The organism is Saccharicrinis carchari (genome assembly GCF_900182605.1).
Taxonomy (GTDB): domain Bacteria; phylum Bacteroidota; class Bacteroidia; order Bacteroidales; family Marinilabiliaceae; genus Saccharicrinis; species Saccharicrinis carchari.
The window spans coordinates 1,182,083-1,239,753 of sequence record NZ_FXTB01000001.1; the positions used below are offsets into that span (position 1 = coordinate 1,182,083).

The following is a 57,671-nucleotide window of genomic DNA, read 5'->3' on the forward strand; positions in this document are numbered from 1 at the left end:
GCGCTCCGTTACAAGCACCGTTTCGGTGGCTGCTAAGGTACTCGAACAACCCAGGTTGTCGGTTACCGTTACAGTATAATCGCCCGAAGCCGCCAGGGTAGCATTAGCCACCGTAGGATTCTGTGTGCTGGCGGTAAAACCATTAGGGCCCGTCCAGTTAAAAGCGGTATAGGTTCCTGAACCGCCCGCAGGGCTTGAAGTAAGGTTTATGGCCGAACCCTCGCATACGGGGCTGTTGCTGCCAGCTGTTATGCTTGGGTTGGCATTGATCGTCACCGTAGTGTTTGTGCTTTGTTCACAGGTATTGCCGTCGGTGACGGTAAGCATGTAAACGCCGGCATCGGCCATGCTTACATTGCTCAGCACCGGATTTTGCAGATTGCTGGTAAAACCGTTGGGACCGGTCCATGCGTATGTTATGCCGGCAGGGCCACCCGATAGGTTGATTGTTCCGCCTTCACAAACTGGGCCGTCGTTACCGGCTGTAGGTACGGGCAGCGGATGAACTGTTACCGTTGCCGTTCCATTCATTATTGATGAACAAGAATTATTATTGGGGTTTATTGCTTCTACATAGTAGTCTGTAGCTCCAACAGCAAGAGGAGTGAGCGGAAAATTAATTGAACCACCACCGGATGCACCCGTTATGGTAAAACCAACAGGGGCATCATCGGAAACTCTTTTCAAAGTGTACTCTACACCTGCTTCTGAATTACTAAGAGTAACCATAGCTGAGTTACCTATACATACTTCCGTATTACCACTAACGTCAAATGCTGTTGGCCTAAGATAAACCGTAGTATAATCAAACTTAGTATCTACAATAAAACCTAAGCTATTTCTTTGTATATATTCAAACCATATAGGTGCACCAAAATATTCCGGTGTAACTCTATCCGGATAAAACTTTAAAACAGTAGCGTTGCCCGTGCCAACAACATCCGCCCAATCCGGATGAAATTCGGGGGCACCAACAAAAGTTTGGATAGTCCAGGTTATTGTTGTAGTACTCGGATCCCAAGTATCTGGTGTAATATCTATTACTCCAAAGTCAGAACAATATTGGTCATCAAAACTGTTAATTTTTCCATCCGCTCCCTTAAGGCTTGATTGTTCTACTCCCAAAGATTTCGCCCTATCAGAAAAATATTTATTAATCTTTGATCTATTCCATTGATTTGTCGGAATCTGTGCTGTACCATCCTGAATAAAACAGAACAATACAAGCATTACATAGGGAATCGACAATACTCGGTATAAGTTTTTCATCATAATTATAATATATAATGACTTCGGTGCTTTAAGATGCTTACAACTAAAGAATTAAAAAGTATAAACTACAATCCTTTTCTCGCGTCAGAAACAAATTCTACAGTTTATGCTTACTAACAACTGGTACACATCAGGTTTTAAACAATTTCTACGGAGAAAAAAGTGTTTAGTTTCAAACTGTTGTGATATAACTCCATATTTTTTTGTCAAATATTAAAATTTATTAACTATGTCACAATACTTGTCATAAAAAAACTTACCTAATTCCGAGGTAAGTTTTTATTACTTTTATTAATATTTATAGCTAAATAATAACCATGGTAGCCCCAAATCCATATTCTTTAAACGAGGCATCCTGATAGTTGTGCCAGGTATACTTTTTCTTTAAAGTTTTGATAATTTCCGATTTAAGTACTCCATTTCCTTTACCATGGATAAAAACAATTTTTTTATTTTTGTTATTCTTATTGGCTTCCATTATTTCGTTAAATTTAGCCAATTGGTATTCCAGTATTTCTTTGTTCGACATGCCCCTGGTATCATCTAAGAGTGCGTGAATATGTAAATCCACTTCTAACATTTCCTTGTTGTCTTTTTTACGCTGTTTTAGCGTGTTTGGTTGTTGCTCCTTCTGAATTAAGGCCTTGTTAATTTCTGCATGGGAGAGTTCTTCCAGCTTTTTTTCGAATACCCCTTTTATTAGGTAGATGATTAGGGCTTTATCCTCTAAATAATCGTTGGATTGATAGCTACTTTCTTTAAGTAATTTGGCTCCGGCCAATTTAAAGCTGTGTGAAACGGGCTGCTGAAGATCATATGGCTTGCTTTGTCGATACAACAAAAACTGACATACATATTCTATCCCATCCACAAAATTTATGGCTAGCGTATCCAAATGTATTTTAGTATTTGGCTCGATTAGTCCATGGTACGCATTGTTAACCACAGACTTATCCATTCTTCCAATTGTATAAAAAACAAAGTAATTGGAATCGTTTATAAGATAAAGTTTCACATTCCCACTTAAATCTTCATCCCTTGCGAAAGCCAGCAACAGTTTCGGTTCACCTGCCTCGTCGCTTTCTTCGAATTGATATGTGTTTTGTGCAGATGCGTCGAGGCTTACTGCAGAATCATCAGATTCTTCCTCTACTTTTTTACCAACCACCACCACTTCGTTTATCAGGGTTGGCACCTCAAACCCATCATCATCCAGCACATAAATCAACTTCCCTTCTTCCACCCTACTTACCGTTCCACCACCTATTTCGTTCAGAAACCTAACCTTATCACCAACTGAAATTTTCATAACCTGTTCTTTAAATTATTTTGATTTGTAAAATCTAATAACGTACACCCTAACAATAACCTGAACCCTGCCTTGGTTATTTTACTAAGCCAAATAATTGACTATGCATGCTTTCTGTAAACGCAAAAATTACTCTTCGGCGACGTTAGCTTATGGCATAGTCAACTATTACTATCCCCGCCAACCACTACGTTAAACAGCCATAAAAAAACCTGAGGCAGGCTGTCGATTTTCAATTCAGTAAAATTATTTCAATAGTTTCACTTCAACTAAGTCGGCATCGCCCATGCGTAATTGCCACGGTATAGCATGGGGTCAATCCCTCTCTGGCCGAACAGGCTCCCACTCGCGCGAGCCTGATTCTGAACTTTATTCATAATATTTCCAATAATTTTATGAATCGTTCAGGTTTAAAAAGTTCCCAAATATAGTTTTATAATAATAAATGCAGCAATAAAATAAAATTTCGTTATCAACAGATAGACACCACCTCCCGTTTAAAGCTTGAAATTTTTACATAATAAATAGCTTTAGACCTTTAATAAAGAGAATAGTAACAGCTTTTTCTAAAACTTGCTTATTTTTGTTGCTTCAAAATAAAAAAATGAACACGCAAGACATAAAAATAGAACACTACACCTACCTTCTACCTGAACATAGGATTGCTAAATACCCTTTAAAGGAAAGGTCTGACTCTAAGCTTTTGATTTACAACAAAGGTATCCGCGAAGATAAATTTTGTAATATACCCTCTTTGCTGCCTTCAAAAAGCCTTCTGCTTTTTAACAATACGAAAGTTATACAAGCGCGTGTGCTTTTTAAGAAAGAAACAGGAGCTCAGATTGAAGTTTTCTGTCTGGAGCCGGTACAACCTGCAGATATTTCCATGGCTTTTGAGGCAAAAACAAAATCTGTTTGGAAATGCATCGTCGGTAATTCAAAAAAATGGAAAGATGGTAAACTATATAAAAATATCGCACATGCCGGTAAAACGATACGCCTGGCCATAAGCAGAAAGCAGACACTGGAAGATGCACAAGTAATTGAATTTGAATGGGACAATAATGAAGTAAGCTTCGGCGAGGTATTGGAGGCCATAGGGAAAACCCCTATCCCACCCTATTTAAAGCGTGAATCAGAACAACTGGACACCTTACGCTACCAAACCATTTACTCCAATTATAAAGGTTCGGTAGCTGCTCCCACCGCCGGCTTGCATTTTACCAAAGAAATACTGAATCAGTTGTATGACAGAGGAATTAAAACCGGTAACGTAACTTTGCATGTTGGGGCCGGCACTTTTAAGCCTGTTAAGTCAAAATCGATTGGTGAGCACGAGATGCATACTGAACACTTTTTTGTGGATATGGAAACCCTTAATCTTATCCTCGAATACAAAGGAAATATCACCAGCACCGGAACAACCACCGTGCGCACCTTAGAGAGCCTGTATTGGTTGGGTGTAAAATTACTGGAAGGCAACAAGGATTTGTTTATTAATCAATGGGATGCCTATCAGTTACCCAAGCACTATTCATTAACGGAAGCTATTGGAAAATTGAAAGCGTATTTAATTGATAACGATTATTCAACATTAGAAAGTTATACGGGTATATTAATTGCACCCGGGTACGAATTTAAAGTGGTAGATAGGCTAATTACCAATTTCCATCAGCCAAACAGCACTTTATTGCTGTTAGTTGCAGCCTTTACAAAAGGTGAGGCATGGAAAAAGATATATGAATATGCCCTCAACAACGATTTTAGGTTTTTAAGCTATGGCGATAGTTCGCTTCTTTATAAAGGTCAATGAGATGTGATATGATGTGTTGTGATGCAAGCTACACCCGATAATACTTAAATAATTCAATACACTGGTTGCAACCTATCGCCTTAGAATTGATTATTCAACTTAAAACTATTGCCATTGTTTAATTCCCATGTGGACACTTTTCTTTTATCTGTATCCTTTTAACAGCAAATCAACTCTATTTTTTCCGCAAACCCAAATATTGCGCATGATCCCTGAGGACTTGCACCTCGGCAGACTATTACCCTGCCTGACATACCAAAAAAAGCGTCTAAAACTTAAGTTTTAGACGCTTTTAACTAATTTTGGAATGATTTGATGTGAACCTGAAGGGACTCGAACCCCTAACCTCTGCGGCCGTAACGCAGTGCACTATCCAATTATGCTACAGGTCCATTTATACTTTTGCTTTGGGAAGCATTTTCCTCAAATGCGCTGCAAATATAGGGATTTTATTTTTAATCATCCAAACAAAAATGTGAAAAGACTTTCTATTTTTCTTTCCCGCAACACTGAAAAAAGCTTAACAAATAGGTTATCAGAATACTATACCTTTAAAAAAAAAGGGAACATTAATCATGTTCCCTTTTTTTATTATTTAATCCAACTGAAATTAATCTTTTTATTGGGTTGGTAGTTGCTTTTCATCAAAGCAGCCGTCTCGCTCGACCCAAAGATATAAGTAAGCACTTTGTTGTAACCATACTCGCCATCTTTATCTTTGCTGCGTACTAAAAAATCCACCTCATCCTTACCCTCAATTTTAAAACCCGATACATCAAAAGATGCTATACCCCACTGTTTATAGTTGTAACGATCCATATTTTTATTATGCTTCAACTCCAGGATAATTTCGCCTGTCTCGGTTTCGGAATTTTCCTGATCGTACACCAGGTTAATAAAATGAACAGATCCACCACCACCATACTCAAATTCTACATTTAAATAGTCTCCGGTAAACCAGGTATCCACTATTGTTACGGCATCGTTGCCAATAGAATCCAGCACCTCATCGGGAGTTTGTGCAGTAAATTCAAAAACCGGTTTGGTAAGTATTTGTGATACATCGTTTATTTTAACCAGATAATCATAAGCCGAATCAAGGTTGGCATCACCTAAAATGGTGTAATTGACCAAAACACGCATCCCATCTTCCAATAAACTCACATTAACATTGGTGGCCGAGGGCCACAATTTTTTTCCTTCATCGGTGGTAACATAAAAAGAACCCACCTCTTTGCTGATCGTTCCCGAGGACAGCCAAAAATTATTCAAGGAATAATGATCGTCGTCGTCATTGCACGATGTGTAAGTCAGCAAAGCCATCACTCCAAACAATAATAATAACTTCTTCATTTTAAAATTTATTTAATTGGTTTGTTTGTTTGTATGACTGCAAAAAGGTGGAATGGTTGCTTGCAGAGCACAAAAAAATTATATTTTATACGAGGCACCGTTTTAATGCACTCATATTCAATATCCTTATATCCTTACCTTTAACATGTAAAATTCCTTCGTTATGCAGCTCGCGCATACCACGACCTACCGAAGGACGAGCTACACCAAAAAGTTCTGCCATCTGGTTTTGCGATAAAGGAAGGGTAAGCTGTTGCGAATCATCTCTTTGTGTAAGCTGCAAAATATAGTTGGCTATCTTTCCACGAACAGACTGAAACGACAGAAACCTGATCTTATTACTTAAAAACTGCGACCGATCAGATATTGTGTTCAGATAGTTAAGCAGAATTGTTTGGTTCAGGGTGAATAGCTTCAATACCGATTCCTTAGGAATAAGAAGTAATTCCGATTGCTTGTTGGAAACCACGTTTACCGGGTATTTATTACACCTACCAAACATAAAAGCAATAGCCAAAGGCTTGGGCGCCTCAATATCTTCAATTTTTATGGTTTTACCCGAAAAATCGACCATCTCCCCTTTAACACTACCATTTAAAACAACTATGAGTTTTTCAACATTATCTCCAGCATGAGCCACCACTTGACCGTCACTGTATTTTTTTACCTGAAAATGAATCTGGCCAAAAAGTATTTTTATTTCTTCCAGTGACAATCCGATGAAGACAGGACAGTTTTCAAGTATTATATAGTTAGTGAGCATAGCTTTGTATTATTTTTAAATTGAACGGAAAGTACACTTTATTTTAACAACTGTAACATTTGTTACAGGCACGATGTTCAAAATCACCTCATATTTGCAATGAACAAAATTACTACACAAAAACAGCAATGGTAAGAGACGTTATAAAAATAGATGAAGAGCTGTGCAACGGATGCGGAGAGTGCATTCCCGGATGCCATGAGGGCGCATTGCAAATAATAGACGGCAAAGCCCGCCTGATAAGCGACTTGATGTGCGACGGACTGGGCGCCTGCCTGGGACATTGCCCCATGGGAGCCATGGAAATAGAGCGTCGCGAAGCCGAGCCCTACAACGAAACAAAGGTGATGGAAATAATGGTAACCAAAGGCATAAACACCGTTATTGCCCACCTAAAGCATTTACGCGACCATAACGAAATGGGCTTTGTAAAAGAAGCAATGACTTATTTAAAAAACAACACAGATAAATATAATTTTGATATTCAAGAGGTAATAAACGCTATGCACGGAAAAAACAACCCACAAGCCACCGGCCACAATGGAGGTTCATGCCCGGGGTCGCAGAGTAAAGAGATTAAACGACCCACGTTTTCGATGGCCGGTGCCGCAACGACCGCGCCACAAAATTCCGAACTTAGACAATGGCCCACGCAAATGCATTTGATAAATCCCGGTGCCGGGTTTTTTAAAGATGCTGACATGGTGCTGGCTGCCGATTGCGCTCCGTTTGCCATGGGCAATTTCCATCAAAAATTTCTGAAAAATAAAGTTTTGGCCAACGCCTGTCCAAAACTGGATGATGGCATGGATTCCTACTTAAAAAAACTCGTATCGTTGATAGATGATGCCCGTATCAATTCATTAACGGTAGTTATGATGGAAGTACCCTGCTGTGGCGGCCTGATGGCCTTGGCACAACAAGCTTTACAATTGGCATCGCGCAAAGTACCCCTCAAAAGAGCCATTATATCCATTGAAGGCGAAGTATTAAGCGAAGAGTGGGTGTAGGCAGAGTATTGTTAACATTGGGCAGTCAATAATTAACCCACTCACTTAAAAAGTGATAGCGGTAAGTAAAAAACTAAAACAAACTGAATACCGGAGGCTCTTCTATCTAAGAATAATTGCCATACACGGCCCTATTGACTGAAGAAATAAGTATATTTAAAGTATATAAACACATTATCCATAAAATAAAAAATTAAGTTATGAACATGTTTTGTTATCAGTGTCAGGAAGCAGCCAAAGGAACGGGCTGCACCATTAAGGGAGTTTGCGGCAAAACCGATGAGGTAGCAGCACTGCAAGATGTATTGTTGTTTGTATCCAAGGGATTGGCTCATGCAAACACAGCGGCAGCCACCAAAGGATTGGATAGCGACAAAGCCTACAAATATTTGATCGACGCTTTGTTCATCACCATTACCAACGCCAATTTTGATGGGGCTAAGATAGAAGAAAAGATACGGGAAGGTATCGCACTTAGAGATGAGCTTATAGCCAACATAGAAGCCAAAGGTGTAACAGTTCCTACGGACGAACCCAGTGTTAAATACGCAGGTAAAACCAAAAGCGACTTTTTGTCGATAGCACCTTCTATCGGTGTTTTATCTATCGAAAACGAGGATATCCGCTCCTTAAAAGAACTCATGATATATGGCGTAAAAGGTATGGCTGCTTACGCCGAGCACGCCATGAACCTGGGTTATGAGAATAAAGAGGTTTGTGCATTTATTCAAAAAGCTTTGGTAGCCTCTACCGACAACAATTTAAATGTTGATGAATTGGTTGCACTGGTACTGGAAACCGGGAAAAACGGCGTTGATGTGATGGCACTGCTCGACAAGGCCAACACTGAAACCTACGGTAACCCGGAAATAACATCGGTGAACCTGGGCGTACGCAACAACCCGGCTATCCTTATTTCGGGTCACGACATGAAAGACATGGAAGAGCTATTAAAGCAAACCGAGGGCACCGGCGTGGATGTTTATACGCACAGCGAAATGTTACCGGCTAACTACTATCCTGCCTTTAAAAAGTATGCGCATTTTGTGGGTAACTACGGGAATGCCTGGTGGAAACAAAAAGAAGAGTTCGAGAGCTTTAACGGGCCTGTACTTTTTACCACCAATTGTATTGTACCACCAAAAGAGAGTTACATAGACCGCATATACACAACCGGCACCAGCGGATTTGAAGGATGCACGCACATTCCCGACCGTAAAAACGGACAGCCCAAAGACTTTAGCATTATAATAGAACATGCCAAAAAATGTGCTGCCCCAACAGAAATAGAAACCGGAGAAATTGTGGGCGGCTTTGCACACAAGCAAGTGATGCAACTGGCCGACAAAGTAGTAGATGCCGTAAAGAGTGGTGCCATTAAAAAGTTTGTGGTAATGGGTGGTTGCGACGGAAGAATGAGCGACCGCAATTATTATACTGATTTTGCAAGCGAACTGCCCAACGACACGGTTATTATGACGGCAGGATGTGCCAAGTACCGTTACAATAAACTTCAGTTGGGCGACATTGGTGGTATACCAAGGGTATTGGATGCAGGACAGTGCAACGATTCGTATTCACTGGCTGTAATAGCGCTTAAACTAAAAGAGGTGTTTGGCTTGGACGACATCAACGATCTCCCTATTGTATACAACATTGCCTGGTACGAGCAAAAAGCTGTAATTGTATTATTGGCTCTGCTTAGCCTGGGTGTTAAAAACATCAACCTGGGACCTACATTGCCCGCATTCCTATCACCTAACGTAACCAAGGTATTGGTTGAAAACTTTGGTATTGGTGGCATCACAGATGTAAAAACCGATATCGAACGATTAATTCTTGCCTAAACCGTTCGGATAGTTATTAGAGAAATTCATCCCCCATTGCATGCTCAGTGGGGGATTTTTTTGTATCTCAATTTCACACATTATACTTTTGCACCCTATTTCAAAAACCGCTCAATATCCTTATCCTCGCCAAAAACCACCATTATATCATCCTTGTGCAGCACGGTATCAGCTTTGGCAATACCTTGCACTTGCAAGTTCGATTGTTTAAAACCCAGTAAGCTCCGCTTATAGGTTTTCCTCATGGTGGTTAGAATGGTGAGATTAAATTTTTCGCGCAAATCCAACTCCTGTAAGGTTTTGCCTTCATATTGTTCGGGCACATCAATTTTAACGATGCTGTACCTATCCGACAATTCAAAGGAATCTATCAGGCCTTCCGTCGTTAGGTTTTTGGCCAGTTTATCGGCAGAATCCTTTTCGGGATGAACGATTTCCTCAATCCCCATGGCATTTAACACGGTGGCTTGTGTATCGGAAACTATTCTTCCAATAATCCGTTTAGCATTCAATTGTTTAAGTACTGCAGTTGCCATAATCGAATTACCTTCATTTTCACCAATGCACATGATAACAGCATCGGCATCGCTTATGGGGAGCTCCATAGCCGAGTGCAAGTCCGTACAGTCGGCACGAATGGTATGGGTAATGTCGTTTTTAAGCGCTTCTACATTAGCCATACGGCTATCTACCCCGATAACCTCATGCCCAAGCTCCGTTAGGCGTATGGCCAATGACGACCCGAAATTTCCTAATCCGATGATTAAAAAGTTCATAATACGTAATTGTTAGTTGATTAAAACACCCTCGGTAGGGTATTCGTTATTCTTTTGTTTTATTTTCTTGAGCAGTGAAGTCAAAAAAGTGAGTGCCCCTATCCTACCTATAAACATGGTACTAATAATTAAATACTTGCCCCAGATGGATAAATCGCCTGTTATTCCCCTGCTCAACCCTACAGTGCTAAAAGCCGAAAAAACTTCAAAAATTAAATCATGTGCTTTTTTATCCGGCTCAACTACAGTGATTAGTAAAATAACCAAGCCGATAAAAAACAGGGATAGAAAAACAAAAGCGAAGGAACGCCTAAGCGAACTGTCCTGTATTTCGCGCTTGTTCAGTTCCACCTTACTCTTGCCCTTGGCCAAACTAATAGCATTTAAAAAGGCCAACGCAAAAGTACTTGTTTTAATACCTCCACCGGTAGAAGCCGGGGAAGCACCAATCCACATAAAAAACACAACAAACATCATGGCCGGAACACCCATCATAGCGGTATCTATGGTGGTAAAGCCCGCAGTTCGAGGTGTTGCTGCGGCAAAAAAAGCGGTCAGCAACTTACCAAAGCCGCGATGCTGTGCCAGGGTATTATTATACTCCAAAGCCCAGAAAATTAGTGTACCCACCAGTAGCAAACCAAATGTAGTATATAAAACCAACTTACTATTTAAGGTAAGCACATTGGCTCGATAAAAAACGCCTTTCCGTTTATAGAATCGTTGCAAGCCATTTCCGATGTAATACCTGCACCAGGCGTACAGATTAATAATAACAGGAAACCCCAGTCCACCCACAATAAACAGTAAAGCAATTACAAAGTGAAGGCTATAATTAAAGCGAAACCCTATCTCAAAAAAGCTATTGGAAAGCGTGGAGAACCCGGCATTGCAAAATGCCGAAACAGCATGAAAAAGAGAAAAGAAAATAGTGTTTGTATCGCCCGGGAGGGTCATATCCTTCACATGCAAGTAGATAAGCACAACACCAACACCTTCGGCCAATAGGGTAAATACAAGTATTTTTTTTAAGGTGGATAGAACTTTGGATATTTTATTTTCGTTGGTAAAGTCACCCAACAATAAAAGGTTTTGGTACGAAGAGCCACCTAAAAAGAAGTAAGCAAAAAAACTGGTAAAGGTCATAATACCCAAACCACCCAACTGCATCAAAATCAGAATAATAACTTGACCAAACACAGTAAAATAGCTGCCCGTATCTACCACAGTCAAGCCGGTAACACAAACAGCACTAGTAGATGTAAATAAGGCATTTGTAAAGCTGATGTCGCTATGGGTGGCCTTGGGTAGCATAAGGAGCAAGCTGCCCACCAAAATGAGCAAGGCAAAACTTAACACAAAAATTATTGCCGGATTAGTGCGTTGATACCGCCAATTCAATTTTAACTCAGATGCTTCGCGCACAAAACTTAAGGCAAACGCAAAAAAGAGTATTATTTTAGGATTCGCCCAAGTACTAAACGAATCGCTTACCAAGGAGCCAAAAGGAACAACAACCATTACCCCCACATAAAAAAGCCACAAGGTGATTTCAATAAGCCATATTCTTACTTTCTGATAATTTTTAAAATTAACGATATACTTTATCGGTACACCAACTATAATGCCACCCAATAAAATAGGATAAGCTGTATTGATAGCAAGTAGCAAATCCAATTTTTGACTAAACCCAAAATCAAAGACAATTAAGCACATGGCCATGCTGCTAAAAAAGAAGCCTAGGTATTTTAGCGCTTTAAATTTCATGTGATTAAAGATAAATAAAAAACAGAGATTAGAGATTAGAGATTAGAGATTAGAGGTTAGAGGTTAGAGTTACAAGTAGAAAATTACAAGTTGAAAGTTACACGTAAATGACAATAAAGAAGCGGATAGCGAACAGAAAATTGCGCAACCCGTAAAACCGGCAAACTGATAACTGTTTACTGATAACTGTTTACTGATAACTGATAACTGATAACTGATAACTGATAACTGACTACTGCTTTCCCAGTTTATCAACAAACACGCCGTCAAAATTTAAATTTGAATAAGGGGACGGGATGTTGCATTGCTCCACCTGATTCCTGATTACTGCTAACTGTTAACTGTTAACTGCTAATTGCTAACTGCTCAAACATAATCCATAATTTTACCCGCCATTTGCAGCAGGGATATCTCCGCCAGTTTGGTCTGAAATTTTACCGATATGAGTCTTTCTTCGGCATCGAGGAGGCTCTTTTGCACCTCGCGCAGTTCCAGGCCGGATAGTGCTCCCAAGCGGTAGCGCTCCATGGCTATTTCTAAGTTTTCACGCGCTACACCTAAATTTTGTTCCTCTAATTGCAACAGTCTTAAGTTATTTTCATAAGCATAATAAATGGTCAGCAACTCGGCTTTAATATCCTGCTCCACCTCCTGATAGCGGTGCACCTTATTTTCTATTTCAATAGTAGCATTGGCTTTTTCGCGGCGCCGGTTAAAACCGTCGAAAATATCCATTCCTAAGGTGATACCATAATCAAATGTACGATTATGTTGATTTTTCAGGCTACGCTCCCCATAATCGCCCAAAGTACCCGAACCGTATCCTCGGTATCCATAATTATATCCTGAAGTAAGGTTTAAGTATGGATAGGAACGCGAGGCTATTATTTTATAATCCAGCTCTGAGATAAGCTGATTTTTTTTTGCCATTTGAAGGCCGGTATTTCGTACCAGGGTCATTTCCAGCAGCTCGGCATACAACAAATTTGGGTTTACCGCAATAGAAGTATCGGCCACTTGTATATTTTCCTCAATATTTTCCAGAGCCATCAGTTTTTTCAGACGTACCTCCGATTCCAGAATCGCTTCATTCTGTCTTGCCAGGCGCGAGCTGTCGGCATTAAGGTAAACTACCGATTGCAATAATTCCAATTTTGATGATGAACCCAACAGATAACGCTCCTCATCAATTCTCACTCTTTCTCGTGAAAGCGAAACAGCATATTTCATGTTGTTTTGGTAATTCAACTGCTGGATATAATAATAATATTCCGACACAATTTGGGCCACCAGATTTTCCATCGACATTTGGACATTTAGCTCTCCCATCCGGTTCAGCTCATGCAATTTTTGCCACGAGGTTTGCACATTAAAGCCCCTAAACAGCGGCATACTAAAGTTGATACCGGCAGAGCCTGTGGTGTTGTGTACGCCGCTGGTCTCTTTTTTGGTATCATCGTTCATGTTCTGAACCGTGGAGTTCACATTACCACCCAAGCGACCGCTGGCCGATAAAGTGGGTAAAAAGCCTGCATTACCAATGGTAACATTATTATCGGCCATTTGTGCATTGTTACGAGCCACTTTTACGGTAAAATTTTGTTCCAGTCCGGTGGTCACGCAACGTTCTAAATCATAAATTTCCTGTGCACCCAGGTCAGTCGCCCACAAAAAGATCAGCAAAAATAAGGAGTGCCATTTTATGCAGTCTTTTTTAGTACTCAGATATTTCGGTTTTAATAACAGCATTGTGGTCATTATTTTTTTCGTTCGCTCGATATCAATAAGTAAATACCGGGGATAACGTACAAGGTTAAAAAAGTAGCAATTACCAGTCCGCCAACTACAGCAGTACCCATAGCTATACGGCTTTGAGCGCCCTCGCCCAATCCCATAGCAAGGGGTAAAATACCCAGAATGGTAGAGAGGCTGGTCATAAGAATAGGGCGAAAACGTGCCGCCGATGCAAATTTTATAGCCTCCAATTTGTCCAAGCCGGCCGCTTTGCGCTGGTTGGCAAATTCAACAATCAAAATTCCGTTTTTACTTACCAATCCAATCAACATGATAATGCCTATCTGGCTAAATATATTCATAGTAATATTAAAATACCACATAAATATTAGCGCTCCCGTTAATGCCAGGGGAACGGTCATCATTACGATAATAGGATCCTTAAAACTCTCGAACTGTGCCGAGAGCACCAAAAAGATAAGCAGTATGGCCAGCAGGAAAGCAAACATCAGGCTCGATGAACTTTCCATAAAGTCTTTTGAATCACCATCGAGGGCAGTACGGAACGAATCGTCAAGTACATCTTTGGCTATCCTGTCCATTTCGGCAATTCCCTCACTTATGGTATAGCCATCGGCCAAGCTGGATGAAACGGTGGCCGCCACAAAACGGTTGTAACGGTATAATTGAGGTGGAGCGGTAGTTTCACGTAAAGTAACAAAATTATCCAATTGCATCATATCGCCCTTGTTGTTGCGTACGTACAGCGATTTTAAATCTAAAGGTTTGTTACGTGCCTCTCGGGGTATTTCGCCCAGGATTTCGTATTGCTTACCATTCATAATAAAATAACCGAAACGTTGCCCGCTAAGCGCCAACTGCAGTGTTTGCCCAATATTTTGTGTGGAAACACCCAGAAGATTGGCTTTATCGCGATTTATTTCGATTTGTAACTCCGGCTTGGTGAATTTTAGGTTTACATCGGCCATCACAAACATAGGATTATCGTGCACTCTGGCCATAAATGCCGGTAATATTTTACGCAATTTATCAATAGTAGGTGCCTGCAAAACATATTGAATGGGCTGGCGCGCTCGTCTTCCACCAAAGGTGGAACGTTGCACAATATTGGAACGGGCCTTGGTTTTTTTGCGCAACTCGCCGGTCAATCGGCTCGCAATTTCCTGCTGCGACCGTTCACGCTCCGCAGGTTTAACCAGGGCCGTACGTACAAAAGCCCAACTACCCCTAACCAGTGTAATAATATTTGAAGCCTCGGGTACCTCCTCTTTTACTAAAGCCCCCACATCCTCCACATAGTCGAAGTTAAACTCGTAGGTAGCACCCTGGGGCGGCGTTATCCGCACGTTAAATTGCGAACGGTCTTCCAGTGGCGCCATTTCAGCAGGAATGGCTTTCCATAAAGCAAAGATGAGCAGCCCTGAACCTATCAAAATAAAAAGAGAGATAAATTTTCGTTGCAGAAATCTATCCAACGATCCTTTGTAGGTATTGTTAAGTCGAACAAAATATTTTTCAGACCAATTATAAAACTGGCTGTGCTTTTGCCTGGTTTTAAGCAACTTGGTACTAAGCATAGGCGTAAAAGTAAGCGCCACAAAGGATGAGATGGCCACCGCACCGGCAATAACAATGCTAAACTCTCGAAAAAGCCGTCCCGTCATCCCCTCCAGAAATACAATGGGAAAGAAAACGGCCACCAGGGTAACGGTAGTTGCGATGATAGCAAAAAATATTTCATTGGCGCCTTCCAGTCCGGCTTTTCGGGGGCTCATACCACGCTCAATCTTTACATATATATTTTCCATCATTACAATAGCATCATCCACAACTAAACCTATGGAAAGTACAATAGCCAGTAAGGTGAGCACGTTGATGGTGAAATTAGCAAGGTACATGATAAAAAAAGTACCAACCAGCGAAACCGGGATTACCAGTATGGGGATAATTGTAGTGCGCCAATCGCGCAAAAAGAAAAAGATAATGATAACCACCAACAAAAAAGCCACGTAAATAGTGGTTTCCACTTCGCTGATGGATGCGCGGATATAATCCGTATTGTCAAAACCTATTTCAAAATCTACATCATCCGGCAAATCCTTTTTTATGAAAGCTAGCCGTTGGTACACATCATCTACTATTTCGATGTGATTGGCTCCGGGCTGAGGTATAATTACGGTGGCCACCATGGGTATGCCGTTCATTTTCATGATGCCACGTAAGTCCTCGGGCCCCAGTTCGGCACGGCCTATGTCGCGTACCCGGATGAGCTGACTACCCTCCTGTTTAAGTATCAGGTTGTCGAACTCCTCGGGCGTAGTCATCAGACCCAGTGTACGTATGGTCAGTTCGGTGGTGTTGCCCTCGATACTCCCGGCTGGAAGTTCCACGTTTTCGCGTTGTAGTGCGTTGCGCACGTCCAGGGGCGTCATTTGGTAGCCTGCCAGCTTAGCCGGGTCGAGCCATATACGCATGGCATAACGTTTTTCGCCCCATATGGCCACTGAGCTTACACCCGATACGGTTTGCAATTGTTCCTTAAAAGTTAGTTCCGCAATCTCTGATAGTTCCAGTAGCGATCGTTTGGGACTTCGCACAGCAACCATCAGAATAGGACTGGCATCGGCATCGGCCTTTGTAACGGTGGGCGGATCCACATCGCGCGGCAGATAGCGTTGTGCCTGCGAAACCTTATCGCGCACATCGTTAGCGGCCGTCTCCAGGTCCACACTCAGCTCAAACTCAACCGTAATGCGGCTTCGTCCCTGACTACTGCTACTGGTAAGGGTGCGTATGCCCGGTATGCCGTTGATAGATTGTTCTAGTGGCTCGGTAATCTGCGATTCAATAACATCGGAATTGGCACCGGGGTAGGAGGTGCTCACCGATATGATGGGCGGATCGACACTGGGAAACTCCCGCACGCCTAAATAGGTAATCCCAATAGCTCCAAAAAGTAGGATAACCAGTGAGAAAACGGTAGCCAGAACGGGGCGCTGTATACTTATTGATGAAAGACTCATATTGTTTATTCTCCTTTTAATGATTGACAATCAAAGTGTCAAGCCGCACCGGCACATCTTCCCTGAGTTGCAGTATGGCTGTAGTAAGCAGGGTATCGCCAAAACTAAGGCCTGTACGTATTTGTATGTGCGATTCGGTGCGTAAGCCGGTACCTACTTTCACTTCCTTTGCTCTCCCGTTTTTATAAATAAACACCTTTTCGCCCGACATTTCGGCAATTAATGCCTGTGTGGGTATGGATGCTGTATTTTTTATTTCGGACAGGCGCGCCCTTACACTGGCAAATCGCCCCGGCTTTAGTTCCTCATTTTTATTGGCATACATTGCCCTCACCACGATAGTACGTGTATTTATATCCACCTGTGGGGCAATGGCATATACCTTTGCCTCAAAAGGTTCAGGGAATCCATCTACTTGAAATGTGAGCGGAAAACCGGGTGTTACTTCTCCGGAGTAGCGTTCCGGAATGGAAAACTCTATCTTCAAAGGCCGGGTTTTCACCAATCGTACAATTTTGGTTTGGGTGGTGGCATAGGCTCCTTCCGAAATCATCCGCAGCCCTACGGTACCATCAAAAGGTGCACGTAGTTCTGTTTCGGCTATACGTGCCTCAATGAGCATAATGTCGGCTTCGATAGTCTGCAGCTCCGTGGCCACCTGGTCATAACTTTCGCGGCTGATCGCATCGCGCTCCAATAACTGCTTTTGCCGAAACTCACGTTCCGTAACCAATTTTTTTTGTGCCTGTAGTTTTAACAACTGTGCCTGCAATGGCTTGTCGTTAATTTTGGCCAGCAAAGCTCCCTTTTTTACCGAGCGCCCCTCGGAAAAATAAATACCCACCACTTTTCCCGAAGTTTCAAAAGCCAAATCCACTACTTCGTCGGGCAGTAAAGAACCGGTGCTATATAAAAGCTCGCTCATATCGGAAGGTTTAATTACATACCCACTGGCATAAATAGCTTGCCTCTCTCCACCCATTCCAGGCCCTCTTGATGGTGAACCGGATTTATTTTGATCTGCAAAAAGCGGTTTTAGTTTTGGATAAAGTATAATACCTGCCATCACAACAATAAGGATGATGGTGGAGCCTATTTTAAAAGATTTTTTTTTTGCCACGGTTGTAATATTTATATTATAGAATGTAGCAGCTACCTAAACCGCTTTAAACTAAACAATTAAGGCAATGATGCTGTAAACAACAACAAATATAACGAAAGGCATTTTATAAACTAAGCTTTTGCGTTGGAAATAACAAAACATAAAAATTTGTAAAAAGCTATTACTATCCGTAGAATTTGTTTTTTACACTGAGCCTAAGCTAACCGGCATGTTGGATTATGCAAGCATGAGTGAGAGATGCACTTGTTCCGATTAAAAAAGGTAAAACTTTCGCACATTTCTTACACCTAAAGTATGCGATTAATATACACATATCCCTTATGTCAGTGTTTTTTTAGATACACTAAATAGGTTTTATCTATTGTCTTAACTCAAAAAAGTTACCATGGTTACAATAATAGTCCATATGCTTACTCCATTGATAAAAAGCAATTCAGATGCACCGTTGATACCGCTTTTAAGCATGGTATAGGCAACAGAAAGTATGGTAATGCCAATAATAGACATGCCTAAAATGCCCAGGAATTTTATTTCGGTAATAATAGCCACTTGAAAAGTAATAATGAGAGCCGGCAGCGTTAAAAACACCACAACGGCCAGCACATTGTGCATAAACCTTTGCAATGCGGGCGCCAGACTTTTAAGACTGTAGGGCTTAAGGTTATGCGGCACAAACGCCAACAACGCCAGGGAGGCAAAACCCAAATCAATATATCTCATCAGGCGCTCATACTGACCCAAATTATAGTACTTTGTGAGCAGCCAGAAAAAAGCATAGGTTAGGATGGCCGTAGCAAACAGTAACCATTTATAACCCTTAACAAACTTATCGCCATACAGGGTTTTGTTGCTAAAAAAACTGAGTGTATGTTTTTCTAAGTCGAAGCTTACATGCGCCAAAGCCTTATGAATTGAATAGGGCAATAAGCCCGCATAAACAAATCCGATAAGTAATATCCCGAGTTTTATCCAAATCATACTGAATTAAATAGCAATAGTTAATATTTGATTTTTAACGGATGCCAAGTGCATCAAGTTGGGGACTTGGTGCGTTGCGTTTGCATATTGTGTAATTGAGGTTTCAATATTACTAAATAATTCCTACATTAGCAGAGGCCATAATTATAATAGAATAATTATGGCGCATCTATTATTTAAAAAACCTATATGCCTCCAAACCAAAACAAACTAAAACAGAAATATGACAAAGGACAAATATCAGGCATATTATCCATCCTGTCGTTTGTTTTGCTTTTCTTTTTTTTCAAGCTGCCCATCTTTGTTTCTGCCATTGCCGGTGCCGGTATCTTTTTTACACTTTACACTTTACTGGGGAATAAAGATTTGCATACCAACAAAACAAAAAACAATGCCAGGGAGTCGCGAAAATCTAAACTGATTGAATTGGCCAGAACAAAACTGGAAGAAATAGAAGCCGGCGCATTAAAACTGAATAAAATAGAGGTTCAGCAAAAAATAAGGCACATCTGTGCCCTTGGCTACAAAATATTGGACGAAATTAAACAGCGGCCCAACTCCATTAAAATATCCAGGCAATTTTTAAACTATTACATCGATGCAACCGGCACCATCGTTTCAAAATATGCGGCGCTGCAGAACAACAAAGCCTACGTGCCCGCCGCAGAAATATCGCTGAACAAAGCCGAAAAAGTGCTGGGCACAGTGGAGTCGGCCTTTGAAAAACAACTCGAAAGACTGTACAACAACGATGTGATGGATCTGGACGTTGAACTAAATGTATTGGCAAAAACTATAAAATCGGAGGGATTATAACTATGGACGCACCAAATAACACTCAAAACAATGTACCGCAGCTTATCGACATAAATAAGCTAACGCCACAGGCAAAAGAACAGGCGCAGCAACTTGCCGTAAATGTCGATATTAAGGATTCGCAATCAATACTTCAATATGGCGTGCAAGCGCAAAGTAATATATCTGCATTTTCCGACACCATTCTCACGCAGGTAAAAACCAAGGATGCCGGATACATCGGCGATAGCCTGATGAATTTAGGTCAAAGTGTGCGCGAATTAAAGATAGATAAAATTGGCGGGGGCGGCTTTTTTTCCCGGGTGCCATTGTTGGGTAATTTTGTAAACTCGGTCAAGCGATTTATCAACCGCTACGAAAAAGTGAGCACCCAAATTGAACGCATTGTCGATGAGCTTGATAAAGCCAGGATGCAGCTGATAAAAGACATTACCATGCTCGATACCCTATACCAAAAGAACCATGAGTACCTGGCTGACCTGGATTTGTATATTGCGGCAGGCCAGCTGAAACTGAACCGCGTTTATGCCGAAGAACTCCCTGAAATAGAAAAGACAGTAGCGGCCACAGCCGATCCGGCAGACGCCCAAAAACTACACGATTACAAACAGATGGTTCACCGCTTCGAGAAAAAACTGCACGACCTGAAACTGAGCCGCACCATCTCTATTCAAACAGCCCCACAAATACGGCTGATACAGAACAACGACCAACTACTGGTTGAAAAAATACAGAGCAGCATACTCAACACCATTCCCTTGTGGAAAAACCAGGTGGTAATCGCCATCAGTATTTTTAGGCAGAACAAAGCACTGGCGCTGCAAAAGGAGATTACAAAGACCACCAACGAGCTGCTCACAAAAAATTCGGAGATGCTCAAAGCCGGATCCATTGAAACGGCCAAAGAAAACGAACGGGGCATTGTTGAAATAGAGACCTTGAAAAAGGTGAACAACGACCTTATAACCACCATTGAAGAAACACTGGCCATACAAAAAGAAGGCAAGGTAAAACGCGCCGAGGCAGAAGTTGAGCTGGTTAAGCTGGAAAATGAACTAAAAACCAAACTCAACGCAGTTAAAAACGCTTAACCATACAAAACAATAACCCAATAAACAAACCAAACAAATGGACCGACTTCTTTACCTTTACATTGCCACCGGCGTATTTGGCATAGGCGTAATACTCGTTGATTTTTTTACAAATGCCATATCCTCTTTCCAGGCCGATGGCGGTGATGGGGATGGCGCCGATGACGGCGATGATGGAGATGATGGCGACGACACCGAGGGCGACCACGATACGCGCATCTCCGATGTGCTGCATACCTCGGGCAGAGCCCAGGACATGGAGCTATCCGAACACGAAGATGGATCGTACATCGTAGATTATAAAAAGCATAAATCGAGTATTATCCTTGAGTTTATCAGCTGGCTGCGCACACTGGTCTATTTTGCTGCCGGGTTCGGCATTATCGGAACCTTTGCCATCCTGACCGGCGAAAGCCGTATATCCAGCCTGTTGTGGAGCATCCCCGTAGGAATAGTCACCGTACTTATCTTCAAAATTTTCAAGCATATCCAAAACAAAAAGCTCGACTCCAGCTTTAGGGAGCGCGAACTCCTGAATTTACCCGGCGAGGCACTCCTGCCTATCACCGGTTCATCCATGGGCAAAGTGCGTATTACCTTCGGTTCGGTAACATTGGAGCGCTATGCCAAGCTGGCCTCTGCGGACTCCCCCGTGAAAAAGGGCGATAAAGTGGTGATTTGCAATGTGGACAAGGATGTGGTTTATATCCAAAAACAATAGTGTTAGACTAAAAAGTATCAAGTATCAAGATTTTAGCGTTAAGACATAAGTTATCAACAGACAGAACATTAAAGCCTACCGAATTGAATTTGAGAGGAATTTCTGTTTTTCTTACGAAACATCTAATTGAAAAAAATACTTGTATCATTTACCCAACACCAATCATTATTATTCATTCATCAATATTCATTCATTACTAAACAAAAACCTTATGGAAGATTTTTTTAGTGCGGCCTCAGGAGGTCTCTTTGAAGGAATTCTGGCAGTAATCTCTTTTTTCATTCTGCTGGCCATCCTCAAAGCATTTATCAAAGTGGCCCCGCCCGATAAGCTACTGGTTATCACCGGGCGAAAAAGGAAGGAGAACGACAAGACTTTTGGTTTTAGCGTTGAGCGCGGCAGAAGCAGTGTTATCCCTTATTTTCAGAGCGATCAGCACCTCGATTTAAGGGTGCTCCCCATCAATGTGCAGGTGGATGGCGTCAACTCGGCCAACGGCATTACCGTGGGCGCCGATGCCACGGCCTGTGTCTGCATCGACGACGACAACACAGCCATGCTGTACTCCGCGGTGGAAAGGCTTATGGGGAAAGACATCGACGAGCTGCAGGAACAAGTGAGGCAAACCCTAATAGGAAACTTTAGGGGCGCATTGAACAAGGCCACGCCTTTGGAAGCCATAGGCATGCAGGAGAGCTTGCACAGCGACGAATCCGCGGACGAGGAAGAGAGCGCGAGCGATGGCGACAGAGCCCAATTCCGGAATGCCCTTTTGGTAGATATAAACAGCGATTTGGCCAGCTTTGGAATGAAGGTGGTATCCGTGTCGTTGCAAAAGATTTGGGACAGCTCAAACTATATCGGCAACCTTGCCCAGAAAACACTGGCCGAAAAACGCCAGGAAGTAGAAATTGAAGAGGCCAGGTTACGGGCCATTGCCGAGAAATCGGAATCGGATGCCAATCGCAGGGTAGAACTGGCCAAAGCCAAGGCCGACGAACAGATTATCAATTCGCGCGAGAAGTTGGAATTGTACAAGCGCGAGAGCGAAGCTACTATTACCCAAGCCCAGTTCGAAGCGCAAAACAAAATTGAAGCGGCCCGTAACAAAGGACTAAAGCGTATTGAGGAACTGAACACCGAACTGAACAAACTGAAAAACGAAACCGACATTATCATCAAAGAGACTGCCCAAAATAAGGCGGCCGACATATTGAGCCAGGGCGACAAGGAATCGGTGATAATAATTGAAAATGCAAAAAATAGTATTTTGAGTAAAAAGATGGAGGTAATAACCCAAGCCAAAGAGATAGGCTCCTCGGTACTGTTCCTGCAACAACAACTCCCCCACCTTTACGATGCCTTTAAAAAGTACTCCTCCGAAATATCCGTGGATTCGTTTGTGCTCATGGACAAAGACAAAGGATTTAGCAGCGCCGTAAACAGGGGACCCGAATCGTTTGTGGGCTTCCTGGGCGAATTTGAGAAAGTGACCGGTATTGCCGTAAAAGATTTTTTTGCAACTAAAAAACAGGAGGCTTTAAAATGATTGTATTTGTAAGTGTATTTTTAGGATTGATAATACTCACCCTTTTGGTGCAGGTTATCTCCAACATGCGTATTGTGGGTGGTAACGAATTGGGCATCATATCGGGTGTGGCCGGCAAAAAAGGTTTTCAGATGATAAGCGGGGGCAGGATTTTTACTATTCCGCTGCTGCACCGTTTTGCCAAAATGGACCTGACCCCCCACACCATTGAGGTGGTGGTTGATTCGGCCATAGCCGAGGGCGTGGTGCCACTCAACGTTAAAGCCACCGTTAGTTTTGCCATTGCCTCCAACCAGGCGGGGCGCAGCCTGGCGGCCATCCGCATACTGCACATGGTGGAACGCGAAGATGAACTGAAACAGCTGGCCAGCAACATCATTGAAGGCCACCTGCGCGATTCCATCGCCACCATGACCCCTATCCAGGTGATGCAGGACAAGGATACCCTGGTGGCCAAAATGATTAACGTGTGTAAAAGCGACCTGGAGAACATAGGCCTGGAAATTACCACCATGAACATTGCCGATGTAGACGACCACCGGCTGGCAGGGGTTGAGGAACCCGATTTGTACATCGCCCTGCTTAAACGCGTGCAAACGGTAAACGCCGAAACGAAAGCCCGCAAAGCCATTGCCGAATCCAGAGCCAATGCCGTGGAACAGGAAGAAGCCCGCAAAGCAGAAGTAGGGGTGCGAAATATCGAGAACCAATACGATCAGTTGGTGGCCGAAACCAAGGTGCGCATCATGAAGGAGAAGCAATTGGAGAAAGTGGGTATAGAGAAGGTGTTTCAGGACATGAAGGCACAAGAAGCTGTACTCCTTTCGGAAATTGAGGCCGAGCGTCAAAAACTTGAAATGCTGAGCCATAAGTATGAGGCCGAGATAGTGACCCCCGCACTGGCACAAAAAGAACAGATGATATTGCAGGCCAAGCAACAAACATTCTCGTTCCTGGGTAAAGCCGAGGGCGAAATTGAAGAACTCAAAGAGACCATCGATATTGTGAGTAAAAACCCGGAATCGGGCAATACCATTTATCTGATCGAGAACTTTGAAAGTTTGATTCGTCCTTTTGCCGAAACACTGAATTATTTCCCGGCGAAAAACATATCCGTCATCACAGGCATCGAAGGCAAGCATGAGCCCATATCGGCCATACACCCCAATGCCATAGAGGAGATGAAGAACAATCTTATAAATAGCGCTACCGCAGGAGCTGTAAGTTCAAACAAAGTATCCAGCCCACCGTCAGATATTGAGAACTAAGCATACCGCAAAAAACTTCATCTAATCATAAGAGCCGTTCATTTTTTTTGAACGGCTTTTTTTTACACATTATTCCTTTAATTTACACAATAGAACAAAACAGGCAATACTTTTAAAGAAGTTTTTTATAGTATAACAAGCTTTCAATCGGCTACTTGTATACAGTTAACCAATTCAGTGTACAATTAGGCACAAAGCTTGTAATTTTAACTATCGAACCTAAAAACAAAAGATATGAAAACGCTATTAGCCATTATTAATGAACCAAAAGAGTCAAAGGGATTTATACGATATGTTGCCCAAATGGCAACTAACTTAAAGGTTAATGTACATGTTTTATATGCCTACTCACGAGTAGAATATCCATTAAACGTTACCGCCAATAATATGGGTCAAGCTTCCCTGGAAATTCATAAAACCATGGAAGAATTTCTGGAAAACTCAAAAACAATTTTGCAACGCTATATGAACGAGCTAAGTGCTGAAGTCTCTAACAACGTATTTACCGGCATCACCGTTGAAATAGGAGGCACCGAAGTAAGTGCCGAAAAAGTAATAAACGACAAAAATATAGAAATGGCCGTTATCGAAAGTCGTGCGGAGGCAAGCTTCTGGTCGCAAACAAGCAGCAACATGGACTTAATTAGGGAGCTGAAATGCCCGGTATGGATTATCCCGAAAGGTGATGTTTATAGACCGATAAAAAATATTGTTTATGCCACTGATTATAACGAAGAAGATGTGAGCAACCTCTCAAAACTCATTCACCTTTTCCCACACCTAATGCCTAACATAACCGCCTTACACATTACAGATAGCGGCGATTTTAACAACAGGATAAAAAAAGCGGGTTTTAAAGAGATGATACAGGAAAAACTACCTTATGCTAATCTTATTGTTAAAGCGATACACCGTGAAAACGACGATGATGTAGCTCAACTGCTGGCTGATTTTGCAGAAACAAATCAGACCGATTTGGCTGTTGTGCTTAAACAAAATAAATCGTTTTTTGCACGTTTATTTAAGGAAAATCACACCAAAGAAATACTTGAAAAATCGGAAATCCCTGTGTTGGTGTTTCACGAAACGAAGTAAACTATTTAAAAATCAATATCATGGACAAGAATAAATTAATTGCCGAAACAAAACAAAGGATTGATGAAATCAATCGTAAGTTAAAAGAAATACAAGATGGCCTGAACGGGCAACACAACGATCCACTCCGCACAGTGGAAGAATCCACTTTAAAGGATCTGCATACACTGCGGGATGAACTGCAGGCGCAATATGTACGCTTATCATCGTCATCGGAAAAAATGGGACAGCGCGATTACGACCAGATGGAAAAAAATATCTACAACAGTTTACAATCGTTTAACGACGCTTTTACCAATGCCGGCTCTATATTTACACGCAGATTTAAACGACCAGAATAACCCAACACCGCACCTAAACATATTGGCAACAGGATGATGGTTATCCCATCAATAACAAACCGGTTCACAATCATTTTGAATCGGTTTTTGTGTGTTGCTGGTCGTGATTTTGTGCCATTATATCGGCCAAAGATTTCCCTCCTTTTATGCCAAAATCGATGGTGCGAATAGGGAATGTAATGGTGATATCGTTTTCGTCAAAAGCCTTTTTTATATTCTTTATTCCTTGGCTCAAGGCAGCTAAATACTCCAGGAAATTATGTGGCGAATAAATTACCCAGTACCTAACGGTAAAAACAATGGCACTATCCCCAAACTCCTTAAAATATAAATCTACCGGTTTTACTTTTTTCAAATTCGATAACTTTTTTATTGCTGTCAAGGCCACCTCTTCTACCTTTTCCAGGTCGTCGCCGTACGAAACACCTACATCCAGATCTACTCTGCGTTCCCCATTGATGCTATAATGTGTATATTTCTCCTGCACAATCAAACGATTCGGTATAATAACATCCTGCCCCTGAAAAGTTTTAACAGTGGTGGCACGTAAACCTATTTTCTTAACCGCCCCATGCGCATCCTGATATTTGATAATATCATTCATATTAATGGGACTTTTAATAGCCAGGTAAATACCTGCTATAAAGTTGGCCGCAATATCTTTAAAAGCAAAACCCAAGGCGAGTCCAACAATACCTAACCCGGCCAACAAAGAAGTTACGGTTTTATCCAGGTTTAATATACGCAGGGCAATAAAAAATCCAAAGGCAAAAACAACCATCACGGCCACCGTTGAAGTAAGCCTGTTGATGGCTTCGTTTTTGGTGATGCGACGCATAACTTTGTACACGAAACGGCGAATTAACTTTGCCACAAGTGCCGTTGCTAACATTACCAAAGTAGCTACAACAAAGTTGGGCAGCATGGAAACAAAGGTGTCTACCCAGCTTTTAACTTTATCTATCACCAAATCAACACTTACCTGAAAATTACTCGTTATTTCATCAAACATAGGCCTCTATATTTCGTTTTTGAATTCACACTTTTTAGTTTGGGTACTCCTGGGTTCGACTAATCACGCACAGCACCATCACAAATGTAAAAACTTAAACATTCCTCTTTTCCGTTGCTCAATTTACTGAAATATTATCTCAAGCTAAAAAAAACATGCAGGTTCTTTGCGTGCCTGGCAATGCGTAGTTAACATCTCCACAAAATTATCTATCCATTCGTTTTTAAATACCCGGGCCTGTGTAGGGCATCTTTTAACGCAAGCGCAGCACCAAATGCATTCCTCTTTTTTGGTTAGCACCTCCGCACTAACCGTAATGGCATCAGCAGGACATACCTCGCCACAAATGCCGCACAGTATGCAATCATCCACAAGGGTTTCGGGCGATAATAAGGGTATGGCCGGATGTTCCTTAAACGGATAATTTCCCGGCAAACGACTTCTGTGGAGCATTTTATAAGAGGTAGATTCCTGTATCTTTATTTTGATTTCCCGGGCAAAGCTGCGGCATTGTTCCATATCCTCCTTGTCGGGTCGCTGATGAGCTATCGGGTTTTCCTCCGAGGAGTAGGAATGCTCGCCAATAAAAGCAGCGGCTGCCATCACCTTAAAACCGCATCCTGTAACCATGTCGTTCAGTTCGAGAAGGGCATCATCGAAATGTCGATTTCCATAAACGACCACCGGCACAGCAAGCGAACCGTCGGACTGCAGCTTTTGTAGTTTTTCGGCCACCAAAAGGGGTACCCGTCCCCTATAAACAGGAACACCGATAATACTTAAACTATCCCTTTCAATTTTATGCTGAAAAAGGTCGCTTTCTTCGTCAGCCAGGTTGTGTTCCACTGTCCTTTTCCATTCCAGGTTTCGGCCTATTGCCTTAACAATTTTTTTTGTGTTTCCTGTGGCCGAAAAATAAATCAAATTTACCTTTGATAGGGAGGTTTCCATGCTATACTAAAATTTAGTATGGCAAAATTAAGAGAACAAACCGGAAAGCCATAAAAAACCATATCCCCCGCTTTCCAAATTTCAATTTTTAATCTTTCTTTGCTAACTTAAGCGATTAATCTAAAACATATATTTTTTATTTAGGATGGGAAAAGTATTGATAATTGGAGCCGGAGGCGTAGGCACGGTGGTAGCCACCAAAATGGCCGGGCTGCCCGAAGTTTTTACAGAAATAATGTTGGCCAGTCGTACAAAGAGCAAGTGCGATGCCATTGCCGAAAAAATAGGTGGCAATAAAATTAAAACTGCAAAAGTTGATGCCGACAATGTGCCCGAATTAGTTGAACTGATAAAGTCGTTTGGTCCGGATTTGCTTGTAAACGTTGCCTTGCCTTACCAGGATTTACACATTATGGACGCTTGTTTGGAAGCCGGCGTATCCTATTTAGATACGGCCAATTATGAGCCTTTGGACGAAGCCAAATATGAATACAAATGGCAATGGGCCTATCAGGATAAATTTAAAAAAGCAGGATTGACTGCCATATTAGGATGCGGTTTCGACCCTGGAGTAACAAGTGTTTTTACGGCCTATGCCGCCAAACACCATTTTGATGAGATACATTACCTGGATATTGTAGACTGCAACGGGGGTGATCATGGTAAAGCCTTTGCCACTAATTTTAATCCGGAGATAAACATCCGCGAGGTAACCCAAAAAGGTAAATATTGGCAGGATGGCCAATGGGTGGAGTCTGAGCCGCATGAAATACACAAGCCATTAACCTATCCCAACATTGGCAGCCGCGAATCGTATCTCATTTATCACGAGGAACTGGAGTCGCTGGTAAAAAACTTCCCTACGCTTAAAAGAGCACGCTTTTGGATGACTTTTGGGCAAGAGTACCTTACCCACTTAAGGGTAATACAAAACATTGGAATGGCCGGAATAAAACCCATCCTATACGAAGGAAAGGAAATTGTACCTATCCAATTTTTGAAAGCAGTATTACCCGACCCGGGCGAACTGGGCGAAAATTATACGGGCGGAACATCCATTGGCTGCAGGATAAGAGGCATAAAGGACGGTGTGGAACGCACCTATTATGTTTATAATAATTGCAGCCATCAGGTGGCCTACGAAGAAACCGGAGCACAAGGTGTGAGCTATACCACAGGTGTACCCGCAACCATTGGTGCAATGATGTATTTGCAAGGTTTGTGGAAAAAGCCGGGTGTGTTTAATGTGGAAGAGTTTAACCCGGATCCATTTATGGAACAACTCAACAAACTAGGGCTGCCTTGGGTAGAAGAGTTTAACGTAGATTTGGAGTTATAGAGTCAAAATGTACAGGAGCATTTCATTTAAATATTTTTTTTAAATCACCCTTTAACCTTGTTTGCTTTTAGCAGACAGGGTTAAATACACACCAGATGCGAAAGAGATTATTTAAAAACCATTGAATTACAGATGTTTTAAAGTTAATACAGTCAATAATTTGCATCCTCGTATTTAATATACGTTGTGCATATTAAGACAGATTTGCCTTTATCTTTCCTTATTTAAACTCTTATCAATTAATCTTTTATCAAATAGTCGTAAAAAATGTCCATCAATTATACGCATATCCCCTCCCCTTGTTTTGTGCTGAATGAAGATCTGTTACGCAAAAACCTTGCATTAATAAAGTCAGTGAAGGACAGCACGGGGGTTGAGATTATACTTGCCTTTAAATCCTTTGCCATGTGGGGTGCTTTTCCTGTTATCAGGGAATATATTCCTTCGGCCACCGCCAGCTCCCTTAATGAAGCACAGCTGGCCTTTGAGGAAATGGGAAGTAAAGCACACACCTATGCCCCGGCATATACCGATGGTGATTTTGATAAAATTTTACCGTATAGCAGCCATATTACCTTTAACTCAATAGGTCAGTTTCAGAGGTTTAAATGCAAAGTACTTAAACATCCGGAGGCTATTTCGATGGGTCTGCGCATCAACCCCGAACACTCCACTGTAAAAACGGATTTATACAACCCGGGCATACCCGGATCCAGATTGGGCATCCCATCTTCCGAAATGCCTGAACTATTACCTGATGGTATCGAGGGTTTGCATTTTCATTCCTTGTGCGAATCCAACTCATACCACCTGGAAAAAACCCTAGAGGCAGTAGAGCAAAAGTTCGGTCAATTTCTGCCGCAGATAAAATGGCTGAACATGGGTGGCGGACACCTGATGACACACAAAGATTACGATATAGATCATTTGATAAGCGTACTGAAAGCTTTTAAAGACAAATGGGGTTTGCACCTTATACTTGAGCCCGGCAGCGCTTTCAATTGGGGAACAGGCGTTTTGGCAAGCACCGTAATCGACATCGTTAGTAACCACGGTATTAAAACCGCCATGCTCGATGTGTCCTTTGCCGCGCACATGCCCGATTGTCTTGAAATGCCTTATCAACCGACTATTGTAAACGCCAGTATCGGTGCCATCAAAAATAAGCATGTGTATAAAATGGGAGGCAACAGCTGCTTGGCCGGAGATGTTATGGGCGATTATTCCTTTGAGAAGGAACTACAAGTGGGCAACCGCATTGTGTTCGAGGATATGATTCATTACACCATGGTTAAAACCACCATGTTTAACGGCGTTACACATCCCTCTATAGGTATTTGGAGTAACAAAAAAGGCTTTACTTTATTGCGCGAATTTGGGTATATCGACTTTAAAAATCGTTTGGGATAAAGAGAAATGGGATGACATAATACCGCCTACTCATCCCAAATAGACCTAGGGATCCGAAGTTAAATCGGTGGGTAAAATGCCAAGCACCTATTCCAAGCGTGTCGATTACATGGCTGTACACAAACAAGGGCCAAGAACCACCAATAGTACAAACCCTCTACACAACACGGCAAACCATGCTGCCCAAAACCATACCTAGATTAGCGTTTTGATATCGACAGACAGCATAAAGCTTATGAATAATAATAGGTACTACTCCCCCGATCGGATAAACTGCCATATCCGCATCGCTTTATTTTTACCTATTCCGGATACCTGTGCCAGTTCAACTTCGCTGGCAGACATTATCCTATCTATGCCTTTAAAGTGTTTCATCAGTGCATTGGCCAGTTTTGGCCCTATCAAGGGTAATCCCTGTAAAAAATAAAGTTGCTGCTTTTGAAGTGTCTTTGGTTTGTAACCATACCGTTGAACCATGAAGGTATCTTTGGGGTTTTGTTCTGCAATCCGCATAATCATATTAGCCGTATCGCTATTATTAGCCGAATAATTAATGGGTATCTGCCACGATAGCGAAACCGACAGCAAAGCGCCTCTAATAGCTTCTCGCGAAACATTATGAACGGTATGGTAAGGGTTTCCTTCGATGAGCAAACTAGTTACATAGCCACTTTTTTGTAATAATACACATTGTTTGAATAAGCGGCCTTGCATCAAGGAAAGCACAAAATCATCTTTCGATTTCCGTTCTACAATGATACTGTCATTGACGATATAATCTCCCGCTTTTAAACTTGTCAACTGCACATCGCATCCCAACTGGCATAACAGATCAGGTATCCCGGAACGCTCCTCGCGGTAATCGACAACGATGGTTGGTATGTTAACTTGTTTACCCACACTTAAATATAACAATAATTAGCTTATGGCACTATTAAATAACGGTTTACTGTCAAATACCTTCCGTAATATATTGATCATTAAAATAGTAGAGGTTCGGGCACATAGCAACCCCCCTTAACAAAGGGAGTAATTCATAGACCTGGCCGATTAATTTTGTTTTAGCGGGATGGACTGTATGCATTGACCATGGAAGGAGGATGACCAGGAAGTGTTCTTCTTCTCTATCGAAAAGATGCGGTAAAAAAAAGAGACTGCCTTATTCAGGAGCAGCCTCTTTGTAGGACATTCATCTCATTTCTCTCAATTTAAAAACTCACATTAAATCCGGCAAAGTATAAACTTCCAATGTTATCCATAAAAATATATTCTTGTTTGTCGTTATTTAATATGTTTCTGCCATTGACAAACAAGTTAACTTTATCGTTAACCTTGTAACTCACTTTAGCATTCAATAAAAACTTGGCCTCCATAGATCCGGTATAATTTAAATTGCCAAGGGCGAGTCTTGACTCTTGCGCATCGTACATGGTATATAAATTATACTTGTCGTAGTAGTATGCTTGCGCGTTAACACTTAATTTAGCAGTTGGTTTATAGGTTAAAGCTACACTACCCCAGAATGAAGGTATAGCTTCGTTATCCACATCATCCTTAAATGTGCTTGGATCAGGCTGAATAGCAGAGCTATAACTTGGTTGGGGAGGAATATTCGAGCCCATCGTTCCACCCGATTGAACGTACGTGATATATTGCATAATATCGTCGGTCATACCTGGTATATAGGCATTACCTTGCCTATTCGCGATATCAAACATGTTGGCATCCTGGAAGTTGTCCACTGTTGATTTTTGATAGGTCATGTGAGCCTTCAGGATTAGCTTCTCGGACAACACCATATCAGCACTAATGCTCAACCCATATTGTTTACTTTTTAAATCAAGTGGCCTATACGATTCATACACTGACGTTACCGGGGCAATAGTTGTTGGATCAGAATATACAACTGTTCTCATACTGTCCGGCATCAAAGCACTATAATCTTTCGCTTTATTATAAAATGCTTCGATGTCAATAAGTATTTTTCTTGTGGGTCGTGTTCTAAAACCAATTTCCAGCATGTCCATAGTCATCATAGACGGATCCGGGTTTCCCATAAAATGAATATACTCCGGCGAGCTCAATCCTTCACTACTCCAAATATATGAGCTATAGGCATCAACAACAAATGTACTTTGGTTGGCACGGGAATATACGGCTCTTAACAAGTTGTTTTCATTTATTTTATAGGATGATATGAACTGATAGGAAGGTATTATTTTATCTGGCACCTCATATTTTTCGGCTCTCAAAGCCGCCACCAACCTTATTTTTTCAGTTGGGTTATAGTCCAGTCTTCCACTAACCGCATAATTTCTTAACGCTTCCCTTCCATTAACAAATCCTTGGCCAATGAAATCGATATGTTCCCTATCGTCATAATATACAGACTGGTAACTAAGCCCCGGACGAAAACTAAACTTGTCCCATTTAAATAAATAATCCAAATGTACATTGTACTGTTCGGTATCTTGCTTCCATCCTTTTATACCTTTAGATAAATCCTGCTCAATATTGTTAAGACTTGCCTGTAAATTAAATCCGTATATCTTACCGGCCAGGTTTATAAAATACCCTTGCGCATTACGCACGTTGTAAGGCGTTGGGGTGTCGCCTATGGTAGAGGTCATGGCTTCCGATTCCAAATAGCCTCCGCTCAGGTTAAAGTTGAGCTTAGTGTTTGCGGCAAAATAGATATATGCATTTACCCCCATTTTCTCCTTGGCTCTGTTTGGTTCTTCTATCATTTCATATATATCTTCGGAACTCCATCCCTCAGCTATTCTGCGTTGCTGATAATCTGCCAATGAAAGGAACTTATCATCGTATAGTGCGTACACCTCATCCGTATTTCTGTCACGTTGTTCGTATGAGGTGGAAAAGCCTGCAGATATTTTATCGTTCAATTTCTTGCTGATGCTAAAATCACCAATATAGGTTGATTGTGTTCCTCCCTGAAAATTGGCGGAAACAAGTGGAGTGTCTTGGGTAATATCTTTAGTAATCAGGTTAATTACACCATTAACTGCATTGGGACCGTATAGTGCGCTGGATGGTCCGCGTACCACTTCAATCCTATCGAGTTCTCCAAGGCTTACGGGTAATGTTTCCCATAGTATACCACCCATACCATAATTGAACACCGGACGGCCATCAATCATCACAAGGGTTGTCGTATTTTCGGCATACAATAGCACATTGTTCATGGGCATGTTCTGCCCACCTCTGATGTGTACATCATAATTACCGTTGGTTTTTTCCCTTACAATAACGCCGGGCACAAGGCGCAATGCCTCTTCAATGGAGGTAGCTCCGGATGCATTGATCTCATCGTAGGTAAGTACGGTGGTAGATAACGGCGAGTCAAATACGCTTTCGGCAGATTTGGATGCAGAAGTAACATCTTTATTCAAAAGTAGTTCATACAAATCTTCCATTGAAGAAGCACCTACTAACTCCATTAGTTTTATTACGTCGGCAAGATCGTAGGACAAGAGGTCATCCATACTCATCTCAAGGACTTCTTCTCGGGTTATTAGGTCAATATTTTTGGGGGATTGTTGTGCTGCCCCTGACAAGGCAATTAACCCAAATAAAAATACGATAATATATTTTTTCTGTAACATGATATTATTTTTTTGTAGTTTAGTTAATTTCGATACCGAGTGATATAAGTTTTGGGTCTACATTGAGCCCGTGAGAAGTAATATTAGACTTTTTAATCTCAAATTTTAATTTACCTCCCTGCATAACATAATTAATGCCGGCGCCCCTTGCACAATAGTTTGTATTTTCGGTGATAATCAATGTAGGTTTGCCCTTGAAATACGAGGTCAACTGCTTCATATTACCCGAGGCTTTGCCGGAGAGAAATATAATATTGGCATTGGGTACCTCCGACGGGCTGCTGACATGCCTTACAACAATAATTTTGTTGTTTACCTTACGGCTCGAGGCCAGCTTATTGAGTTCTTCAATGATTGGGTCGTTTCCGTAAACACCAATTATAAACTCCCTTTCTGTGTCTTGGTTTGGCCATTCGATGTATTTGGCAAAGTTAAACATAAACAATGCTTTAAACATCGGTTCCTGACCATTAAGCGATAGTGATAACACAATCATAAACGCTGTGATCAATGGTTTTTTCATTACTTTTGGGTTTGATTTTTTTTAACTTGTAAATTAATATGCTCTTATTCGCATTATCGAATCTATGGTTCCAAACATTTTATATTTGGTTTTTTTAAGTTACTTCGTTTATTGATCCCAAATAAGCATGTTGCATGGAGTTTAAAATAGGACCTACCACACTTAACCTATTTATCATCGCTGTTTTTGTTGATCTTTTGATCTGATATGGCAATGGTTCAACTTTAATAAGAAAAAAGTTTCCTGTTTATTTTTATAATTTTCTTATTTACACGAACAGTTTACTTTTTGTGTCGAATGATTCATCGTTGGGGATTTTTTTCCAGATAGCTTTTAGGGGCTACTCTATGCCTCTACAACAGATTTGTTGTATCAACCCAATGTTTGATTATTATGATTTTGTATATTTGTACAAAACCATTTAATTAAAAGGTTTGAAAAACACACTCACCATATTATCCGTATTAACTTACCGTTTGTTCCTTAACATTAAAAACAGGGACTCTTTTTGTTTGTAATTCTTTCTATTTTTTGTTGCTGATGCATTTTATTCCAAAGCTGATGCTATCTTGTTTTTTATGTCTCGATGTTTCCGGGGCAAATATTACTATACAATAGTATAATCATCAAAAAGAATTACCATGGAATTGCCATTTTCAGAATCCTATAAAATAAAGATGGTGGAGCCCATCCGAAAAAGCTCCAAAGAAGAACGCCAGCGCTGGATAAAAGAGGCAGGCTATAACTTGTTCAACCTTAAGAGTGAGCAGGTTTTTATTGATTTGTTAACAGATAGTGGCACAGGGGCCATGAGCGACCGTCAATGGGCTTCGATGATGATGGGCGACGAGAGTTATGCGGGTGCTACATCCTACTATAACTTAAAGCACGCTGTCAAAAATATATTGGGTTTCGAGTATATGCTACCCACCCACCAGGGACGAGCCGCCGAAAACGTACTATTCTCCGCTCTGATTTCCGAAGGCGACGTAATACCCGGCAATACCCACTTCGACACCACCAAAGGACATATCGAATTCCGTAAAGCCACCGCTATAGACTGCACCATTAACGAGGCCTTCGACACCACGGCACAGCATCCTTTTAAGGGAAATGTTGACTTAAATAAGCTGGAATCTGTTTACCTGAAATACCCCAAAGAGCGTATCCCCGCAACTATTGTAACTGTTACCTGCAACTCGGCAGGTGGCCAGCCGGTTTCGATGGAAAACCTACGCGAGGTATATGAACTAAGTAAAAAGTATGGCATCCGGGTTATCTTCGATTCGGCTCGCTTTGCCGAAAATGCTTATTTCATAAAGACACGCGAGCCAGGGTATGCATCAAAAACAATCAAACAGATAGTGGCAGAGATGTTTACCCATGCCGACGGTATGACCATGAGTAGTAAAAAAGACGGCATTGTAAATATGGGCGGTTTTATTGCTTTGAAGGAAGAAGCCCTTTTTAAAAAAGCCGCTCAGTTCAACATTATTTACGAGGGTTATATAACTTACGGAGGAATGAGTGGCCGCGATATGAATGCCCTGGCTCAAGGCCTCGACGAAGGAACGGAATTCGATTATCTGGAAACCAGGATTAAGCAGGTTGCCTATTTGGGGCAGAAACTAAAGGGTTTTGGCGTACCCGTTCAGGAACCATTTGGCGGGCATGCTATTTTTGTGGATGCCAAACGCTTTCTGCCACATCTGCCCAAGGAGCAGTTTGTTGCACAAACATTGGCCGTAGAGCTGTACAAAGAGGCCGGTGCGCGCGCCGTGGAGATTGGCGCCCTGCTTGCCGATCGTGATCCAATCACCCGCAAAAACAGGTACCCGAAATTGGAACTGCTGCGCCTGGCCATACCGCGCCGCGTATATACCAATAATCATATGGATGTAATCGCCGCAGCACTTAAAAATGTGTACCATAGAAGGTCGGAAATTAAAACAGGCTATAAAATTATTGACGAAGCTCCTATCCTTCGCCATTTTACGGTACAACTTACTCCATATCAACAAAACGTAGTCAGGTCAACAGATCGATAGCTGCATTTATTTTTAGATGATGGCTATGGGGCAGTAACTTCTGGACAGCTTACCGTGTACTTGTACTGCTAGCTCCCCATTGCTAATTGTTTATTTATCGTGCTTTGCTACCATGCTGTATACGGATTGCCGCATTCGCGTTAAAAATACGCTTGAATAAGTTGAGGTGATATTGAATGAAATGAAGCCCTATTGCCATTTATCTGCATCATTTCGGGTTCGCTTCGTTCCGACTACTCACAGCCGACCGAACAAGGTGTTTTTTATTGTGTAACAATCATATCTATAATTGTACGTTAATAACGTATAACAACACAACGTAAAATTTTAAATTATGAAACACATTTCTTTTAGTGTTCTTATTGGGGCATTGTTTTTATTAGCATCATGCTCCAATGGAGATGAAGTTGATAATAAGTCCTTTGAGAATGCCCAACTAAGCATTAGGTTAACCGATGCGCCGGCAAACTACGATGAGATATTAATTGATATTCGGGAGGTTCGCGTCCATTTTGCCGGCAAAGGTGAAGAAGGAGGCTGGCAAACACTGAGTGGTATAAATGCCGGCGTGTACAATCTGCTAGACTATACTAATGGCGCGGATACACTTATAGCAGAACACGAGTTTCCCGCCGGAATTATTTCGCAAATAAGACTGTTATTGGGGGAAAACAACCGGATAAAAAAAGATGGGGTTTATTACGATATCATGACTCCATCAGCGCAGCAATCCGGTTTAAAACTCAAAGTACATGCCGATTTAACAAGGGGTGTTGCCTATCGTTTGTGGCTCGACTTTGATGCAGGCAGGTCTATCGTGGAAAAAGGAAATGGGAGCTATTCGCTAAAACCTGTTATCCGTGTATTTACAGAGGCGGCAAGTGGTGCTATTCAAGGTGTGATTACACCCGTAGAGGCACGGCCTTACATTCATGCGGTATCTGCACAAAAGGATACTTTCTCGACCTATGCTGATGGAGAAACAGGTTTTTTTATGATTAAGGCTCTGCCCAAAGGCAGCTATAAAGTTGAGTTTAATACTACAGCCGGGTATCAGGCAAAGAGCATTAAAGATGTTGAGGTTGAAACCAGTAGAGTAACAGATATGGGCTCTATTGTAATTGAAAAAATAATGCAATAATAACCATGCTATTATTAATTTACATCGGGAGAGGTTTTGCCAACCTCTCTTTTTTTATCCTTTTTTTCTTACTCTGCTTTTCTTAACTTGCAAACCATAAGGCTAAAATAGTGTTTTATCTCACAAAAACTTTTCTATGAAATATCTTGTTGTAATCATCGGAATCCTGTTTTACAACCTGGCCGTATCGTGCCAAAGCACTAACGACACATCAAAAAACATGGAAGTACAAGAACGTGCCGAAGCCAATTTCAAAAACTATTGTGTGGGCTGCCATAATGTTCATAAGTCATCATTTATAGATCGCACCTGGATTTTCGGGGATAAACGCGATGATATTTTTAAGGTTATAAAACAAGGTAAAGTAGAGCACGGCATGCCTGGTTTTGCTGGTGGCTTAAGCGATGATGTCATCTACGAATTGACCGATTACATCATGGAATTAAAGGTGATGCCTCCTTTGGGCGACAATGCCGATGCCCATGCGCCAATTGTAGTAAGCGAAAATCAAAAGTTTAGGGTGGATACTATTGTGTCGGGGCTGGACGTGCCCTGGGGACTGGAGTTTTTACCCAATGGCGATTTGTTGATATCCGAACGCAGTGGCGAATTGCTTCGATTTACGAAAGATAAAAAACTGGAAAAAATAACCGGACTGCCTCCTATAAAAGCTGCCGGGCAAGGCGGATTGCTCGATTTGGAGCTACACCCTCAATACGCCGAAAACGGCTGGCTCTATTTCGCTTATTCCTCACCCAACGAAGTAAATAGCAAATTAGCCAACACGGCCGTGATGCGAGCCCGTCTTAATGGAAATACCCTGGTGGATAAAGAGCGTATCTTTAAAGCCACACCCGAAAGTGATAAACGGCATCATTATGGCTGTAAACTGGAATTCGACCGTGAGGGCTACCTGTATTTTTCGGTAGGCGACAGGGGCAACCGCGACCGCAACCCACAGGCACTGGATAACGATTGCGGTAAGATACATCGTATCCATGATGATGGACGCATTCCTGATGACAATCCCTTTGCAGATACCGAAGGTGCCATGCCGTCTATTTATTCTTACGGCCATCGTAATCCGCAAGGCGTGTGCATGCACCCCGAAACAGGCCGTATTTGGTCCGACGAACACGGCCCCAAGGGAGGCGACGAGATTAACCTGATAGAAGCCGGAAAAAACTATGGCTGGCCCGTTATTTCATTCGGCATCAATTACAATGGAACCATCTTTACCAAAGACACCGCCAAGGTGGGCATGGAACAACCCATATTGTATTGGGTGCCTTCTATCGCGCCATGCGGTATGACCTTTGTCAAAGGCGATCGCTATCCCAATTGGAAAAACGATATCCTCACCGGCTCCCTGCGTTTTGAATATTTACATCGCTGTGTTTTGGAAGGTGATAAGGTAATTCATCAGGAAAAGTTATTACAGGGCATTGGCAGGGTACGCAACGTAGAAATGAGCCCGGACGGTTTTGTTTATGTAGCCATCGAAAATCCCGGCAAAATTCTAAAACTGATTCCTATAGACTAAGGCATTGAAACGAAATAGCATGGCTGATTTTTGTTATCCCAATCCAATACTTCCGGCAGGCAGTTGCACCAGATGAGCTTTGCCAAAATGGATGTACGGTTCCGTTAAATTAAACTCGGAATGTATTGCGCAGCTCGTTACGGAACGCTGTTTAAAGTAAAGGTTGGTGCGTAATTTGGCGTTGTACTTTTTCCACTAATTATTTGAACATACTCGGATAAATGTGCAGCTCCATTGTACCCGAGCGAGCTTCTACATCCTTCCAGCTGCTTACCTCGAACCCAATTACTGTAGCACAAGCTGTGGGAAAGTGCCATAAGTCTTCTTCTACCAAATTTACGGCAAGCCCCGCAATATCCGGATTGTGTCCAAAAATAATGATGGTTTCATAATCCTCGCCGTACTTACCTATAAAACTGAGCATCTGAGAGGTAGTGTAACCATCATAAATAAACTGCTCATACTGTATTTTATCTTTGGGGTAATCCAAAAGCCCAGCAAATAATTGCGCCGTTTGCTCTGCCCGTTTGGCCCTGCTACTAATAAACAAATCGGGCAAATAGCCCTTTGCTTTTAATTGGCCGGCAATAATTCCAGAATCTTTATGACCTCGCGGCAATAGCTTACGGTCAAAGTCGGATTTGCTATAATCATACAGCTGTTCTGTTTTGGCGTGGCGCACTAATATTAGTTTTTTCATTTTTTTGCGTATCAAGAGCCAGGCAGTCAGCACTTAAGCCTGTACTGCCCATGCCGGAATAAAAGTGATAAAACTTTCGCATCAAAAGTTAATGTGCTTTCTTTTGCCCAAATTACACTATTTTAGCTAAAAATAAAAACAACACGAATGACACGCATTGGCCTTTTATCAGACACACACTCCTATTTTGATCCTCGCTTTAACGAATTATTTGCCCATTGCGACGAAATATGGCATGCCGGCGATATTGGCGACATGCAAGTATTGAACGACATGCGCGCTCTAAAACCCACCCGTGCCGTGTACGGCAACATCGATGATTCCCGCATACGCGCCGAACTTAAGGAAACCCTGCGTTTTACCTGCGATGGCGTAGATGTATGGATTACACATATTGGGGGCTATCCCAATAAATACGCTCCAGCCGTTAAGACCCTGATATATAATAAACCACCCCAATTGTTTATTGCAGGCCACTCCCACATATTAAAGGTTATTTACGATAAAAAAATAAACTGTTTGCACATCAACCCCGGTGCTGCCGGTCGATCGGGTTTCCATTCTGTACGCACTGCAGTCCGCTTTACCTTAGATAATGGTGAGATAAAAGATTTAGAGATTATTGAACTCAATAAATCAGAAATAGCGAACACATACCCCTGAACATCCATCTCAAAACATGCAGCAAACCTTATTTTATAATTAAACCAGGGCGCTGCATCACTTTCTTTTGTATTGAAAAAAAGGATCTGTAGGAGCGGTCTGTAATTTAACAAAGGTTGTACACTGAAGCCTAAATTGAGGTTGTCTCAAAAGTGTTTTTTTTAACATTTAAACTTACAGATTGCAAGTGAGGTCAGCTCACGATCCCCATCCCACCTCCTCTGGCGGCGTACTTCCCCTTGTTCTCAGGAACAAAGGGAAGAGCCATTTACATGGTACTTGCAATTTGTAAGTTACGTCTAAATATTTTTGACTTTTGAGACAGCCCCAAAGCCCTTCCGAACTTGTATTCGGAAAGCTTACCGTATCACCTCACTATCAGGTTTTTATATTTTAAACAACCAACTAAGTATTTGAATATTTTATAAACAACTAAGTAGGTTGATTGTTATATATAACAAAAAACAAAAAAGGATATTTTATGGCAACACATACGGTGCGAATCAAATCCATAGAAAAGGTAACCCACGACGTGCTACGGATTGTAAGCGACAAACCATCGCAATACAAATTTGAGCCCGGACAGGCTACAAGTGTGGCAATAAACAAGCCGGATTGGAAAAGTAAAAAAAGACCTTTCACTTTCACTTCTCTTCCGGGTGACGACCATTTAGAGTTTATCATTAAAATTTATCCTCAGCATAAGGGCGTTACCAATGCGTTGCTTCAGCTGAGTACCCACGACGAATTACTTATCGAAGATCCGTGGGGATCAATCAACTACAAGGGCGAAGGTGTATTTATTGCCGGCGGTGCAGGGATTACACCATTTATTTCCATTTTTAAACACCTAAAAGCCCAAAACGAGCTAGCAAATAACCAACTCATTTTTGCGAATAAAACAAAAGCCGACATCATTCATGCAGCTGAATTCGAAAAAATGTTAGGCGATAACTTTATTAATATTTTATCAGACGAAAAAACAGACCAGTATGCGCATGGGTTTATTACAGAACATTTTATAAAAAAATCAATTACTGATTTGGGCAAATACTTTTATGTATGTGGGCCTCCGAAAATGATGAAAGCAGTCGAGGATATATTGAACAACTTAAAAGTAGAAAAAGAGCACATTATTAAAGAAGAGTTTTGAGCTCCGCTATTTAATTAAATCAGTTTTTAAAAAACCATACCAAAATCGCACATATCTAAGGCTAATAATATTAATTTTACCATCCTAAACGTAGCGAACAGACCACAATGAACAAATCTCTTTTTATTAGCGCACTTACCTTGATGGTATTTGTTGCATTCGCATGCCATACCACAACAAAAAAGGCGGAAAGCAGCAAAAATAACGATGCAGTGCCAGCGGCAACTAACAAAGCCCAAACAACTTTTAACCAGAATCAAATAATGCAAGCTGCATTAGCAGGTAAGCACAACATTGTTGAGGATGCCTTACACAATGGCTTAGATGTAAATGCAACCGACACCAACAAACGTACGCTATTAATGCTGGCGGCATTTAACGGACACACCCACCTGGTAGAAATGCTGGTTGCCAAAGGAGCCGATGTAAACCTGCGCGACACCATAGACAGAACGGCGCTGATGTTTGCCTCTACCGGGCCGTTTGCGCCAACGGTGCTAGCCTTATTGCAGGCAGGAGCCCAACCAAATCTGACAGATGCACAGGAAAATTGGACGGCCGCCATGATGGCCGCCGCCGAAGGACAGCTTGAAGTACTTAAAATACTGGTAGCAAATGGGGCAGATTTAAATATGGTGGATATCGATGGTGAATCGTCATTGGATTTTGCCAAGGCCAACGGACACAGCCATGTGGCAGATTATATTGCTTCGCGGATGTAATAAAACCCATTCAGCGGCTATAAAAAAATGTCAAATACTGCATTACGCTTACCCGGAAAATACTCAGGGCGCTCTGGCTGTTTTTTATGTCAATATCTTCTAAGCAACCTTTACGGGTTTATTTGGTTTCCGCTTCCATTAATTAACCGAACTTACTTTTTTTGGCCAAATCCAAACATAGGGTATAATCTGTAAATTGTCCTACTCCTCCTCAAAACCAAGGTTGGCAGAGATATTACGATAACGTTCGGCTTCTTCCGCCTCACCCATTTTATCGCACACCTGAGCCAAATAATAATACGATTCCGCATGATCATCCTTCAGGTTGATGGCCTTTTTAAGATCGTTGTATGCTCCGTTATTATTTTTTAAGAGCAAACGGGTACGTCCCCGGTTATAATAAACCTTAAAGGTGCGCGGCTTTAGCTTGCGAGCCAGCGAATAGTCGGCCTCTGCCCCATCTAAGTCATTTGTTTCCACCTTTAGTCCGGCACGTTTAAACAGCGCATCAAAAAAATCGGGATTCAACAATATAGCCTTGTTTAGGTTGGCAATAGCTGCTGATTTATCCTTAGCTTTTACCAAACATTCGTTGGCCATCAAAAAATATTCACGGGCAAATTCGCCCAGTTGCTTGTTTCTTTTCTTTTCTCTGCATTCGAGTGTTTGTATTTTTTTGCGTAATTTAGGTATCACTTGTAACTGGCGGGCAATAAAACGCAGCACATGCGGTTTTGTTAGGTCGTTACGTTTGGCAACTGCCAATCCCAGTTCCTGCATCGCAAAACCAAAGTCATCCTTTTTAAATGCTGCCAACGCATTTTTGTAGCTGTCGTCGGCACGGGCTGACTCCAAGCTTTCTTTAATTTGTAATTTATTGTTGCTTCGGCGCGAAAAATCTACACATTCGCGCTTTACAATAACATCCCGGGCTGTTACTTGCGATTTCATGATAATACCCTCTAAGGAGCGACAACGGCTCAGTGCCACATAAAGTTGCCCGCCTGCAAAAGCGCCACCCGTAAAGTCTATCATCACCTTATCAAAGGTAAGCCCCTGACTTTTATGCACAGTAATGGCCCAGGCCAGTTTTAAAGGATATTGCTGATACGAACCTATTTCGTCTTCGATAATCCGATTGTTTTTTTCATCGTATTTATACCTGACGTTGCGCCATAACTCTTTTTCTACCAGGTAAAGCTCATCATTTTCAAGACGCACATAAATACCTTCCTCATTTATTTCATCTATCCTGCCCAAACTGCCATTAAACCATCTTCGTTCGGGCGAGTCGTTTTTTATGAACATCACCTGGGCGTTTTCCTTTAGTACCAACTCCCGCGGTGTAGGTAAAGCCGATTCGGGAAACTCCCCCATCACCTGTCCCTCAAATACAATCTCCTCTCCTTCCAACTCACTCAGCTTATGATCGTTAATATAGTCCACCGTATTGCGACGGGTTGCCAGCGTAATAAAAAGCTCATCCAGCGGCGCATTGTATGCCCGCTTATAACGTCGGTTAATAGTGGCCATATCATCTTGCCTTAGCGCATTCACCCTTATGCGATCCAACAAATTAACAAACTCGGGATTATTTTGACGATACACTTTTTTCAGCTCAATTTGCACCATGGGCAAATGACGAAATACTCTTGCCGAAAAGAAAAACGGGGTTTGATAAAAACGTTTTAAAATGGCCCACTCCTCTCCTTTTACCACGGGTTCCAATTGAAAAATATCGCCCACCATTAACAGCTGCTTTCCGCCAAATGGCACTTGCATATTGCCCGAGAACACCCGTAGCACGCGATCGATAAAATCGAGGATATCCACCCGTAGCATTGAAACCTCATCAATGATGAGTAGTTCTAACTCTTTAATTAGTTTTTGATGGTTTTTTCGATATTTTAAAAAATCGTAGATACGGCCGTCTTTGGTACTCAGATCCGGATCGTCAGGCAGCAAGGGTCGAAAAGGAATTTTAAAAAAGGAATGCATGGTTTGTCCGCCTGCATTAATGGCGGCAATACCCGTTGGAGCTACCACCACATATTTTTTTTGGGTTTGAGCACAAATATATTTTAAAAAGGTACTTTTTCCGGTACCTGCCTTTCCGGTTAAAAATACGGATCGTCGGGTATATTGAATCAGTTTAAGCGCATCCTGAAACTCATCATTATCCGTATCGATATGTTGCAACCATTCATCCATCCCTCGTTGATTCTGCCTTTGTGTTTTTTATGTATTTCGTTATTCGACTGGTAAATTCCTGTAATCGCCATATGCCTGAAGCACTGTTCTATTTATCAATCAATACAATTTTAACTGCTTACGGTGTGTTGATATGTTAATGTGTTAATGTGCTAATGTGCTGATGTGCTTACCGTCAAGCGTAAAAACCACTTTTCCCGTTTGTCAACAGGTAAGCCTCCAACTAATTACCGTTCACTGATTACCGTTCACTGATTACTGTTCACTGATTACTGCTCATTATTTTCGTCCTTAATTACGCGTTGCATCCCATAACGTTTAATCACATTATAGGCTTTGTACATGCCCAACTCTCCGGCTTTGCTTAAATCCAATGTACCTAATTCATCTTGTTTCAGATAGATTCGCGTGAGTCCTCTGTTAAAATAAGCTTCGGCAAAAAACGGATTTAATTCGATGGCCTTGTCAAAGTTAGTTATGGCTCCTTCATAATCTTTGCGGATACATTGCACGATGCCGAGGTTGTAATAAGCAAACTCATAATCGGGATCCAACTCCAGTACTTTTTGCAGGTCGCGTTCTATTAACTCATAATCCAGGCGTTTTTTTATAATTTCGTCCTCTTTATTTTTTTGATCCTTATTAAGGGACGAAGTCAAAGGTTTCGAAATCAAACTCGATGGAAGTTCCTCTTCGTCAAAGGTCTGCATCATTTCCACCATTTTATACCTCACATAAGCGCGATTAAAATAGGCAAAAAGTGCCAAACCATTATCCCGGGTGTTTTCTACAATAAAATCGTATTCATTTATCGCACTGGTATAATTAAGCACCACACCGTACAATATAGCCCGGATAAAGCGTAATTCGTTATCATCCGGTGTTTGTTGCAGTTCGCTGCCAATATCTTTAATGGTAGAAAAATATTCCAAGGACTTGGTTCCGTCTGTTTCGGCTTCTCTGTTAGAGAAAACCAGTGGTCTTCCAAACTTTTTACGCTGATTAAACTGTGTTACTTCCGGTTTAAAATACCGGGTACGATTTACCAGAGAATCAACCGAAAAGAAGGTAAGCCCATAAACAGACTCCAGATCAATTATAATATTTCGATTTTGTATTTTACCTCTCAAATTGTCTATTTCCTCCACCTCTGTTTCTTCGATACCAAAGTCGTCCAGCACCGCTATTTTATCGTGATTGCTAATGTCATCGTCCTTTTCGCTCCGCGTTTCTTTAGGCTTATTCCCTTCCTTACCCTTCTGCTGTTTCTCGCCTTTTTTACGCTGGTCCTGCTCCAGTTTATAAGCCATATTATAATCCCGGCCTGCCGCCACATTGTTATTTAGACCGCTATAAGCCTGGGCGCGTGCCATATAGGCATCAGGATAATCGGGATAACGATCGACAATCAGGTTCAGGTCCGATATGGCTTCGCGATATTGTCCTACCTTAATATAAAGTAAGGAGCGGTTAAACAAGGTGAGTAAATCACCTGGATTGAGCGCCAGCACTCTGGAAAAATCGTCAATGGCATTATTCACATCGCCCACTTCCACGCGTAATATACCCCGGTTGGCATAGGCCATGGTATTTTTGGGGTCCAGCTCAATCACCTGGTCAAAATCGCTCATGGTACCCATCAGGTTATCCATCTGATAACGGATTACCCCCCGCAACATATAATAACCCGCATCGCGTCGGTTTAGTGCTATCGCTTCATTTATCCTGTCCAGGGCTTTATCAAAATCGTTGGTTTCGTAATAAATAATAGCACTAAAGCGATACGCATCAGCTACCAGGGGATTCACCTCTATGGCCTCATCCATATCCCGCACCGCTCCAATCGTATCATTTAAATGAAGTTTAGCGATAGCCCTATTGATATAGGCTCCATATTGGGCATTATCTATTTTAAGCACCGCGGTAAAGTCATCCACACTTTTTTGGTATTCTTTGGTATTCATATAAACCAGCCCCCGGTTAAAAAAGATGCCCTCGTCCTGTGGACTCAGCTCCAACCCTTTGGCATAATCGACCAACGACGCCTCGTAAGAACCGAACTTGCTACGGATATCGCCCCTGAAACGGTAAAAACTGGCATGGAAAGGATTGATACTGATGGCCTTATTCATATCTTTTTCCGCCCCTTTTAGGTCATCCAAACTATACTTGGCAAAGGCTCTTAAATAATATGGTTCGGCCAGGTATGGTTTAACACGAATTACTTTATTAAAGTAGGATATGGCCAGCACGTAATCCTCAAAATAAAGGGCGTTTCTGCCAATGATAAGAACCCTGTCTGTATCGATTTGAGCTTTGGTGTGAGAAGCCATGCCCAGTAAAAAAAGAATATGAAGAAAATAAAATATCTTTCGCATAAATAACATACTCGGCACCATGGATCACCACCCACCATTTTTTTAATCGAACAAATATAATAAGATTAAAGGATTCAACTAAAACTGTACCAAAATTTTGCCCTAAGCTTAGCAGAATATGGTACATAAACAAGGGTTCTAAAAGCAGAAGCAATGTAAGAATTATCGGACGATCTTTTTTGCTCATTTTTTATAATAGAACCTCCCCAGAAGAGAGGTTCTTGCTCCCATTATCAAGAATCAACAGCTTAGATTTTTTTCTTTAATTAATAAAATAAATGTGTTGCACCTTTGCTAAAATACATAGTGGATAAATTGACGTAAAAAAAAGGAGAAGCCAAATGGCACAAAGGCCATTCAATTTCTCCTTTAAAAAATTACTATCGCTTTAACCTTACGGTCGAAACTATTTAGTAGCTGTACATATCGCCGGCAGCTGTTGTAAACTTCTCGTCGCCTTGCTTTTTAAAGCGAACTATCGGTCCATTCCATGCCTGTGGCCATCCACCAATAATATTGTTGAGGAACACCATCTTAACAGGATGCTTTCCGGCAGCAAGTGCTATGGTAGCGTTATTTCGCGAAAAGCGTTTCACCTCTCCATCGTTGTTAACCAGTAATTTATCGCCGATAAAAAACTGATCCACATCAGTAGCAAACTCATAAATACCGTCAGCGGGTATATCAAGATAACCGGTAATTATAGCAGCCGAGGTATGGTCATCGGCGAAGATACCTTTAAAGTTGGCGTTTTTAACCACTGATTCTTTCCAACTCTTCACATCTTTTAATTCGTCTACCTTGATGTAAGTACCCTCAGCAAGCTTCATTTTAAGCCCTTTACCTGTGGTTTTAACATCCGCAGCAGGTAATAACTCCTGTTTCTCCACTTTGATAGTACGTACGTCGCTCATTCTACCTGTTTTCATGACCGAACGGATTTTAACCGTTGCGTTTTCATTAAAGGTTAAAGGAGTTGTATACTCCTTAGAATCGGCGTTGGGTTCGCTACCGTCTAGTGTATACACCATTTTAATGGGACGGGTAGTGGTAAACTCCAGGGTAGCCTGATCGGTAAAGGCCATTACGTTAACCGGACCTTCGGGAAGGGGAATATGATAATTGACATTATGCTTGTCGAGACGCACAAACTGCTTATCCATACGCTTCAGAAAGTCGTCATAACTTTTATTGGCTACTTCTGTCCAGCCTACTTCGGCCAGGGCAATAATACGAGGATATATCCTATACTCGAATAAATCGGACTCATACATATATTCCGACCATACGTTTCCTTGCGTTCCCAGTACATGCTTGGCCTTTTCGGGACTCAATGATTGGGGTACCGGATCGTATCCGTAGGATTCTTCGAGGGTTGTGTAACCGCCAATGGCCACGGGCTCTACTTTGCTACTGCCCTGATAATGGTCCAAATAAACCCAGTTTCCGGGTGTCATTACCACATCATGACCTTGCTCGGCGGCTGTAATACCCCCTTCTTCGCCACGCCACGACATTACAACAGCCGACCCGGCCAAACCACCTTCAAGTATCTCGTCCCAGCCAACCATAATACGGTCGTGAGCCAGTAATACTTTTTCCATGCGCTTGATAAAATAACTCTGTAGTTCGTGCTCGTTGGCCAAGCCTTCCTTACGTATCCTGCGCTGACAATCCGGACATTTTTCCCAACGATCCTTTGGGCATTCGTCGCCACCGATATGAAAATACTTGTAAGGGAAAAGAGGCACCACCTCATCAATCACATCTTCGAGAAACTCAAACACCTCTTCTTTTCCGGCGCAATATACATCGGGTTCAACGCCCCATATGTTACGTACTTTAAAAGGACCACCTGTACATGATAAGTGTGGGTATGCTGTAAGGGCAGCCAAGGCATGCCCGGGAAGTTCAATTTCAGGTACTACGTTAATAAAACGCTTTTGGGCATATGCCACAATCTCTTTGACTTCTTCCTGTGTATAAAAACCACCATACTCATGACCTTCACCCTCAATGCGGGTAGCCCCTAATGTGGTCAATTTAGGATACTTTTTTATTTCGATACGCCAACCCTGATCTTCGGTCAGATGCCAGTGAAAGGTATTCATTTTAAAGAGAGCCATTACGTCGAGTTGTTTTTTTATAAACTCCACGGGCACAAAATGACGGCACACGTCCAGGTGCATTCCACGCCAAACAAAGCGGGGGTCGTCGTTTATTTGTACGTAGGGCATGTACCACTCCACATTGCTAACTTTTGTAGGGCTCTCCAATTCGGGTGGTAATAACTGCAACACAGTCATCAATCCATAAAAAGCACCACGTTCGGTTGAAGCCACAATGGTAGCCCCCTGTTCTGTAACGCTCAACGCATAGGCTTCGTCGCCTTTGTTGGCAGCCGGATCCAGCTCGATAGCAATAAAGTTTTTAGCGGGTTTTTCAGCGCTTACCGTGAGCTCAAAACCCGCCGCATTTTTAAAACGTGCGTTAATTAGTGCAGCCGCTTCTTTCAGGTTTTCATTATCCGGCACCACAAAAGTTGTTTTGGCAGTTACGGTAAAAAAACCATCTTGCTGTGTCACCTCATTGGGTTGTGGCACAATAGACAGTTCCTTTGTTTTCGCCTTTTTCTCGGCGCACGATACCAATGCAAACACAGCCATGGCAACGAGAATTAAATTTTTGTACATCTTCATAAATACTTATTTAAAAGTTATTGTTGGTTTTCTTCATCAAAAGATGAATTCTATTTCAATCATTGTTAAACTGTAAAAATGAGCATTAACCTTGATACTGACCATTGATTTTATACATATTTTGTTTGACTTTGTACATTAATCGGGATTAGTGTATTTTTATGAGAAATACAAAAAGCCGTAGTTTTCGAAAGTCTTTACCGTGAATACTACTACACTGACCTTAGTATTGTGCAATACGGCACCATTCATGTTTATATCAAAACCACAATTACCCGTGTATGGAGGCAAGTACTGTATATGGAACAGAAAAACTTTTGAACGGCTGCAAAATCCCCACTCTTAAAAAGGAGGTTAAGGGTACTGAATGACATTTTAGGATGGATATGTTGCAATATACAAACCGCTATAGGGTTAGTTAAAAGCAGTTAACTATGTACTCCCTTGTTTATATTTGAACGTTGCGGTATAACAAACGAAAAAGTGCTCCCCTTTCCTTTTGTGCTCTGAATTTTCAATTGGCCATCGTGCCTGCTAATAAATGAGCTGCACAAGCTAAGCCCAAGACCAGAGCCTCTTTCGCCGTTAGTGCCTGCAGAATGATAATTGCTTGTTTGGTCGAGCACCTGAACGATTTCCTCCTCGCTCATGCCCACGCCCTTATCGCGTACTATAAACTCAACATTTTCATCTTTTACAGCCGCCTCTATTTTTACCAGCGAACCGGACTCCGAAAATTTTATAGCATTGCTTACCAGGTTTCGTAAAACTACCAGCAGCATATTTTTGTCGGCATATACAAAAGTATCTTCCACGGTAGATTCCAAACTAATTTGTTTTGCTTTTCCCAGGTATCCCAACTGATCGATGCATAACTGCACCACCTGTTTTAAACTAACTTTTTCTATCTTCGGTTTAAACACTTCAGTATTGCTTTCGGACCAGGTAAGTAAGGTGTCTAACAAACTATGTGTTGAGTCGACCATAGGAACGAATTTTGACAGCATCAGTTTTATGGACTTATTATCGAGCAGGCGATGGTGCATTAACTGGGTAAAATTATTCAGGTTACCTACTGAATTCCTCAGGTCGTGACTTATAATGGAAAGCAGCTTACTGATATAACTATTTGTTTTATCCAATCGTTTTACCAACTCTGCATTTGCCTTTTGTTCCTTTTTATTTTTAATTAACACAACAATGCTAATTACCAGCAAAATAAAAATCAGTAAGCTAAGTATTAGAAACAAGGTTCGTTGCCCGGCCAGTATAGCATTGTGCCTTTCAGCTTCTTCTAATTGTCGTGACTGCTCCTCTAATTCGTACTTGCTTTTTAGGGAAAGAATTATATTCTCCTTATTTTTTTGGTTTATAGAGTCGGTATAAAGCAGCTCAAGCCTGGAGTAATTTGCTGCTTCCTTAAAATCCATTCTATCATGATATAGCTTATTTAGCAGATGATAATTTCGTTTTAACAAATCGTGGTTTCTCAACTTTTTACTTTTTTCCAACGATTTTTCTGAATATACTGTGGCACTATCCAAATTACCCGACAAATAATACATATCAGCAATATAATATTGATCTAATGCCATATCGTAGGTTAGCTCCTTGGCTTTGTATAGCTTAAGGGCACGCTGGTGAAAGGTCAGTGATTTTTTAACATCTGGTATACGACCATATAAATATCCGAGACCACTTAAATTGTAGGCATAAAGATTATCGAATGTATCGGGCAAATACGCAAAAGACTTATTGTAATAGTATACTGCCGAATCTGCCTTTCCCGCCTCAGAGAAATGCCCTGCTATATTATTGTAGTCGTAAGCTATTGACAAACTGTCGTTTTGCAACCTATTATAATACAATGATTTCCTGTCATTAACAAACGATAAACTATCGTTATCCACACCTGCATATATTGTTGCTAACCTACCATAGCTGTAGGCCAACATAGTATAATCATTATCGGAAATCAGCTTTATGGCTTTCGTGATGCAATCGGCAGCCTGTTTATATTCACCAATAGTACTATACACGTCGCACATGCCTACCAAACTATAAAACACAGATAACGTATCAAAAGCATTAATGGCAAATTGGTTCGCCTTTGTAAAATACAACATTGCCTCGCTGTGCGATTTGTATAATGTTTCGTAACCCAGCTCCTGGTACACGTCGGCCTTTGCAGAATCGCTTATATCACATAGGAGCAGTGCCTTTAGGCTATCTACCTTTTCCTGAGCGTATAAACTCCCGGTAGGATACAGAAGAAACAGCATCAACAGAAAAAAAAATTTTTGTACAGCTAAAATATGATGCCAATGTTTCAAGTTATTCAGCATTGATTTAAATCGTATACGGGCTATTATATATAAAGTTTTGCTTGCAAAAAACTAATAAAAAAAGTGCATACAAAGATATTTTAATTTAGCGTTGTTGGCAAGTATTAGGAAGTGCTTAAAAAACTATGCACTTTGTAAAAGAAAAGGTACTATGGTTTCCTTTGGGACGGAACGATTAACTTATATATGGTTTTTACCCATATTAAACCCAAATGGCTACGAAACCTCAGTACTTACTATGAATCTGGATTGTTAGCTAATGAAAAAAACACCCGTTTTTTGTGCAGTAAAAACACGGACTACCCAATTCTTACACTTTATTCCGATAGTTTGTGGGCGACTGCTTAAAGTGGCGTTTAAACACCACCGAAAAATACGACGCATCGGCAAAACCGCATAAAACGGATATTTCAGAAACCGGTTTGTCTGTTTTTCTTAACAATTCGGCCGCTTTACGGAGCTTAATATTGATAATAAAATCTTTGATTGGTTTGCCGGCAATAGCTTTTATTTTATTGTAAACTAAAGTACGACTCATAGCCATTTGTTTCACAAAAGCAGCCACATCAAAACCCGGGTCTTCCATATTTTGCTCCACGATACAGATGGCCTTATGCAAAAATTTTTCGTCGGCAGCGCTCTGGCTCACCTCATCGGTTTTTAATCCTAAATCATGGCTAAACCGTTCCTTTACAATTTGCCGGTTGTTAAGTATCGCTTTAATTTGTGTAAACAACAATTGGGTATTAAAGGGCTTGGGCATGTAGGCATCGGCACCTGATTTTAACCCTTGTATTTGGCTTTGCACTGATGTACGAGCCGTGAGCATAAGCACCGGTATATGACTGATGCGAAGATCGGACTTTAAGGTTTTACAAAATTCTATACCATCCATGTGAGGCATCATCACATCAGTAATAATCAGGTCGGGCTCTTTGCTCTGCAATATGTCCAGTGCTTCTCTCCCGTTTTTTGCCGTAATGATACGAAAGGAATTTTGCAATAATTTAGCTATGTATTCACGTAGCTCCCACTCATCTTCCACAATTAAAATACTGATATCGTGCGTATCTGAGTTATCCAAAAAAGATTCTGCCAGGTTATATGGTGCAGGCGACAATGATCTGTCGGTTTTTTTGGTTACAAAGTCTTCCTTTTTAAAATGACTATGGCCCAACGGTAGGGTAACGGTAAAGGTCGTTCCCCGGCCAACCCGGCTACTTACTTTTATTTGCCCATGGTGCAGTTTCACGAGTCTGTGCGTAAGTGCCAAGCCAATGCCCGTACCCTTAATGCTATTACCTACCTGATAATAACGTTCAAAAATCAAATTTAAATCGTCGGCTGGGATACCCGATCCGGTATCCTCGACCTCGAGGATAACACTACTCTCCGAAGCAATTACCGAGAGAAGCACAGAGCCATTTGCCCGTGTGTTTTTTAGTGCATTTGAAATAAGGTTCGACACTATTTTAAACAACATATCAGCGTCGTACCAGGCCTCGATACAATCGGGATAGCTACGAAATTTTAAATGGACATTTTCGATACGCGCTTGATGTTCAAAATAGGTCAACACCTGTTTGCAATCAGCCACAACATCGCCTTTACTAACCATAAGCCTGAGCACAGAAAGTTCCGACTTCCTGAAATCGAGAATTTGATCGATCAACAAAGTCATACGATGGGCGTTACGGTACAAAAAAGGCAGCATTGTTCTAAATTCACTATCACTGCCTCCTGTTTTAACAAGGTGGTCCAGCGGATTGTATATTAAGGTAAGTGGTGTTTTTAATTCGTGCGAAATATTGGTGAAAAAACGGAGTTTCATTTGGTTAATTTCGTTGAGCCGCTCCTTTTCTCTCTCTTTTATGGCAACCTCCTGACGAAGCTTTGCACGTTGCAGGCTGGCTCGCCATACCAAATAGGCAATTGCCATAAAAAACAGGAGCAATAACAATTTAAACCAGATGGTATTCCACCATGGGGGCAATATGGTAAGCTGTATATTAGTGCTGTCGGTATTCCATATACCATTTCGGTTTTGTGCTTTTACCCTAAAGGTATAGGTACCTGCCGATAAATTAGAATAGATGGCCGCATTGCCTTTGCCAGTATGCCATATTTTCTCGAAAGGATATAATTGGTAGGCATATTGGGTAGTTTCAGAGAACGGGATGTCAAAGGCATTAAAATTAAACTGATAGGATGCCGTTGAATAATCAAGAATAATTGAGTCGTTCTTAAATACGTTTATAGACAAAATAGAATCCTTGAGTCCTTCCTTTTCTGAAGTTAACATATAAAAAGAAGTGATGACCGTGGCCGGACTATCCATATGGGGTTTTATATTTTTGGGATTGAAACGGGTTAAACCTTCGTTACTTCCCAAATAGAGCTTTTCGTCGGTAGATTTTAATATGGCACCCTGAAAGTATTCGAGACTGCTTTTATTATCCAATGTATTGAACATGAATATATTTTCCTTTTCTTTCTTTTTGATGATACGCACCACGCCTTCGTTGGAACCAATCCATAAATTATGATCTCCATCGAAGTATAAGGATTGGAACATCAGGTTTTTGTAATTGATGTTGCTAATATATCCCGATATATGTTTTGTTTCAAGATCGTAATAAAGCAGCCCCTTATCTGTGCCAAACACCAAATTACCGGCTGTATCGGATACCATTGCGTTAACCGCACGGCCAAAGCTAGGAGGTGTATTAGACAAAGGAATACGATCTGTAAATTTTTGCTGGGGCACCGAATAAGCATACATACCGCCATAGGTTGAAAACCAAATAACACCCTCCTTATTTTCCATCGCCGAGATAAACATCGGGCTCATTTCCTGAAAAAAATTACCCATGGTTTGGCTCAGGATTTGAGTTTTTTGCTCTGCTCTGTTTATTTTACACAATCTACCGTCCGAAATCCAGATATCCCCCTTAGAATCTCTAAATAAAGTATGGGTGGCATTTTTCCGTATTTTAGCAAAAAGAGGATTTTGGTGGGCATCGCTAAAACGTTGTGTCCTTTTATTAAAAAATAATAAACCTCTGGCATAAGAACCAACCAGTAAAAAATCGGTAGAAAACTGGACTATAGAGGTTATCTTTAGCCCATCAGCAACGCCAAAATGATCAAACGTTAACCTTTCGCGGTCAAAACGGTTTAAACCTCCCCCATCGGTACCCAACCATATATTAGCCTCATCATCTTCGTAAATACACAATACGGTTTTATTTGAAGGTCCGTATTTACTTTGATTGGCATAGGGGAATTGTTGAAAATAAGATGGATATAATATTAACCCACCCGAACGAACCGTTCCTAAAAACACCATTCCATCGCGATGGATGGTGATATCGTTAATAGAATTATCTGTAAGTACATCCAACGCTTTAGGGCCAATTTGAAGAGAATTGACATGCTTAAAAAAAGCATCAAACATTTGTATTCCAGCCCCATCCGTAGCTACCCAGAGCGTACTATCCTGAGGATTAAATTCCATATCCAATATAATATTAGATTGGAGCCCCGAATTATCCTGATTAAAAGTCCTGATTACTTCCCCCTTATGGGACAATTGGTAAACATGGGTATATGTTGCACAGTATATAAAATCATCCAATATTACCAGCCCTCGCTTTTCACTGGTGGGCAGCGGACAAAACACAGTAAGCTTAGTTGTTTTTTTATTCATTAAAAACAGCCCCTCTGAATAGGTAGCTACCAGCAGGTTATTCTGGTCGAAAGGAAGTATTTTGTTTATATGAATAGAGGCACTGTGGCCGGAGTTTGGAGCTAATATTTCCTTAGTTGTGTAGCTTTTATCCTTTTTATTATACACATGAAACTTCCATGCTGTATCCGGAAACCAAAGTTCATCCGCTGTTTCATAAATGCAGGAAGCGCCCATGGTTTTGCTAAATACAAAACGCACAAAACGGTCGTTTTTCCTATCGTACCGGTTAATCCCCTCCGGCGTTGAAAGCCAAATATTACCATCCCTATCCTCGTAAATTAATAGAATATTATTAGATGATATGGAGTAGGCATCTTCGGCATTGTGAAAATATTTCACAAGCTTGTTTCCATCAAAACGGTTTAAACCATGAGCTGTTCCCAGCCAAATATACCCCACATGATCGCGAACAATGGAATGTACAGAGTTTTGCGAAAGCCCATAATTACCCGAAATAGATTTAGACTTATAGATAGTATTGCCTTTGGCTTGCGTAAAACAAGGCAAGCATAGCAACAGAAGCAAAAAAAATAATTTTATCCGCATCCATAAAAAATTTTCGTTTGCAAGATAATTAGACTTTACTAAAAAAGCTGCATTTATTTTATACTGCAAGTCTGTCCATCTATATATAAAAAAGTGGAATCCTTTAAAAAGTAATTTATTATTACTGATTCATCCACTCCTTAAATGGACCGGCCTTACTGCGACTCACCATTATTTTATCGTTCAGTTTATTCACCAATTTAACGATCAACTTACCGTTAAAGTAAGTCTCAAACCGATCGATAGCCTCAATATTTACAATGGTTTGACGGTTGCTGCGGAAGAACATGGCCGGATCCAATTCCTCTTCGAGTTTATCCAGGGGCATATTGATGGAATGCTCCATGCCCTCGAAAGTAACCGCAAAGGTAATACGGGCATCAAAATAAAAGTAGGCAATATCTTCAACCGACAGTTTAAAATACGATTCGCGTCGGGAAATCAGAAAACGTTTACGATACCCTCCTTTTGACGATATAATGCTTTTGGCCAATTGTTGATAATCGATAAATGATTCCTGTTCCAAACCTTTACTTATACTTTCAACAGCGCTTTCGTATTTTAGGATGGAACGCGCTAAGTCCTCCTCCTTAATTGGTTTTAAAAGATAATCGATACTATTGAGGTCGAAGGCTTTAAGTGCAAACTCATTGTAGGCGGTTGTGAAAATAATGCCACATTCCACCTTTACCTGATCAAAGATGGCAAAGGAGTTGCCGTCGGCCAGCTCAATATCCAGAAATATGATATTGGGATGCTTATTTTCCTTAAGCCAAGCTACCGTTTCCTGTATACTTTGCAGTATGGTCAACACCTTCCAGGCCGGACGAAGTTCAAGAATCATGTCCTTCATCATTTGAGCTCCGTGCATTTCGTCTTCAACAATAATCACGTTTACATCCATAATATTACATATTTTTATTGTTCAATTAAAGGTAGTTGTACTTTAAATTCATTTTCCCGCTTGTCTATAACTACTTTTTCATCGGTTAAAAAAGCGTATCGTTTCTTTAAATTTTCACATCCGGTTTTTGTGGAGTAAGTGGTATTTTTAACATTCAAATTATTGCTCACTACTAACTTATTATTTTTTGTGTAAACACGGATGGTTAATGGCGACAGTTTTGTAGCTACATTGTGTTTAACGGCATTTTCTACCAATAATTGCAAACTAAGGGGAGGCAGGTGCCAATCCAACAATCTTTTGTCTATATCTGCTTCAACAATGAGTCCCTCGCCC

The 57,671-nt window shown here is 41.3% G+C and carries 41 protein-coding genes and 1 tRNA gene (1 of these 42 cut by a window edge); 18 read left to right on the forward strand and 24 right to left on the reverse strand.

What is annotated here, in order from left to right; genetic code table 11:
• The coding region (locus FN809_RS17690; RefSeq protein WP_185957434.1) for an immunoglobulin domain-containing protein at positions 1–1,272 on the reverse strand (1,272 nt) is incomplete at its 3' end.
• Between the two features lie 304 nt (positions 1,273–1,576).
• Positions 1,577–2,581: a Smr/MutS family protein gene (locus FN809_RS04240; protein ID WP_142532203.1), complete on the reverse strand. Its 1,005-nt coding sequence runs from the start codon at positions 2,579–2,581 to the stop codon at positions 1,577–1,579.
• Positions 2,582–3,185: 604 nt separating this feature from the next.
• Here FN809_RS04240 and FN809_RS04245 point away from each other — a divergent pair.
• Positions 3,186–4,394, forward strand: coding sequence for an S-adenosylmethionine:tRNA ribosyltransferase-isomerase (locus tag FN809_RS04245; protein WP_142532204.1), 1,209 nt, complete (start codon positions 3,186–3,188; stop codon positions 4,392–4,394).
• Positions 4,395–4,712: 318 nt separating this feature from the next.
• Here FN809_RS04245 and FN809_RS04250 read toward each other — a convergent pair.
• The 3 genes from FN809_RS04250 to FN809_RS04260 form a co-directional block, all read right to left on the reverse strand.
• A tRNA-Arg gene (locus FN809_RS04250) sits at positions 4,713–4,786 on the reverse strand.
• A 199-nt stretch (positions 4,787–4,985) separates the two neighbouring features.
• Positions 4,986–5,747 (reverse strand): NigD1/NigD2 family lipoprotein, encoded by a 762-nt coding sequence (locus FN809_RS04255; protein WP_142532205.1) that lies wholly within the window; start codon positions 5,745–5,747, stop codon positions 4,986–4,988.
• Between the two features lie 85 nt (positions 5,748–5,832).
• Positions 5,833–6,510, reverse strand: coding sequence for a Crp/Fnr family transcriptional regulator (locus FN809_RS04260; RefSeq protein WP_142532206.1), 678 nt, complete (start codon positions 6,508–6,510; stop codon positions 5,833–5,835).
• Between the two features lie 128 nt (positions 6,511–6,638).
• Between FN809_RS04260 and FN809_RS04265 the strand changes: the two genes are divergently transcribed.
• The gene (locus FN809_RS04265; protein ID WP_142532207.1) at positions 6,639–7,520 is read left to right on the forward strand and encodes an ATP-binding protein; all 882 of its coding nucleotides are present in this window, start codon (positions 6,639–6,641) and stop codon (positions 7,518–7,520) included.
• 200 nt (positions 7,521–7,720) lie between these two features.
• Entirely contained in the window at positions 7,721–9,367 is a 1,647-nt protein-coding gene (gene hcp / locus FN809_RS04270; RefSeq protein ID WP_142532208.1) for a hydroxylamine reductase, read from the forward strand.
• A 95-nt stretch (positions 9,368–9,462) separates the two neighbouring features.
• Here the strand turns inward: hcp and FN809_RS04275 are convergent, their stop codons facing one another.
• From FN809_RS04275 to FN809_RS04300, 6 genes are all read right to left on the reverse strand, one after another.
• Positions 9,463–10,143 carry a potassium channel family protein gene (locus FN809_RS04275; RefSeq protein WP_142532209.1) on the reverse strand — a complete coding sequence of 227 codons (681 nt, stop codon included), beginning with the start codon at positions 10,141–10,143 and terminating at the stop codon, positions 9,463–9,465.
• 12 nt (positions 10,144–10,155) lie between these two features.
• Entirely contained in the window at positions 10,156–11,910 is a 1,755-nt protein-coding gene (locus FN809_RS04280) for a TrkH family potassium uptake protein (RefSeq protein ID WP_142532210.1), read from the reverse strand.
• A 366-nt stretch (positions 11,911–12,276) separates the two neighbouring features.
• The gene (locus tag FN809_RS04285; protein ID WP_185957435.1) at positions 12,277–13,659 is read right to left on the reverse strand and encodes a TolC family protein; all 1,383 of its coding nucleotides are present in this window, start codon (positions 13,657–13,659) and stop codon (positions 12,277–12,279) included.
• An 8-nt stretch (positions 13,660–13,667) separates the two neighbouring features.
• Positions 13,668–16,688, reverse strand: coding sequence for an efflux RND transporter permease subunit (locus FN809_RS04290; protein WP_142532212.1), 3,021 nt, complete (start codon positions 16,686–16,688; stop codon positions 13,668–13,670).
• Between the two features lie 16 nt (positions 16,689–16,704).
• Positions 16,705–17,808, reverse strand: coding sequence for an efflux RND transporter periplasmic adaptor subunit (locus FN809_RS04295; RefSeq protein ID WP_142532213.1), 1,104 nt, complete (start codon positions 17,806–17,808; stop codon positions 16,705–16,707).
• 369 nt (positions 17,809–18,177) lie between these two features.
• The gene (locus tag FN809_RS04300; RefSeq protein ID WP_142532214.1) at positions 18,178–18,789 is read right to left on the reverse strand and encodes a hypothetical protein; all 612 of its coding nucleotides are present in this window, start codon (positions 18,787–18,789) and stop codon (positions 18,178–18,180) included.
• Positions 18,790–18,978: 189 nt separating this feature from the next.
• Between FN809_RS04300 and FN809_RS04305 the strand changes: the two genes are divergently transcribed.
• From FN809_RS04305 to FN809_RS04335, 7 genes are all read left to right on the forward strand, one after another.
• Positions 18,979–19,605 (forward strand): 5-bromo-4-chloroindolyl phosphate hydrolysis family protein, encoded by a 627-nt coding sequence (locus FN809_RS04305; protein WP_142532215.1) that lies wholly within the window; start codon positions 18,979–18,981, stop codon positions 19,603–19,605.
• A 2-nt stretch (positions 19,606–19,607) separates the two neighbouring features.
• Positions 19,608–20,696: a toxic anion resistance protein gene (locus tag FN809_RS04310; protein ID WP_142532216.1), complete on the forward strand. Its 1,089-nt coding sequence runs from the start codon at positions 19,608–19,610 to the stop codon at positions 20,694–20,696.
• Between the two features lie 37 nt (positions 20,697–20,733).
• On the forward strand, positions 20,734–21,417 hold the full coding sequence (locus FN809_RS04315) for a hypothetical protein (RefSeq protein ID WP_142532217.1): 684 nt from the start codon (positions 20,734–20,736) through the stop codon (positions 21,415–21,417).
• Positions 21,418–21,628: 211 nt separating this feature from the next.
• Positions 21,629–22,966, forward strand: a complete 1,338-nt coding sequence (locus tag FN809_RS04320) for an SPFH domain-containing protein (protein ID WP_142532218.1) — start codon at positions 21,629–21,631, stop codon at positions 22,964–22,966.
• Positions 22,963–24,234, forward strand: coding sequence for an SPFH domain-containing protein (locus tag FN809_RS04325; RefSeq protein WP_142532219.1), 1,272 nt, complete (start codon positions 22,963–22,965; stop codon positions 24,232–24,234). The genes FN809_RS04320 and FN809_RS04325 overlap by 4 nt, the downstream gene beginning before the upstream one ends.
• 234 nt (positions 24,235–24,468) lie before the next feature.
• Entirely contained in the window at positions 24,469–25,329 is an 861-nt protein-coding gene (locus FN809_RS04330) for a universal stress protein (protein WP_142532220.1), read from the forward strand.
• Between the two features lie 20 nt (positions 25,330–25,349).
• On the forward strand, positions 25,350–25,670 hold the full coding sequence (locus tag FN809_RS04335; RefSeq protein WP_142532221.1) for a hypothetical protein: 321 nt from the start codon (positions 25,350–25,352) through the stop codon (positions 25,668–25,670).
• Positions 25,671–25,740: 70 nt separating this feature from the next.
• Here FN809_RS04335 and FN809_RS04340 read toward each other — a convergent pair whose 3' ends face one another.
• Both FN809_RS04340 and FN809_RS04345 read right to left on the reverse strand, forming a co-directional pair.
• On the reverse strand, positions 25,741–26,682 hold the full coding sequence (locus FN809_RS04340; protein WP_221929350.1) for a mechanosensitive ion channel family protein: 942 nt from the start codon (positions 26,680–26,682) through the stop codon (positions 25,741–25,743).
• A 144-nt stretch (positions 26,683–26,826) separates the two neighbouring features.
• Positions 26,827–27,633, reverse strand: a complete 807-nt coding sequence (locus tag FN809_RS04345; protein ID WP_142532222.1) for an EFR1 family ferrodoxin — start codon at positions 27,631–27,633, stop codon at positions 26,827–26,829.
• A 145-nt stretch (positions 27,634–27,778) separates the two neighbouring features.
• On the opposite strand from FN809_RS04345, the gene FN809_RS04350 reads away from it, so the two are divergent.
• Together FN809_RS04350 and nspC are read left to right on the forward strand one after the other, a co-directional pair.
• Positions 27,779–28,972: a saccharopine dehydrogenase family protein gene (locus FN809_RS04350; RefSeq protein ID WP_142532223.1), complete on the forward strand. Its 1,194-nt coding sequence runs from the start codon at positions 27,779–27,781 to the stop codon at positions 28,970–28,972.
• 267 nt (positions 28,973–29,239) lie between these two features.
• Positions 29,240–30,382, forward strand: coding sequence for a carboxynorspermidine decarboxylase (nspC, locus tag FN809_RS04355; protein ID WP_142532224.1), 1,143 nt, complete (start codon positions 29,240–29,242; stop codon positions 30,380–30,382).
• A gap of 252 nt (positions 30,383–30,634) precedes the next feature.
• Here nspC and FN809_RS04360 read toward each other — a convergent pair whose 3' ends face one another.
• From FN809_RS04360 to FN809_RS04370, 3 genes are all read right to left on the reverse strand, one after another.
• On the reverse strand, positions 30,635–31,282 hold the full coding sequence (locus FN809_RS04360) for an ERCC4 domain-containing protein (protein WP_185957436.1): 648 nt from the start codon (positions 31,280–31,282) through the stop codon (positions 30,635–30,637).
• A gap of 308 nt (positions 31,283–31,590) precedes the next feature.
• Positions 31,591–34,008 (reverse strand): TonB-dependent receptor plug domain-containing protein, encoded by a 2,418-nt coding sequence (locus FN809_RS17955; RefSeq protein WP_142532226.1) that lies wholly within the window; start codon positions 34,006–34,008, stop codon positions 31,591–31,593.
• Positions 34,009–34,027: 19 nt separating this feature from the next.
• Positions 34,028–34,531 carry a YfiR family protein gene (locus FN809_RS04370; protein ID WP_142532227.1) on the reverse strand — a complete coding sequence of 168 codons (504 nt, stop codon included), beginning with the start codon at positions 34,529–34,531 and terminating at the stop codon, positions 34,028–34,030.
• Positions 34,532–35,172: 641 nt separating this feature from the next.
• Here FN809_RS04370 and FN809_RS04375 point away from each other — a divergent pair.
• The 3 genes from FN809_RS04375 (at position 35,173) to FN809_RS04385 (ending at position 39,263) form a co-directional block, all read left to right on the forward strand.
• Complete coding sequence (locus tag FN809_RS04375) at positions 35,173–36,579, forward strand: tryptophanase (protein WP_142532228.1); 1,407 nt, start codon at positions 35,173–35,175, stop codon at positions 36,577–36,579.
• A gap of 334 nt (positions 36,580–36,913) precedes the next feature.
• Complete coding sequence (locus tag FN809_RS04380; protein ID WP_142532229.1) at positions 36,914–37,720, forward strand: DUF4382 domain-containing protein; 807 nt, start codon at positions 36,914–36,916, stop codon at positions 37,718–37,720.
• A 136-nt stretch (positions 37,721–37,856) separates the two neighbouring features.
• A complete protein-coding gene (locus FN809_RS04385; RefSeq protein WP_142532230.1) occupies positions 37,857–39,263 on the forward strand; it encodes a PQQ-dependent sugar dehydrogenase in 1,407 nt (468 codons plus the stop codon).
• A 199-nt stretch (positions 39,264–39,462) separates the two neighbouring features.
• On the opposite strand, the gene FN809_RS04390 is transcribed toward FN809_RS04385, so the two are convergent.
• Positions 39,463–39,963 (reverse strand): SixA phosphatase family protein, encoded by a 501-nt coding sequence (locus FN809_RS04390; protein ID WP_142532231.1) that lies wholly within the window; start codon positions 39,961–39,963, stop codon positions 39,463–39,465.
• A gap of 147 nt (positions 39,964–40,110) precedes the next feature.
• Here FN809_RS04390 and FN809_RS04395 point away from each other — a divergent pair, with 147 nt between their 5' ends.
• The 3 genes from FN809_RS04395 (at position 40,111) to FN809_RS04405 (ending at position 42,501) form a co-directional block, all read left to right on the forward strand.
• Positions 40,111–40,626 (forward strand): metallophosphoesterase family protein, encoded by a 516-nt coding sequence (locus tag FN809_RS04395; RefSeq protein ID WP_142532232.1) that lies wholly within the window; start codon positions 40,111–40,113, stop codon positions 40,624–40,626.
• Positions 40,627–41,107: 481 nt separating this feature from the next.
• Positions 41,108–41,779: an FAD-binding oxidoreductase gene (locus FN809_RS04400; RefSeq protein WP_142532233.1), complete on the forward strand. Its 672-nt coding sequence runs from the start codon at positions 41,108–41,110 to the stop codon at positions 41,777–41,779.
• A gap of 107 nt (positions 41,780–41,886) precedes the next feature.
• Complete coding sequence (locus FN809_RS04405) at positions 41,887–42,501, forward strand: ankyrin repeat domain-containing protein (protein WP_142532234.1); 615 nt, start codon at positions 41,887–41,889, stop codon at positions 42,499–42,501.
• 201 nt (positions 42,502–42,702) lie between these two features.
• Here the strand turns inward: FN809_RS04405 and FN809_RS04410 are convergent, their stop codons facing one another.
• The 7 genes from FN809_RS04410 to FN809_RS04440 all read right to left on the reverse strand — a co-directional run.
• The gene (locus FN809_RS04410; protein ID WP_142532235.1) at positions 42,703–44,712 is read right to left on the reverse strand and encodes an AAA family ATPase; all 2,010 of its coding nucleotides are present in this window, start codon (positions 44,710–44,712) and stop codon (positions 42,703–42,705) included.
• 269 nt (positions 44,713–44,981) lie between these two features.
• A complete protein-coding gene (locus tag FN809_RS04415; protein WP_185957437.1) occupies positions 44,982–47,090 on the reverse strand; it encodes a tetratricopeptide repeat protein in 2,109 nt (702 codons plus the stop codon).
• A gap of 410 nt (positions 47,091–47,500) precedes the next feature.
• A complete protein-coding gene (locus tag FN809_RS04420; RefSeq protein WP_142532238.1) occupies positions 47,501–49,789 on the reverse strand; it encodes a family 20 glycosylhydrolase in 2,289 nt (762 codons plus the stop codon).
• 428 nt (positions 49,790–50,217) lie between these two features.
• Positions 50,218–52,071 carry a tetratricopeptide repeat-containing sensor histidine kinase gene (locus tag FN809_RS04425; protein ID WP_185957438.1) on the reverse strand — a complete coding sequence of 618 codons (1,854 nt, stop codon included), beginning with the start codon at positions 52,069–52,071 and terminating at the stop codon, positions 50,218–50,220.
• 373 nt (positions 52,072–52,444) lie between these two features.
• Positions 52,445–56,431, reverse strand: coding sequence for a hybrid sensor histidine kinase/response regulator transcription factor (locus FN809_RS04430; RefSeq protein WP_142532240.1), 3,987 nt, complete (start codon positions 56,429–56,431; stop codon positions 52,445–52,447).
• Between the two features lie 121 nt (positions 56,432–56,552).
• The gene (locus FN809_RS04435; protein ID WP_142532241.1) at positions 56,553–57,335 is read right to left on the reverse strand and encodes a LytR/AlgR family response regulator transcription factor; all 783 of its coding nucleotides are present in this window, start codon (positions 57,333–57,335) and stop codon (positions 56,553–56,555) included.
• A gap of 14 nt (positions 57,336–57,349) precedes the next feature.
• Positions 57,350–57,671: the 3' portion of a sensor histidine kinase gene (locus FN809_RS04440; RefSeq protein WP_246095443.1), read on the reverse strand. The gene runs 701 nt beyond the window's last position; the window shows 322 of its 1,023 coding nt (coding positions 702–1,023); its start codon lies beyond the right edge, outside the window; its stop codon occupies positions 57,350–57,352.

Excerpts from the sequence above, each read along its gene's own strand:
- FN809_RS04240 (WP_142532203.1), bottom strand. The coding sequence starts at position 2,581 with ATGAAAATTTCAGTTGGTGATAAGGTTAGGTTTCTGAACGAAATAGGT.
- FN809_RS04245 (WP_142532204.1), top strand. The coding sequence starts at position 3,186 with ATGAACACGCAAGACATAAAAATAGAACACTACACCTACCTTCTACCT.
- FN809_RS04255 (WP_142532205.1), bottom strand. The coding sequence starts at position 5,747 with ATGAAGAAGTTATTATTATTGTTTGGAGTGATGGCTTTGCTGACTTAC.
- FN809_RS04260 (WP_142532206.1), bottom strand. The coding sequence starts at position 6,510 with ATGCTCACTAACTATATAATACTTGAAAACTGTCCTGTCTTCATCGGA.
- FN809_RS04265 (WP_142532207.1), top strand. The coding sequence starts at position 6,639 with ATGGTAAGAGACGTTATAAAAATAGATGAAGAGCTGTGCAACGGATGC.
- hcp (WP_142532208.1), top strand. The coding sequence starts at position 7,721 with ATGAACATGTTTTGTTATCAGTGTCAGGAAGCAGCCAAAGGAACGGGC.
- FN809_RS04275 (WP_142532209.1), bottom strand. The coding sequence starts at position 10,143 with ATGAACTTTTTAATCATCGGATTAGGAAATTTCGGGTCGTCATTGGCC.
- FN809_RS04280 (WP_142532210.1), bottom strand. The coding sequence starts at position 11,910 with ATGAAATTTAAAGCGCTAAAATACCTAGGCTTCTTTTTTAGCAGCATG.
- FN809_RS04285 (WP_185957435.1), bottom strand. The coding sequence starts at position 13,659 with ATGCTGTTATTAAAACCGAAATATCTGAGTACTAAAAAAGACTGCATA.
- FN809_RS04290 (WP_142532212.1), bottom strand. The coding sequence starts at position 16,688 with ATGAGTCTTTCATCAATAAGTATACAGCGCCCCGTTCTGGCTACCGTT.
- FN809_RS04300 (WP_142532214.1), bottom strand. The coding sequence starts at position 18,789 with ATGATTTGGATAAAACTCGGGATATTACTTATCGGATTTGTTTATGCG.
- FN809_RS04305 (WP_142532215.1), top strand. The coding sequence starts at position 18,979 with ATGCCTCCAAACCAAAACAAACTAAAACAGAAATATGACAAAGGACAA.
- FN809_RS04310 (WP_142532216.1), top strand. The coding sequence starts at position 19,608 with ATGGACGCACCAAATAACACTCAAAACAATGTACCGCAGCTTATCGAC.
- FN809_RS04315 (WP_142532217.1), top strand. The coding sequence starts at position 20,734 with ATGGACCGACTTCTTTACCTTTACATTGCCACCGGCGTATTTGGCATA.
- FN809_RS04320 (WP_142532218.1), top strand. The coding sequence starts at position 21,629 with ATGGAAGATTTTTTTAGTGCGGCCTCAGGAGGTCTCTTTGAAGGAATT.
- FN809_RS04325 (WP_142532219.1), top strand. The coding sequence starts at position 22,963 with ATGATTGTATTTGTAAGTGTATTTTTAGGATTGATAATACTCACCCTT.
- FN809_RS04330 (WP_142532220.1), top strand. The coding sequence starts at position 24,469 with ATGAAAACGCTATTAGCCATTATTAATGAACCAAAAGAGTCAAAGGGA.
- FN809_RS04335 (WP_142532221.1), top strand. The coding sequence starts at position 25,350 with ATGGACAAGAATAAATTAATTGCCGAAACAAAACAAAGGATTGATGAA.
- FN809_RS04340 (WP_221929350.1), bottom strand. The coding sequence starts at position 26,682 with ATGTTTGATGAAATAACGAGTAATTTTCAGGTAAGTGTTGATTTGGTG.
- FN809_RS04345 (WP_142532222.1), bottom strand. The coding sequence starts at position 27,633 with ATGGAAACCTCCCTATCAAAGGTAAATTTGATTTATTTTTCGGCCACA.
- FN809_RS04350 (WP_142532223.1), top strand. The coding sequence starts at position 27,779 with ATGGGAAAAGTATTGATAATTGGAGCCGGAGGCGTAGGCACGGTGGTA.
- nspC (WP_142532224.1), top strand. The coding sequence starts at position 29,240 with ATGTCCATCAATTATACGCATATCCCCTCCCCTTGTTTTGTGCTGAAT.
- FN809_RS17955 (WP_142532226.1), bottom strand. The coding sequence starts at position 34,008 with ATGTTACAGAAAAAATATATTATCGTATTTTTATTTGGGTTAATTGCC.
- FN809_RS04370 (WP_142532227.1), bottom strand. The coding sequence starts at position 34,531 with ATGAAAAAACCATTGATCACAGCGTTTATGATTGTGTTATCACTATCG.
- FN809_RS04375 (WP_142532228.1), top strand. The coding sequence starts at position 35,173 with ATGGAATTGCCATTTTCAGAATCCTATAAAATAAAGATGGTGGAGCCC.
- FN809_RS04380 (WP_142532229.1), top strand. The coding sequence starts at position 36,914 with ATGAAACACATTTCTTTTAGTGTTCTTATTGGGGCATTGTTTTTATTA.
- FN809_RS04385 (WP_142532230.1), top strand. The coding sequence starts at position 37,857 with ATGAAATATCTTGTTGTAATCATCGGAATCCTGTTTTACAACCTGGCC.
- FN809_RS04390 (WP_142532231.1), bottom strand. The coding sequence starts at position 39,963 with ATGAAAAAACTAATATTAGTGCGCCACGCCAAAACAGAACAGCTGTAT.
- FN809_RS04395 (WP_142532232.1), top strand. The coding sequence starts at position 40,111 with ATGACACGCATTGGCCTTTTATCAGACACACACTCCTATTTTGATCCT.
- FN809_RS04400 (WP_142532233.1), top strand. The coding sequence starts at position 41,108 with ATGGCAACACATACGGTGCGAATCAAATCCATAGAAAAGGTAACCCAC.
- FN809_RS04405 (WP_142532234.1), top strand. The coding sequence starts at position 41,887 with ATGAACAAATCTCTTTTTATTAGCGCACTTACCTTGATGGTATTTGTT.
- FN809_RS04410 (WP_142532235.1), bottom strand. The coding sequence starts at position 44,712 with ATGGATGAATGGTTGCAACATATCGATACGGATAATGATGAGTTTCAG.
- FN809_RS04415 (WP_185957437.1), bottom strand. The coding sequence starts at position 47,090 with ATGCGAAAGATATTTTATTTTCTTCATATTCTTTTTTTACTGGGCATG.
- FN809_RS04420 (WP_142532238.1), bottom strand. The coding sequence starts at position 49,789 with ATGAAGATGTACAAAAATTTAATTCTCGTTGCCATGGCTGTGTTTGCA.
- FN809_RS04425 (WP_185957438.1), bottom strand. The coding sequence starts at position 52,071 with ATGCTGTTTCTTCTGTATCCTACCGGGAGTTTATACGCTCAGGAAAAG.
- FN809_RS04430 (WP_142532240.1), bottom strand. The coding sequence starts at position 56,431 with ATGCGGATAAAATTATTTTTTTTGCTTCTGTTGCTATGCTTGCCTTGT.
- FN809_RS04435 (WP_142532241.1), bottom strand. The coding sequence starts at position 57,335 with ATGGATGTAAACGTGATTATTGTTGAAGACGAAATGCACGGAGCTCAA.